Annotated in this window: 54 protein-coding genes (2 of these 54 running past the window's edge); 31 read left to right on the top strand and 23 right to left on the bottom strand. The window is 60.5% G+C overall.

The window, feature by feature from the left end; translation table 11 throughout:
* Positions 1–149, bottom strand: the 5' end (the start) of a protein-coding gene (locus tag ACN0X0_RS03695) for a TRAP transporter small permease (RefSeq protein WP_417278056.1). The gene continues 349 nt to the left of window position 1, outside the view; 149 of the gene's 498 nt are visible here — the first part of the coding sequence; it begins with the start codon at positions 147–149; the stop codon falls past the left edge of the window.
* A 77-nt stretch (positions 150–226) separates the two neighbouring features.
* On the bottom strand, positions 227–1,276 hold the full coding sequence (locus ACN0X0_RS03690) for a TRAP transporter substrate-binding protein (protein WP_417278055.1): 1,050 nt from the start codon (positions 1,274–1,276) through the stop codon (positions 227–229).
* Positions 1,277–1,538: 262 nt separating this feature from the next.
* On the opposite strand from ACN0X0_RS03690, the gene ACN0X0_RS03685 reads away from it, so the two are divergent.
* From ACN0X0_RS03685 to ACN0X0_RS03640, 10 genes are all read left to right on the top strand, one after another.
* Positions 1,539–1,949: a MarR family winged helix-turn-helix transcriptional regulator gene (locus ACN0X0_RS03685; RefSeq protein WP_417263849.1), complete on the top strand. Its 411-nt coding sequence runs from the start codon at positions 1,539–1,541 to the stop codon at positions 1,947–1,949.
* Between the two features lie 188 nt (positions 1,950–2,137).
* Complete coding sequence (locus ACN0X0_RS03680) at positions 2,138–2,902, top strand: SDR family NAD(P)-dependent oxidoreductase (RefSeq protein WP_417278054.1); 765 nt, start codon at positions 2,138–2,140, stop codon at positions 2,900–2,902.
* 12 nt (positions 2,903–2,914) lie between these two features.
* A complete protein-coding gene (locus ACN0X0_RS03675; RefSeq protein ID WP_417278053.1) occupies positions 2,915–3,682 on the top strand; it encodes a crotonase/enoyl-CoA hydratase family protein in 768 nt (255 codons plus the stop codon).
* Between the two features lie 91 nt (positions 3,683–3,773).
* Complete coding sequence (locus ACN0X0_RS03670) at positions 3,774–4,814, top strand: TRAP transporter substrate-binding protein (protein WP_417278052.1); 1,041 nt, start codon at positions 3,774–3,776, stop codon at positions 4,812–4,814.
* Positions 4,815–4,820: 6 nt separating this feature from the next.
* Positions 4,821–5,360: a TRAP transporter small permease gene (locus ACN0X0_RS03665; protein WP_417278051.1), complete on the top strand. Its 540-nt coding sequence runs from the start codon at positions 4,821–4,823 to the stop codon at positions 5,358–5,360.
* Positions 5,360–6,682: a TRAP transporter large permease gene (locus ACN0X0_RS03660; RefSeq protein ID WP_417278050.1), complete on the top strand. Its 1,323-nt coding sequence runs from the start codon at positions 5,360–5,362 to the stop codon at positions 6,680–6,682. The genes ACN0X0_RS03665 and ACN0X0_RS03660 overlap by 1 nt, the downstream gene beginning before the upstream one ends.
* A gap of 12 nt (positions 6,683–6,694) precedes the next feature.
* Positions 6,695–7,144 carry a MarR family winged helix-turn-helix transcriptional regulator gene (locus ACN0X0_RS03655; protein WP_417278049.1) on the top strand — a complete coding sequence of 150 codons (450 nt, stop codon included), beginning with the start codon at positions 6,695–6,697 and terminating at the stop codon, positions 7,142–7,144.
* A gap of 29 nt (positions 7,145–7,173) precedes the next feature.
* A complete protein-coding gene (locus tag ACN0X0_RS03650; RefSeq protein WP_417278048.1) occupies positions 7,174–8,991 on the top strand; it encodes a feruloyl-CoA synthase in 1,818 nt (605 codons plus the stop codon).
* 10 nt (positions 8,992–9,001) lie between these two features.
* The gene (locus ACN0X0_RS03645) at positions 9,002–9,877 is read left to right on the top strand and encodes an amidohydrolase family protein (protein ID WP_417278047.1); all 876 of its coding nucleotides are present in this window, start codon (positions 9,002–9,004) and stop codon (positions 9,875–9,877) included.
* Positions 9,874–11,424, top strand: a complete 1,551-nt coding sequence (locus ACN0X0_RS03640; protein WP_417278046.1) for an acyl-CoA dehydrogenase family protein — start codon at positions 9,874–9,876, stop codon at positions 11,422–11,424. The genes ACN0X0_RS03645 and ACN0X0_RS03640 overlap by 4 nt, the downstream gene beginning before the upstream one ends.
* Here ACN0X0_RS03640 and ACN0X0_RS03635 read toward each other — a convergent pair.
* Complete coding sequence (locus ACN0X0_RS03635; RefSeq protein WP_417278045.1) at positions 11,421–12,311, bottom strand: helix-turn-helix domain-containing protein; 891 nt, start codon at positions 12,309–12,311, stop codon at positions 11,421–11,423. The two genes, ACN0X0_RS03640 and ACN0X0_RS03635, sit on opposite strands and share 4 nt — an antisense overlap.
* Before the next feature lie 52 nt (positions 12,312–12,363).
* Between ACN0X0_RS03635 and pobA the strand changes: the two genes are divergently transcribed.
* A complete protein-coding gene (gene pobA / locus ACN0X0_RS03630) occupies positions 12,364–13,542 on the top strand; it encodes a 4-hydroxybenzoate 3-monooxygenase (protein WP_417278044.1) in 1,179 nt (392 codons plus the stop codon).
* Between the two features lie 18 nt (positions 13,543–13,560).
* Here pobA and ACN0X0_RS03625 read toward each other — a convergent pair whose 3' ends face one another.
* The 5 genes from ACN0X0_RS03625 to pcaD form a co-directional block, all read right to left on the bottom strand.
* Positions 13,561–14,616, bottom strand: a complete 1,056-nt coding sequence (locus ACN0X0_RS03625) for a 3-carboxy-cis,cis-muconate cycloisomerase (RefSeq protein ID WP_417278043.1) — start codon at positions 14,614–14,616, stop codon at positions 13,561–13,563.
* A gap of 66 nt (positions 14,617–14,682) precedes the next feature.
* Positions 14,683–15,282, bottom strand: coding sequence for a protocatechuate 3,4-dioxygenase subunit alpha (pcaG, locus tag ACN0X0_RS03620; RefSeq protein ID WP_417278042.1), 600 nt, complete (start codon positions 15,280–15,282; stop codon positions 14,683–14,685).
* 2 nt (positions 15,283–15,284) lie between these two features.
* Complete coding sequence (gene pcaH / locus ACN0X0_RS03615; RefSeq protein WP_219785376.1) at positions 15,285–16,025, bottom strand: protocatechuate 3,4-dioxygenase subunit beta; 741 nt, start codon at positions 16,023–16,025, stop codon at positions 15,285–15,287.
* Entirely contained in the window at positions 16,022–16,402 is a 381-nt protein-coding gene (gene pcaC / locus ACN0X0_RS03610; protein WP_417262701.1) for a 4-carboxymuconolactone decarboxylase, read from the bottom strand. The genes pcaH and pcaC overlap by 4 nt, the downstream gene beginning before the upstream one ends.
* Positions 16,399–17,181, bottom strand: a complete 783-nt coding sequence (gene pcaD, locus ACN0X0_RS03605; RefSeq protein WP_417278041.1) for a 3-oxoadipate enol-lactonase — start codon at positions 17,179–17,181, stop codon at positions 16,399–16,401. The genes pcaC and pcaD overlap by 4 nt, the downstream gene beginning before the upstream one ends.
* 78 nt (positions 17,182–17,259) lie before the next feature.
* Here pcaD and ACN0X0_RS03600 point away from each other — a divergent pair, with 78 nt between their 5' ends.
* Positions 17,260–18,177: a LysR substrate-binding domain-containing protein gene (locus ACN0X0_RS03600; RefSeq protein WP_417278040.1), complete on the top strand. Its 918-nt coding sequence runs from the start codon at positions 17,260–17,262 to the stop codon at positions 18,175–18,177.
* Between the two features lie 5 nt (positions 18,178–18,182).
* Here the strand turns inward: ACN0X0_RS03600 and pcaF are convergent, their stop codons facing one another.
* The 3 genes from pcaF to ACN0X0_RS03585 are packed head-to-tail and all read right to left on the bottom strand — an operon-like array spanning position 18,183 to position 20,806.
* A complete protein-coding gene (gene pcaF, locus ACN0X0_RS03595; protein WP_417278039.1) occupies positions 18,183–19,382 on the bottom strand; it encodes a 3-oxoadipyl-CoA thiolase in 1,200 nt (399 codons plus the stop codon).
* A gap of 12 nt (positions 19,383–19,394) precedes the next feature.
* Complete coding sequence (locus ACN0X0_RS03590; RefSeq protein WP_417278038.1) at positions 19,395–20,087, bottom strand: 3-oxoacid CoA-transferase subunit B; 693 nt, start codon at positions 20,085–20,087, stop codon at positions 19,395–19,397.
* A complete protein-coding gene (locus tag ACN0X0_RS03585; RefSeq protein WP_417262706.1) occupies positions 20,087–20,806 on the bottom strand; it encodes a 3-oxoacid CoA-transferase subunit A in 720 nt (239 codons plus the stop codon). Before ACN0X0_RS03585 ends, ACN0X0_RS03590 begins: the two co-directional genes overlap by 1 nt.
* 106 nt (positions 20,807–20,912) lie before the next feature.
* On the opposite strand from ACN0X0_RS03585, the gene ACN0X0_RS03580 reads away from it, so the two are divergent.
* On the top strand, positions 20,913–21,683 hold the full coding sequence (locus ACN0X0_RS03580; RefSeq protein ID WP_417278037.1) for an IclR family transcriptional regulator domain-containing protein: 771 nt from the start codon (positions 20,913–20,915) through the stop codon (positions 21,681–21,683).
* 8 nt (positions 21,684–21,691) lie between these two features.
* Here ACN0X0_RS03580 and ACN0X0_RS03575 read toward each other — a convergent pair whose 3' ends face one another.
* From ACN0X0_RS03575 to ACN0X0_RS03550, 6 genes are all read right to left on the bottom strand, one after another.
* A complete protein-coding gene (locus ACN0X0_RS03575) occupies positions 21,692–22,285 on the bottom strand; it encodes an energy-coupling factor transporter transmembrane component T family protein (RefSeq protein WP_417278036.1) in 594 nt (197 codons plus the stop codon).
* Complete coding sequence (locus ACN0X0_RS03570; protein WP_417278035.1) at positions 22,279–22,956, bottom strand: energy-coupling factor ABC transporter ATP-binding protein; 678 nt, start codon at positions 22,954–22,956, stop codon at positions 22,279–22,281. The genes ACN0X0_RS03575 and ACN0X0_RS03570 overlap by 7 nt, the downstream gene beginning before the upstream one ends.
* Positions 22,956–23,504, bottom strand: a complete 549-nt coding sequence (locus ACN0X0_RS03565; protein ID WP_417262710.1) for a biotin transporter BioY — start codon at positions 23,502–23,504, stop codon at positions 22,956–22,958. Before ACN0X0_RS03565 ends, ACN0X0_RS03570 begins: the two co-directional genes overlap by 1 nt.
* A 222-nt stretch (positions 23,505–23,726) precedes the next feature.
* Positions 23,727–24,989, bottom strand: coding sequence for an organoarsenical effux MFS transporter ArsJ (arsJ, locus tag ACN0X0_RS03560; protein WP_417278034.1), 1,263 nt, complete (start codon positions 24,987–24,989; stop codon positions 23,727–23,729).
* The gene (locus tag ACN0X0_RS03555; RefSeq protein ID WP_417278033.1) at positions 24,989–26,011 is read right to left on the bottom strand and encodes an ArsJ-associated glyceraldehyde-3-phosphate dehydrogenase; all 1,023 of its coding nucleotides are present in this window, start codon (positions 26,009–26,011) and stop codon (positions 24,989–24,991) included. The genes arsJ and ACN0X0_RS03555 overlap by 1 nt, the downstream gene beginning before the upstream one ends.
* A gap of 9 nt (positions 26,012–26,020) precedes the next feature.
* Positions 26,021–26,836: an ArsR family transcriptional regulator gene (locus ACN0X0_RS03550; RefSeq protein ID WP_417278032.1), complete on the bottom strand. Its 816-nt coding sequence runs from the start codon at positions 26,834–26,836 to the stop codon at positions 26,021–26,023.
* Between the two features lie 274 nt (positions 26,837–27,110).
* Between ACN0X0_RS03550 and cydD the strand changes: the two genes are divergently transcribed.
* The 10 genes from cydD to ACN0X0_RS03500 all read left to right on the top strand — a co-directional run bounded on the left by cydD (position 27,111) and on the right by ACN0X0_RS03500 (position 38,141).
* Positions 27,111–28,814, top strand: a complete 1,704-nt coding sequence (gene cydD, locus ACN0X0_RS03545; protein ID WP_417278031.1) for a thiol reductant ABC exporter subunit CydD — start codon at positions 27,111–27,113, stop codon at positions 28,812–28,814.
* Positions 28,807–30,432 carry a thiol reductant ABC exporter subunit CydC gene (cydC, locus tag ACN0X0_RS03540; protein WP_417278030.1) on the top strand — a complete coding sequence of 542 codons (1,626 nt, stop codon included), beginning with the start codon at positions 28,807–28,809 and terminating at the stop codon, positions 30,430–30,432. Before cydD ends, cydC begins: the two co-directional genes overlap by 8 nt.
* Before the next feature lie 233 nt (positions 30,433–30,665).
* A complete protein-coding gene (locus ACN0X0_RS03535; RefSeq protein WP_417278029.1) occupies positions 30,666–32,267 on the top strand; it encodes a cytochrome ubiquinol oxidase subunit I in 1,602 nt (533 codons plus the stop codon).
* A gap of 6 nt (positions 32,268–32,273) precedes the next feature.
* Entirely contained in the window at positions 32,274–33,437 is a 1,164-nt protein-coding gene (cydB, locus tag ACN0X0_RS03530) for a cytochrome d ubiquinol oxidase subunit II (RefSeq protein WP_417278028.1), read from the top strand.
* Between the two features lie 13 nt (positions 33,438–33,450).
* Positions 33,451–33,573 (top strand): cytochrome bd-I oxidase subunit CydX, encoded by a 123-nt coding sequence (cydX, locus tag ACN0X0_RS03525; protein ID WP_219783664.1) that lies wholly within the window; start codon positions 33,451–33,453, stop codon positions 33,571–33,573.
* A 212-nt stretch (positions 33,574–33,785) separates the two neighbouring features.
* On the top strand, positions 33,786–35,102 hold the full coding sequence (locus ACN0X0_RS03520; protein ID WP_417278027.1) for an NAD(P)/FAD-dependent oxidoreductase: 1,317 nt from the start codon (positions 33,786–33,788) through the stop codon (positions 35,100–35,102).
* 12 nt (positions 35,103–35,114) lie between these two features.
* A complete protein-coding gene (locus ACN0X0_RS03515) occupies positions 35,115–35,477 on the top strand; it encodes a DUF5368 domain-containing protein (protein WP_417262720.1) in 363 nt (120 codons plus the stop codon).
* A 181-nt stretch (positions 35,478–35,658) separates the two neighbouring features.
* Positions 35,659–36,411, top strand: a complete 753-nt coding sequence (locus ACN0X0_RS03510) for a glycosyltransferase family 2 protein (RefSeq protein WP_417262721.1) — start codon at positions 35,659–35,661, stop codon at positions 36,409–36,411.
* A gap of 4 nt (positions 36,412–36,415) precedes the next feature.
* Positions 36,416–36,733 carry a lipid-A-disaccharide synthase N-terminal domain-containing protein gene (locus ACN0X0_RS03505; RefSeq protein WP_417262722.1) on the top strand — a complete coding sequence of 106 codons (318 nt, stop codon included), beginning with the start codon at positions 36,416–36,418 and terminating at the stop codon, positions 36,731–36,733.
* Positions 36,717–38,141, top strand: a complete 1,425-nt coding sequence (locus ACN0X0_RS03500) for an ArnT family glycosyltransferase (protein WP_417278026.1) — start codon at positions 36,717–36,719, stop codon at positions 38,139–38,141. The genes ACN0X0_RS03505 and ACN0X0_RS03500 overlap by 17 nt, the downstream gene beginning before the upstream one ends.
* A gap of 64 nt (positions 38,142–38,205) precedes the next feature.
* Here the strand turns inward: ACN0X0_RS03500 and ACN0X0_RS03495 are convergent, their stop codons facing one another.
* A complete protein-coding gene (locus ACN0X0_RS03495) occupies positions 38,206–38,892 on the bottom strand; it encodes a sugar transferase (protein ID WP_417278025.1) in 687 nt (228 codons plus the stop codon).
* 588 nt (positions 38,893–39,480) lie between these two features.
* Here ACN0X0_RS03495 and modB point away from each other — a divergent pair.
* The 4 genes from modB to ACN0X0_RS03475 all read left to right on the top strand — a co-directional run bounded on the left by modB (position 39,481) and on the right by ACN0X0_RS03475 (position 45,720).
* Positions 39,481–40,194: a molybdate ABC transporter permease subunit gene (modB, locus tag ACN0X0_RS03490; protein WP_417278024.1), complete on the top strand. Its 714-nt coding sequence runs from the start codon at positions 39,481–39,483 to the stop codon at positions 40,192–40,194.
* Positions 40,191–41,270 carry a molybdenum ABC transporter ATP-binding protein gene (modC, locus tag ACN0X0_RS03485; RefSeq protein ID WP_417278023.1) on the top strand — a complete coding sequence of 360 codons (1,080 nt, stop codon included), beginning with the start codon at positions 40,191–40,193 and terminating at the stop codon, positions 41,268–41,270. The genes modB and modC overlap by 4 nt, the downstream gene beginning before the upstream one ends.
* Before the next feature lie 195 nt (positions 41,271–41,465).
* Positions 41,466–42,452, top strand: a complete 987-nt coding sequence (locus ACN0X0_RS03480) for an efflux RND transporter periplasmic adaptor subunit (RefSeq protein WP_417278022.1) — start codon at positions 41,466–41,468, stop codon at positions 42,450–42,452.
* The gene (locus ACN0X0_RS03475; RefSeq protein ID WP_417278021.1) at positions 42,445–45,720 is read left to right on the top strand and encodes an efflux RND transporter permease subunit; all 3,276 of its coding nucleotides are present in this window, start codon (positions 42,445–42,447) and stop codon (positions 45,718–45,720) included. The genes ACN0X0_RS03480 and ACN0X0_RS03475 overlap by 8 nt, the downstream gene beginning before the upstream one ends.
* A gap of 68 nt (positions 45,721–45,788) precedes the next feature.
* Here the strand turns inward: ACN0X0_RS03475 and ACN0X0_RS03470 are convergent, their stop codons facing one another.
* Together ACN0X0_RS03470 and ACN0X0_RS03465 are read right to left on the bottom strand one after the other, a co-directional pair.
* The gene (locus tag ACN0X0_RS03470; RefSeq protein WP_417278020.1) at positions 45,789–47,864 is read right to left on the bottom strand and encodes a methyl-accepting chemotaxis protein; all 2,076 of its coding nucleotides are present in this window, start codon (positions 47,862–47,864) and stop codon (positions 45,789–45,791) included.
* A 156-nt stretch (positions 47,865–48,020) separates the two neighbouring features.
* Positions 48,021–50,210 (bottom strand): NADP-dependent isocitrate dehydrogenase, encoded by a 2,190-nt coding sequence (locus tag ACN0X0_RS03465; RefSeq protein ID WP_417278019.1) that lies wholly within the window; start codon positions 50,208–50,210, stop codon positions 48,021–48,023.
* Between the two features lie 316 nt (positions 50,211–50,526).
* Between ACN0X0_RS03465 and ACN0X0_RS03460 the strand changes: the two genes are divergently transcribed.
* Genes ACN0X0_RS03460 through ACN0X0_RS03445 form a run of 4 tightly spaced genes read left to right on the top strand, consistent with a single transcriptional unit; the run spans position 50,527 to position 54,463 of the window.
* A complete protein-coding gene (locus ACN0X0_RS03460; RefSeq protein WP_417278018.1) occupies positions 50,527–51,951 on the top strand; it encodes a circularly permuted type 2 ATP-grasp protein in 1,425 nt (474 codons plus the stop codon).
* Positions 51,952–51,964: 13 nt separating this feature from the next.
* Positions 51,965–52,906 carry an alpha-E domain-containing protein gene (locus tag ACN0X0_RS03455; RefSeq protein WP_417278017.1) on the top strand — a complete coding sequence of 314 codons (942 nt, stop codon included), beginning with the start codon at positions 51,965–51,967 and terminating at the stop codon, positions 52,904–52,906.
* Positions 52,907–52,912: 6 nt separating this feature from the next.
* Positions 52,913–53,722: a transglutaminase family protein gene (locus ACN0X0_RS03450; RefSeq protein WP_417278016.1), complete on the top strand. Its 810-nt coding sequence runs from the start codon at positions 52,913–52,915 to the stop codon at positions 53,720–53,722.
* 9 nt (positions 53,723–53,731) lie between these two features.
* On the top strand, positions 53,732–54,463 hold the full coding sequence (locus tag ACN0X0_RS03445; protein WP_417278015.1) for a peptidase: 732 nt from the start codon (positions 53,732–53,734) through the stop codon (positions 54,461–54,463).
* Between the two features lie 9 nt (positions 54,464–54,472).
* On the opposite strand, the gene tsaD is transcribed toward ACN0X0_RS03445, so the two are convergent.
* The 3 genes in view from tsaD to ACN0X0_RS03430 are tightly spaced (each overlapping or abutting the next) and all read right to left on the bottom strand, a layout consistent with a single transcriptional unit that may run on beyond the window.
* Positions 54,473–55,465 (bottom strand): tRNA (adenosine(37)-N6)-threonylcarbamoyltransferase complex transferase subunit TsaD, encoded by a 993-nt coding sequence (tsaD, locus tag ACN0X0_RS03440; protein ID WP_417278014.1) that lies wholly within the window; start codon positions 55,463–55,465, stop codon positions 54,473–54,475.
* Positions 55,462–56,055 (bottom strand): L-threonylcarbamoyladenylate synthase, encoded by a 594-nt coding sequence (locus tag ACN0X0_RS03435; RefSeq protein WP_417278013.1) that lies wholly within the window; start codon positions 56,053–56,055, stop codon positions 55,462–55,464. The genes tsaD and ACN0X0_RS03435 overlap by 4 nt, the downstream gene beginning before the upstream one ends.
* Positions 56,052–56,281 carry the 3' end of a hypothetical protein gene (locus tag ACN0X0_RS03430; protein WP_417278012.1) on the bottom strand. The gene runs 373 nt beyond the window's last position, so only the last 230 of its 603 coding nucleotides appear in the window; its start codon lies beyond the right edge, outside the window; it ends in the stop codon at positions 56,052–56,054. Before ACN0X0_RS03430 ends, ACN0X0_RS03435 begins: the two co-directional genes overlap by 4 nt.

The raw sequence follows: 56,281 nt of genomic DNA, 5'->3' as shown, positions 1-56,281 counted from the left end.
AGGCCGGAGACGTCTTGGCCAAAGAGGCCCATGAACCGATCAAGAATAAAGGCGCCAGTGTTGGTGGTGGTGACCATCACGATGACAAAGAGGATCGCGCCTCCCAGCATTGCGAATATGTCTGCCAGACGCGTCACATGAGCGTGCATAGCATGCCTCCCGGTTGGGTGCGTTTCGTTTGGGGAGAGCGGCGGGCGGTTCCGCCGCTCTATGTTTTCGGGTTGTTTTATTCGCCGTGGGCTGCCGCGACAGCCGCACGGGCCTGATCCACGATGGCGGCGCCGTCGATGCCTTTCTCAGAGACCTCAGCGACCCAGCGGGCCACGACCTCTTCGCTCACCGCGTTGAATTTCGCGGCTTCTTCGTCAGAGAACACATGGCGGGTGATGCCCGCGCCATCGAGCGCGCTGATGCCGGCCTCTTCAAAGCCTTCCCACATCGCGCCGATCTCGGCTGCGACGTTTTCGCGGGAATTGGCGTCGATCACGGCTTTCAGATCGTCCGGCAGGTCCTCGTAGACGTCCTTGTTCATCGCCACCATGAAAACGGCGGTGCCGAAGCGGTCGCCATTCGGCAGCTCGGCGGTGTATTTGTCGAGTTCCTGCAATTTGAGCGCCGGGACGATCTCATAGGTGGTCATCGCGCCGTCGATCACGCCTTTCGCCATGGCTTCGGGCACGGCAGGGACGGGAAGGCTCACGGGCTCCGCGCCCATGGCTTCGATCAGCCAGGCGCCGGTGCGCGAAGGCGTGCGCAGCTTCATGCCCGCGACGTCTTCAAAACTGGTGACTTCCTTGTTGCCGGAATGGATCAGGTTGCCGTCATTGGCATGCAGGAACAGCACATGGATGTCTTTGAAATCCTCACCCAGCATCTCCATTGAGGCATTGAGCGCGATAGTCGTGTCGGTGGCGGAGCCTTTGTGCACGGTCGGCAATTCAAAGACCTCGGTGCGTGGGAAGACGCCTGGGTTGTAGCCCAGCAGCGTCCATACGATGTCCGCCGTGCCGTCACGCACTTGGTTATAGAGCTCGCCCGGTTTGCCGCCCATCGACATTGCCGGGTAAATCTGGATGTCGATACGCCCGTCGCAGTCGTCCATGACCTTCTGCGCCCAGGGTTCCAACATCACCTTATGGGCGTTGGCCACCGGCGGCAGGAAGTGGTGCATGATCAGGGTGACGTCCTGCGCGAAGGCGGATGTGGCGGTCGCGATGCTGGCGGCGGCAATGGTGCCGAGCAGCTTGGCGCGGGTGAATTTGGCTCGAATGGACATGTGAGCTCCTCCGAATTTTGTCGCAATTTTCGCGGCGCACTCCCGTTGCGCCTTGAATAGTGTGTATACTTACTATTGATTTGAGTCAATTCGGTAAGCATACTTATTATTGACCTGCATCATGCGGATAAGGCATGAAGAAGTCTGATATGTCGCCGGATATGACACCGGGCGCTCAGGGGAAATCTCAGGGGAAAAGCTCATGCAACTAGAAATACACAACATGGCCGGATACTTGATTCGACGCCTGAATCAGATCTCCATGTCTGTCTTTCAGGAGCGGATGAAGGAGCTGGGCCTGACCATGACGTCGGTGCAATTCGCTGCGATGTATGCCGTCAAGGCAAACCCGGGCATCGATCAGGCGCGACTGGCCGGGGTCATCGCCTATGACCGTGCGACGATTGGCGGCGTGATCGACCGGCTGGAGAGCAAGGGGCTCGTCGAGCGCAGGGTGTGCGATCATGATCGCCGCGCGCGGATCGTCAGCCTGACGTCTGAAGGCGATGCGCTTTTGGACAAGCTGGTGCCTTTGGTTCGGGATTTTCAGGATAACATTCTGTCCGGGCTCTCTGATGTTGAGCGGGCGGAGTTTTTGCGCCTTGCGACCAAGGCGGCGGACGCCGGCAATGACCTCAGCCGTGCGCCTCTGATTCTGGATAAAAAAGCCTGACATTCCGTCTTTGCGGCGGCTCTGCGCCGCAGCGACATCCTGCCTTCTTGGAGGCGTGCCCGCATGGTTTTCCCTGCGGGTTCTGCTGGTTTGTCTTTGCTGCATTTGCGAGATGGGTCTGTTATTTAATTGTTCATTGACATAACAATTAATCCTCTGCATGGTTTCCTCAAACGGGAGGAGACATCATGGAGATCAAAGGGCATGTCGCCGTCGTGACGGGCGCGGCCAGCGGGCTTGGCTTTGCCACGGCAAAACGCTTGGCCGAGGCGGGCGCCACGGTGGCTATTCTCGATCTGTCGGGGGAGGCGGCTGCCAAATCCGCCGCAGAGATCGGCGGCACAGGCTACGCCGTGGATGTCAGCGACGCGAGCGCGGTCGAAGCGGCGTTCACGCAGATCGAAAGCGCGTTGGGCACGCCGCGTATCGTGGTTTCCTGCGCGGGCATCGGCACGGCGGGGCGCATCCTTCCGCGCGACGGATCGCTCACCATCGACACCTTCGCCAAGGCGTTGAACGTCAATCTTCTGGGCACTTATGCCGTGATGAACATCGCGGCGCGCGCCATGGCCGCCGCCGATCCCATCGACGCGGATGGCGCACGGGGCGTGATCATCAACACCTCCTCTGTGGCCTTCGAAGACGGCCAGATCGGGCAGGCGGCCTATTCCGCCTCGAAAGGCGGCGTGGCCTCGATGACTTTGCCCGCCGCACGCGAACTTGCGCGGTTCGGCATCCGTGTCATGGCCATCGCGCCGGGTCTCTTTGAGACCGCGATGAGCGCAGGCCTGCCGGATGACATTCGCGCCGATATTCTCAAAAACGTGCCGTACCCATCCCGCATGGGCGACCCGGACGAATATGCCCGCCTCGCGCAGGCCATCGTGGAAAACCCGATGCTGAACGGGACGGTTATTCGCCTCGATGCCGCCGCCCGCATGCCGATCAAATAAGAAGAAAAGCCAATGACCAGCGACATTCTCAAAATCGACATCGAGGGGCCGATCGCCACTCTGACCATGAACCGCCCCGGCAAGCGCAACGCCATGTGCGATGAGCTTTTGGATGCCATCGACACCTTCTTTTCCGCGCCGCCCGAAGGTGTGCGTGTCGTGATCCTGACGGGCACCGAGGGTCATTATTGCTCCGGGCTCGATCTTTCCGAACATGTCGCCCGCAACGCCGAAGGCACCATGCGCCACTCGCGCAACTGGCATGGTGTGATGGATAAAATCCAATTCGGTGGCCTGCCGGTGATTTCCGCCATGTATGGTGCCGTGATCGGCGGAGGGCTTGAAATGGCCGCCGCCACCCATGTGCGCATCTCGGAGCCTTCGACGATTTTCCAACTGCCCGAAGGCATGCGCGGCATCTTTGTCGGAGGCGGGGCCACCGTGCGTGTGGGGCGCATTCTGGGCGCGGATCGCATGTGCGAGATGATGCTCACGGGGCGCAAATACAATTCGGACGAAGGTCTGGCGCTTGGTCTCACGCATTATGCCGTGGGCGAGGGCGAAGCACTGGCACTGGCGCAAAAACTCGCGGCCAAGATTGCCAAGAACGCCACGCTGTCGAATTACATGATGATCCAGGCGATCAGCCGGATCGAGGATATGTCGAAAGCCGACGGTCTGTTCATGGAAAGCATGTGCGCCGCCGTTTCGCAGACCAGTGAAGATGCCGAGGAGGGTCTCAAGGCCTTCTTGGAAAAGCGCGTCCCGGTTTTCAGGTAACGCGCCAGAGACGGGCGGAGAGGAGACCGCCCGCTCCAACAAAACAAGACCCGTAACACGGGCATCCGTCATGATTTTGGGAGGATTACACATGACAACTATGACACGCCGTATGGCCATGGCCACGATGGGCGCCGCCCTCGCGACCCCCGCATTTCTCAAAAAAGCCCACGCCGCCGAAGTGACGCTGCGCGTGGCGCATTTCCTGCCGGGCGTGGCGCCCATGCAGACCCGCTTTTTCGATGTCTGGGCCAAGGAAATCTCTGACGCCTCCGATGGCGCCATCGAGATGCAGATGTTCCCCTCGATGCAGCTGGGTGGCAAACCGCCCCAGCTCGCAGATCAAGCGCGCCAAGGCATCGCCGACATCTCATGGACTCTGCCGGTCTACACGCCGGACCGGTTCCCGGTGGCCGAAACCATGGCGCTGCCCTTCATGGTGACCAATGCCGAAAAGACCTCTGTCGCGATGCATACGCTGATGGAGGAATTCGGCCAGAACGAATATCGCGGGCTGAAACCTCTGGCCTTCCACACCCATGATGGCGGCAAATTCCACACCCGTGGCCAGAAAATCTCGACCGCCGAGGACATCAAGGGCCTCAAACTGCGCGCGCCCAATCAGGCGACCGGCAAGATGTTGGAGATCATGGGCGCGGAGACCGTGTTCTTCCCGGTGACCGAGATGGTTGTGGGCCTGTCCAACGGCGTGATCGACGGCTGTTGCCTGCCCTATGAGGTGGTCCCGGCCTTCAAACTTCAAGAGCTGACCTCTGTGACCAACGAACCCGAAGCGGGCGCGCGGGGGCTCTATTGCAACACCTTTGCCCTCGTGATGAACGAGCGCAAATACGAAGGCCTCTCCGACGATCTGCGCAAGGTGATCGACGATCATTCCGGTGCCGATCTGTCCCGTCGCCTTGGCGCGCAATTCGATGAGTTCGAGGCCTTCGGCAAATCCATGGTCGAGAAGCAGGGCAATGAAATCCACACCATTCCGGCCGCCGAGATCGCCAAATGGCGTGAGATGGCGACGCCCGTTTATGACGAGTGGACCCAAAAACTGAACGACGCGGGTCTCGACGGCGCGGCCATTGTGGCGCGTGCCAACGCCCTTTTGGACGCCGGGTGATCCATCATGGCCGAGCGGCTTAACACAGATACAGGGCAGGGGGATCACACCCCCCTGTTCCGCGCGCTCCGGGCGATTTGCCTTGGCTCTGCGGGGCTTGGGGGTGCTGTGATCTTCGCGGCCTCTCTGGCCGTCACCCTGTCGGTGGTGATGCGCAATCTGGGCTTGGGTGGCATTCGCGGGGATTTCGAACTGGTCGAGCTGGCCTGTGCGGCCTGTGCCTCGCTCTTCTTGCCTCTGTGCCAATTCAACAAGGGGCACGTCATGGTCGATCTTTTCACGCTCTGGCTGAAACCCGTGACCCAGCGCCGCTTTGACGGCGTCTGGACGATGATTTTCGCCGTCTGTTGGGCGTTTCTGACCTGGCGGCTCGCAATGGGACTTATGGAAATGCATGACTATGGCGACCGCACCATGTTGCTGCGCGCGCCCGTGTGGTGGGTCTATCTGCCCGCGCTTTTGGGCACCGGGCTTTCGGCCATCGTGGCCTTTTTGCAAGGCCTGCCGATGATCAGCTCCGCGTTTCGCGGTCTGGAGGTGCGCTGATGGAGCCGATGACGATTGCCATTCTGATGGTCGTGGGGCTTTTGATCCTGATCTTTGCCCGGATGCCGATTGCTTTGGGCATGGGGTTGGTGGGGGCCGTTGGGTATATCACGCTCGCCTCGCCTTACGCGCTCATGGCCTATTTCAATACGGCCTGGGTCGATAAATTCATGTCCTATGAGCTGGCCATCGTGCCTTTGTTCATTCTCATGGGACATCTCGCGACGCGTTCCGGCATCTCTGCTGCGATCTTTGCCGCATCCAATGCCTGGATCGGGCATTTGCGGGGCGGTCTGGCCATGGCATCCGTGGCGGGCTGTGCGATGTTCGGGTCCATTTCCGGCTCGTCTCTGGCGACAGCTTCGACCATGGCGCGCGTGGCCCTGCCGGAGATGCGCAAGCATGGCTATTCCGGCGCGCTGGCCTCCGGGTCTTTGGCGGCGGGCGGCACCTTGGGCATCCTCATTCCGCCCTCCGTGGTGCTGATCATCTACGCGCTGTTGACCGAGCAGAATATCGTAAAACTGTTCTTGGCTGCGACCATTCCCGGCATTCTGGCGGTCATCGGCTTTTGTATCGCCATCGCCGTTTATGTCCGGCTCTACCCCTCAGAAGGCCCGACCCATGAGCCCGCCAGTTTCGCGCAGCGTTTGAAAGCCTTGAAAGACATCTGGCATGTGGTGGTGATCTTCGTGATCGTGCTGGGCGGTATCTATGGCGGGTTTTTCACGCCGGCCGAAGGCGCCTCCGTCGGGGTGATCCTGATGCTGGTTGCGGGGCTTTTGACCCGTGGTCTCGATGGGCGCGCCATTTTGGATTGCCTGATCGACACGGCGGGCTCGACCGCGATGATCTTTGCCATCGTCTTTGGCGCCGACATCTTCAACGTCGCTTTGGCGCTGTCACGCATGCCCTCCGAAGTGGCCGCCTATTTCTCCGCCGCCAATGTGGCGCCGATGGTGGTGCTGATGGGAATCATCGTTTTCTACCTCGTCATGGGCTGCCTCATGGACAGTCTCTCGATGATCCTCCTGACCGTGCCGGTGTTTTTCCCCACGATCATGGCGCTGGATTTCGGTCTCATGCCGGAACAACAGGCCATGTGGTTCGGCATCATCTCTTTGGTGGTGGTCGAAATGGGGCTGATCACGCCGCCTGTGGGGATGAATCTCTTTGTCATCTCCTCGATGGCGAAGGACATCCCGACGAGCCAGATTTTCCGCGGCACCACGCCGTTCATCATCGCGGAATTCTTCCGCATCGCCATTCTGGTCAGCTTCCCGGTGCTGAGCTATTGGCTGGTGGATTTGGTGGCCAACTGAGGAAAGATGACGATGAGCAAGTGCGATAAAGATACCGAAATCACAGACCAGAACCTGCGCCAATTCGTGGGCTATACCATGAAGCGCGCGTTTTTGATGGTGCGCGAGGATCTGGCGCGGGTGCTGGAGCCTCTGGGGCTTCGGATGACGTCTTTTTCCGCCCTCGCGATCATCAAGGAAAACCCCGACATCTCCCAGAGCCGCCTCGCCGTGGCGCTGCATATCGAGCGCTCCGGCGTGGTGGTTTTGGTGGATGAATTGGAAAGCGCCGATCTGATCGAACGCGGACGCGTCGAAGGCGACCGGCGGCAATATGCCCTGCGCACCACCGCGCTGGGCGACAAGAAATGGCGCGAGGCAGAGCGGGCGGTCGAGGCCCATGAGGACGCTCTGTTTGCTGCGCTGAGCACAGAAGAACGCACGACGCTTCGGGCTCTTTTGGGCCGCGTCGGGAGGAAATAGCCGCTTCAAACGGCTTTTGGGAGGAACGCATGAAAGATCAAACGACGGGGCTGACGCTTGCACCGCATTCGGTGCGCATGGAGCGCAAAAGTGCGGGCGAGATCATCCTGACCTCGGCCCTGCCGCTCGATCCCGTAGTGGATCACACCGGGGTCTGGTTGGAGAAATGGGCCGCCGAGCGCCCGGATCACATCTATCTCGCCGAACGCTCCGGCGCGGGCTGGCGCGAGTTGGGCTATGCCGAGGTGCTGGAGCGGGTCAAAGCCATCGCGGCCACCTTGGCCGCGCGCGGCCTCAACGAGTCGACGCCGATCCTGATCATGTCCGGCAACTCCGTCGATCACGCGTTGCTGTCTTTTGGCGCGCAATGGGCGGGTGTGCCGACGGTGCCCTTGGCCGAACAATATTCCCTCATCGAAGAAGCGCATTTTCGCCTGCAATATGCGATAGGCAAGACGAGGCCCAAAATGGCCTTCGTCGACGATGCTGCGCGCTATGCCAAGGCCTTGATGCTTCCTGATCTCGATGGGATCGAAATCGTGGCCTCACTCCCGGAGGGCGCGCCGCGCCCCGTGACCCCTTTTGCTGAGCTCTTGAAAGGGGACGCGGGCGTGGACCTCTCTGCCGTCCATGCGCAGGTCGGCCCCGATACGCTGGCGAAAATCCTCTTCACCTCAGGCTCAAGTTCGGACCCGAAAGGCGTCATGACCACCCAACGGATGATGTGCGCCAATCAATCGCAAATGGTCTCCGTCCTGCCGTTCACCAAGGAACGCCCGCCGCGCATCGTCGATTGGCTGCCGTGGAACCATGTTTTCGGCGGCTCGCATAACGTCAACATGATGCTCATGCATGGCGGGTCCTTCTACATCGACAACGGCAAACCGACGAAAGCGCTGTTCCAGCACACCGTCGACAACATCACCGACAAGGCGGGCACATTCGCCTTCAACGTGCCAGTCGGGTTTTCGATGCTGGTGCATGAGATGGAACACAACATGGCGCTGCGCGAGGCCTATTTCAAAGACCTCGACATGCTGTTCTATGCGGGCGCGTCGCTGCCGCAAGACATCTGGACACGGCTCGAAGAGATGGCGATGGAAGTGCGCGGGCGTTTGCCCTTGATGATCTCAAGCTGGGGCCTCACGGAGACCGCGCCGGCCAACGTCATGGTGCACGAACATATCGGCCGCTCCGGCGTGATCGGCGTGCCTTTGCCGGGGACCGAGATCAAGCTTTTGCCCGATGACGACATGCGTTGCGAAATCCGTGTCAAAGGCCCGAATGTCATGCCCGGCTATCTCCATGACCCGGAGAAAACGGCGGAAGCCTTTGATGAAGAGGGTTTTTTCATCACCGGAGATGCGGTGAAATTCCTCGATGCCGATGATCCCGACCGGGGTCTTGTGTTCGATGGGCGCGTTTCGGAGGATTTCAAGCTGCTGACCGGGACATGGGTGCAGGCGGGCAAGCTGCGTCTCGATGCGCTGGAGGCTCTGCGCGGGTTGGTGCTCGATGTCGTGATCTGCGGTCATGATCGCGGCGAGATCGGCCTCTTCGTCTTCCCGCGCCCGGATCACGTCCACGATGACAACACCTCCGAGGGCGCGGTGATTGACGATCATCTTCAGGCCGAAATTCACCACGTCTTGCGCAAGATGGCCCGTGCCGCTTCGGGTTCCGCCAAACGCATTGCCCGCGCCATTATCCTGTCAGAGCCGCCCTCGGTCAAAGATGGCGAGATCACCGACAAAGGGTCGTTGAACACCCGTAAAATCATCACACGCCGCGCCGATCTTTTGGAACGTCTGTATGACAACGAAGATCCGGCCCTGATCCGAGTGTAAGGAATTGAATATGGTAGATTTTAAGAGCGTCCGCGCGATTGATTTTCACACCCATGCCGAGGAGGCCTGCGGCTGTCACCACGATGACGGCTATGACGATCTGCAATCCGCCATGGCGAAATACTTCAACGCGCCTTGGGCCCATCCGCCGACCATCGACCAAACCGCCGCGCATTACCGCGAGAAAAACATCGCCGCCGTGATTTTCCCGGTCGATGCCGAGCGCGAGACGGGCTATCGCCGCTATGACAATTACGAGGTCGCCGACGCCGCCGCGAAACATTCCGACATCCTCATTCCCTTCGCCTCCATCGACCCCGCGAAAGGCAAACTGGGCGCCCGCGAAGCGCGCGATCTGGTGGAAAACCACGGCATTCAGGGCTTTAAATTCCACCCGACGATGCAGGGGTTTTATCCCAATGATCGCAACGCTTACGTGCTTTATGAGGCCATCGCCGAGGCCGGCAAACCGGCGCTGTTTCACACCGGTCAGACGGGGGTCGGATCGGGGATGAAGGGCGGCAATGGCATGCGGCTCAAATACTCGAATCCGATGTATATGGACGATCTGGCGGTGGATTTTCCCGACATGCCGATCATCCTCGCGCATCCGTCGTTCCCGTGGCAGGAAGAGGCTCTGTCGGTCGCGACCCACAAGCCCAACGTCTACATCGATTTGTCCGGCTGGTCGCCGAAGTACTTCCCGCCCATTCTGGTGCGATACGCGAATACTTTGTTGAAAAACAAGATGTTGTTCGGGTCCGACTGGCCGATGATTGCGCCGGAAAAATGGCTCGACGCCTTCGACAAGGCGGAGTTCCGCGACGAGGTGCGGCCTTTGATTTTGAAGGAAAATGCGATGCGGCTTCTGGGGGTCTCCGAATGACGCCGTTCAAAGCGCCGCTCGAAGACATCCTCTTTTGCCTGCGCAACGTGGCCGGGGCGGATCGTTTGTCTGACTGGGACGCGGAGTTGGCCGAGGGCATCCTTGGCCATTTCGCCGCCTTCGCCGAAGGCGTCATCGCGCCCTTGGACGAGCCGGGCGATGCGCAGGGCTGCACCCTTTCCGATGGCCGCGTCACCATGCCCGACGGCTTCAAAGAGGCTTACGCCCAGCTCACTGAGGGCGGGTGGCAAGGTCTCACTGCGCCCGAAGACTTTGGCGGCATGGGCCAGAACGCGCTTTTGGCGGCGGGCGTGTCTGAGATTTTCTCCGGCGCCAACCACGCGATGCAGATGGTCTGCAACCTCGTGCCGGGCGCCATTTCGACGCTGATGAAATTCGGCTCTGAGGCGCAAAAACAGTATTGGATTCCGCGTCTTGCGGCGGGCGAGACGCTCTCCACGATGTGCCTGACCGAACCGGGTGCGGGTTCCGATCTCTCTCGTATCCGCACCAAAGCCACGCCTTCGGGGGGCAGCTGGCGGATCGAGGGGGAGAAGATTTTCATCTCCGGCGGCGATCAGGATATGTCCGAGGACGTGCTGCATCTCGTCCTTGCCCGCACGGGCGGCGAAGGCGTCAAAGGCCTGTCGTTGTTCCTTTGTCCGTCCGTTGTAGATGGCGCGCGGAACGCGGTCACCGTGACCCGGATCGAGGAAAAGCTGGGCCTCCATGCTTCGCCGACATGCCAATTGGCCTTCGATGGCGCAGAGGCCGAGTTGATCGGCGAAGAAGGGGCGGGGTTGATGGCGATGTTCACCATGATGAACCACGCCCGCCTCGATGTGTCCCTGCAAGGTGTCGCCCATGCGTCGCGCGCGTATCACATCGCGGCGGACTATGCCGCCGAACGCAAACAGGGTCGCAAGTCCGATGGCGCCGAAGCCGTGCTTGCCGATCACCCGGACGTGCAGCGCATGTTGGACGAGCAAAAAGCCCTCGCGCTCGGCGCCCGTGCGATGACCTATCTGACCATGACCGAACTGACCCTCGGCGAGAACCGTGCGCTGGTCGATTTTCTGACGCCGATCTGCAAGGTGTTCTGCACCGAGGCGGGCATCCGCGCCGCTGATCTCGGCATCCAAGTGCTGGGCGGCTATGGCTACCTGACCGAATATCGGGTTTCTCAAACCTGGCGCGATGCGCGGATCACTTCGATCTACGAGGGTGCCAATGGCATCCATGCGGTGGCCATCGCGACGCGCGGTCTGCGTGCGCCGGAGGGACCGGACGCCTTTGCGGCACTTGTTGAAGAACTGGCGTCTGGCGATGCCGACTGCCTCGCGCTTTTGTCCGACTGGCAAGATGCGCGCGCAGGTATGGCGGCGCAGGCGGTCGAGAAAGCCCATGATTTCATGGCGTTGACCGGCGAACTTCTGTTCCGTGCTGTTTGGTGCAAACTCGCCGCGACGGGCGATGCGGAAATGGTCCGTCTGGCGAAACGCGTGGCACGTCGGCCTCTGCCGGTGCGGTTGCCGCTCAGCGCTTAAAGATCTCCCGCAACCCGGGCGCGATAGGCCGTGGGGGTCTCCCCCATGCGCGCCCGGAAGCGGCGGGAGAAATACGGCGGGTCCGTGTAGCCCAGCCGATAGCCCACCTCCGCCACCGGCAGCCGCGTAAAGGCGAGGTGGCGACAGGCCTCCGTCATCACCGCGGTTTCGAGATATTCGGTCAGTGTCACCCCGCTGTCGCGCCGCACGATCCGGTTCAAATGACCGGCGGTCATATGCAGCGCGCGGGCGTATTCCGTGGCGCTCCAGCCCTCTGTCATGTGATCGGCGATCAAGGCGTCCAGTTGCTGCATTTGCCGCGTCTGATCTTGGTCCGGAGTGTCGATCTGGGCGCTGTCTTCCGCCAATGTCACCAAAAGCGCATGCGATAGGGCGACAAGCCTCTGTGCGCGAAATGTACCAGATTTATCATGGAATAGTGCAATCTGAGACAAGAGACCGCTGGCTGTGTCGGAGAGGGGCGCGTGATGCGTGCCACTGAGCCATGCCGTCAGAGGTTGCGAGTGCGGTCCGAGACGTTGCACCACGGGAGAGGGCAGCGACAGCACGAACCCTTCAGTGCCCTTGTCAAAGGTAAACCCATGCACAATTTTCGGTGGAACATAGAGAAACTCACCGTTTTTCAATGTGCTTTCCGATCCGTCCAGCGTGACCTGCGCAAAGCCCGTTTCGATGTGAAACACCTGCGCCATTTGGTGATGTCGATGCGGAGAGATTTTCCAACCGTGCAGCCGTGCCCGATCAAAGATGCGCTCGCAATGGATCACGTCCGGGAAGGCGCTGGTTTCGCCAAAGAGGTTGAAGGCGGGGATATGGCTGGTCTCACTCATGCCGGAAAAGTACCATTCATTGCCGGGCGGGTCCATTCCGATGTCGCGCCGTGCGCTTTAAAGTCTTCTCAAATTGGAGGAGACGCATATGACCACTTTGACCACCCAGGTCGCCATCATAGGCGGCGGCCCATCCGGCCTGCTTTTGTCGCAGCTTTTGAACAAAGCGGGCATCGCGACCGTCATTCTCGAACGTTCCACCCGCAATCACGTTTTGGCCCGCATTCGTGCCGGCATCCTCGAATGGGGCACCGTTGAACTGTTGCGCGAGGCGGGTGTCGGCGCGCGAATGGAGGCTGAGGGCATTCCGCATGACGGTTGTTACCTGACCGACGAGGAGTTGATGGTGCACATTGACTTCAAGGATCTGACTGGCAAACAGGTCATGGTTTACGGTCAGACCGAGGTGACGACGGATTTGTACAACGCGCAGGACGCCATGGGGACGACCGTGCTGCACGAGGTCTCTGACGTGGAAATTCACGATCTCGATCAGGCGAAATCCTATGTCGAATTTACCCATGAGGGCACGCGCAAACGGCTTGAATGCCTCTATGTGGCGGGCTGCGATGGCTTCCACGGCGTGTCGCGCAAGACCATTCCCGATGAGAAGCGTCGGGAGTTCGAGCGCGTCTATCCCTTTGGCTGGCTTGGGATTCTGTCGGAAACCCCGCCGGTGCATGACGAGTTGATCTATTCGAATTCCCGCCACGGCTTCGCGCTGGCCTCGATGCGCAACGAAAACCTCGTGCGCTACTATGTGCAGGTGCCGCTCACGGATAAGGTCGAGGATTGGTCGGATCAGCGGTTTTGGGACGAGTTTTCGCGCCGCATTCCGTCGGAGGCCGCGCGCCGTCTCGTCACCGGGCCGTCGATTGAAAAGAGCATCGCGCCGCTGCGCAGTTTCGTCTCCGAGCCGCTGCGTTGGGGCAATCTGTTCCTCGTGGGTGACAGCGCCCATATCGTGCCGCCGACGGGGGCGAAGGGGCTGAACCTCGCGGCCTCGGACGTGTACTATCTCTACACGGCGCTGATCGACGCGGTGACCGGCGGTAGCAAGACGGGTGTGGATGAATATTCTACCCGCGCGCTGGAACGGATTTGGAAAGCGATGCGCTTTAGCTGGCAGATGACCACCATGATGCATCGGTTCGACGGCGAGGACGCTTTTGCGGAGCAGATGCGTAAGGCGACGCTGAAACACCTCGCCACATCCGAGACCGCGCGACGCGATCTGGCGGAGAACTACATCGGTCTGCCGTTCTGAGACAAACGGCCCGGAGGGTTACGCCGGGTCGCCCAATCTCTGAATGTTTTGAACAAGTTGAATGGCCATGGAGAGCGAGCGCCCCGTGGCCATCAGCATCTGAGGCAGCACCATCCACTCAAGGCTCCAAGCCGTGCCGGAGCGTTCCTGTTCATGCACGACCGCATGGTGCATGGCGGAGACCTGCGTGGCGTTAAAGCGCGCCAGAGTGACCAAAAGCTCCGCCGCGACCGGATTTTGTTTGTGCGGCATGGCCGACGAGCCTCCCGCGCCGGAAATCGCAACGCATTCAATGCCTTGCTGTGCCATGAGGGCAATATCCTGGCCGATTTTTCCCAAAGATCCTGTCACCAGAGACAGAAACGAGGCATAGCCCGCAATCCCGTGCCGCATGGTCTGCCATGTCTTGTCCGTGGGCGCGAGGCCCAGCGTTTTCGCCACCTCAGCAACCACAAAATCACCCTTGTCGCCAAGCGCTTTGCGATCCCCGGACGCACCGCCAATTTGCACTTTTTCAACATCGGCGCGTTTTTGGTCCAGTGTCTTGAGATGATCCGCAATCGGCAGGCGCCAGGCCAAAACACGGTCGCGCACGGTGATCTCAGTCGCCGCCTGCATCCGGGTGCGGCCCATCAGAGGGGCGTCGCCAAAGCGGGCCTCAATGGCTTTCAGATGGGTTTCCAACTCCATCAACCGCCCGGCAATCAGGAAAGACGCCTCGCGCAGCGCGAGCACCAAAGCCGTGTCCACCACATCCTGAGAGGTCGCGCCCTTGTGCACGGCCTCCGCCGGCGCGAGGGCTTTCAACTGTTTCACCAGACGCGGGATCGGCACGCCGTCTTGCGCCATGCCGGCTGCGATATCCGCCAAATCAATCTCAGCCGCTTCAATCGCAATCGCCGCCGTTTCGGCCTGCGCCGCGTCGAACAACCCGGCCTTGCCACAGGCCCGCGACCACGCCGCCTCAAACGCCAACATATGCGCCATCTGACGCTCTGGCGCGAGGACTTGCGCCATCTCGGGGTCGCCAAACAGGCCGGACAGCCAAGGGTGATCGAAGACGCTCAGGCTCATTTTTCTTCCTTTTTCAGACCAAGAGGGGCGACCGAAGCCGCCCCCTTCATACCGTCAGATTTTCGCTCAGATGTCGAGGAACACGGTTTCCCGGTCGCCTTGAAGCCGGATGTCAAAGCGGTATTTGCCCTCTCCGGTCTTCTTGGCGATCAAGGTGTCGACGCGCGGACGCTGTTCGATCCGGTTCAACAGCGGATCGTTCGCGTTGTCCTCATCTTCGAAATAAATCCGGGTATTTAGCCCGATGTTGATGCCACGGGCCACAACCCAAAGCGAGATATGCGGCGCGCTGATCACACCACCACGGCCCTTCACGGCGCCCGGTTTCACAGTGCGCAGGGTGAATTCGCCGCTCTCGGCATCGGCGGCAAAGCGGCAGAGCCCGTTGAAGTTCGGATCGGCGCCGTCTTGGCCCGGGAAAATCCCGTTGCCGTCACATTGCCAGCTTTCCACCATCGCATCGCGCAGCGCCCAGCCGGTGCCGTCGAACACGGAGCCGGTGATCTCGATCACCTCGCCCTGAACGTCGCCGTCGAGGGGCGAAAGGCCGATTTCGTTTTCATATGCACCCGGATTGCCCGCATGCGTCGGCATCAGGCCGATGTGGACGTAGGGGCCTGCGGTTTGCGACGGGGATTCTTGCAAAACATCAAGTTTCTGGACCATGATTACATGCCCTCCATCTTGTTTTCGAACATGGTCTGGCGGCGACCGCGCAGCACGATGTCGAACTTATAGGCGAGGAAATCGAGGGGACGCGATTTCGAGAAATCCAGCGGCGCGACAAGGCGGTCGAGCTGGCTACGGTCTTTGATCGTCGCGGCGATCGGGCAATGATCAATCAGCGGATCGCCCTCGAAATACATCTGCGTGATCAGGCGCTGGCCAAAGCTGTGACCATAGACCGAGATGTGGATGTGCATCGGACGCCAGTCGTTGGCGCGGTTCGGCCAGGGGTAGGCGCCGGGACGCACGGTCAGGAATTCGTAGTAGCCGTTTTCATCGGTGATCGTGCGACCACAGCCGCCGAAATTCGGGTCGAGCGGTGCGAAATAGGTGTCTTTCTTGTGACGATAACGGCCACCTGCGTTGGCTTGCCAAATCTCCACCAGCGTGTGCGGCACGGGGCGATTGTTTTCATCCAAAACCCGCCCATGCATCAGGATGCGCTCGCCCACGGCAGGGGCCGCGCCCTTGGTCCAGTTCAGGATCAGGTTGTTGTCCAAAGCACCGAGTTTGCCGTGGCCAAAGGTCGGGCCGGTTTCCTCCGACGGAGAGCTTTCCATCGACAAAAGCGGCAGGTTCGGCGAGCGTGCGACGGATGTTTTGTAATCGGGGTCGTATGGGGCCGGGTGAATCGCGCGGTTGCGCGGGATCAGCGGGCCCTGATCTTTGATCAGGCTGGTCATTGGGTCTCCTCCATTTCCGCATAGGTTTGTTTGGCGAGCTTGAGCGCATGGTTCGCCTTGGGCACACCGGCATAAATTGCGACGTGTTGTAACGCCTCCGCCACGTCGTCTTTCGTCGCACCCGTGCGCGCGGTGGCACGGATATGCATCGGAATTTCCTCGAAATTTCCGGTCGCGGCCAAAAGCGCGATGGTCAGCATAGACCGCTCGCGGCGCGAGATTTTGTCCGAGGACCACACGGTCCCCCAAGCGCCCTCGGTGATCAGGCCTTGGAACGGCAGGTCGAACTCGGACTTTGCGGCCTCGGCGCGGTCGACATGGGCATCGCCCAGAACCTCGCGCCGCGTTTTCATGCCTTGATCGAATTTCTCGCTCATGCCGCGATCCTTTCCACGAATTTCGTTAATGCCTCGGTAAAACCCTCCGGCGCCTCAATGGCGGGCAAGTGCCCGGTGGTCTCGAACATCACCAGATCGGCGCGGGGCAGGGCGCGGGCCAGTGCCTCGACCACTTCGGGCGGGGTCGCCAGATCGTGTTTACCACCAAACACCAGCGCGGGCTGGGTGATTTCGGAGAGGCGATCCGTGATGTCAGTGCCGGCAATCGCGGCGCAGGTGGCGATGTAGCCGTCCTGATCGGTGCGGGCCAAAAGCGTGCGCCACAGCGGCGCGGTCGGATGGGCGAGCATATCTGGGCCGAACCAACGCGGCAGAATGCCCTCGGCCATCGCCGCCATGCCGTTTTTGCGGATAGCTTCGATGCGGGTGCGCCAGCCTTCGGCAGCGCCCAGCATCGGTGCCGTGTTCGAGAGCACCAGCCCCGTGACCCGCTCCGGCGCCATGAGCGCCACATGTTGCGCGATCAAACCGCCGATGGAACAGCCGACCAAAATGGCGGTCTCAAGCCCCGTGTCATCCATCGCGGCGATCACGTCCTCTGCAAGCTCCGGGATGCCGTAGCCCTCAGGCGCGGTGTCCGACAGGCCATGCCCGCGCTTGTCCATGCGCAACGTGGCCCAGTTTTGCGGCAGCTGCGTGCAAACCGCGTCCCACATCCGCAAATCGGTGCCGAGTGAATTGATAAAGACCAAGGCAGGCCCAGTTCCGCCTTTGTGGCGGAGATGCATGGTGCCCCAGTCGCGTGTGAGTGCGTGCATTCTTCTCTTCCCTTTTCGTCAGATTGCCATAAGTATTTTGCCATGAAAAATACAATATGATGCAAAAAGCATAACCAAATGGATATACCAAACGGCATGAAACTGCGCCATCTGGAGGCGTTTCTGGCGGTGGCGGAGGCGGGCACGATCTCGGCTGCGGCGCGGGCGCGGAATGTGTCGCAACCGGCGCTGTCGAAAACCATCGCTGAACTAGAGGCGCAACTGGGCACGGAGCTCTTCACCCGCACCGGGCGGCAGGCGGTTTTGACGCCTGCGGGCGAGGCCTTTCGCCGCCATGCGCTGTCGTCCTTGCAAAGTCTTGAGGCCGGGGTTCGGGCGCTGACGGGCGGCGGGCGGATGGATGTGGTGAAAGTCGGTGTGTTGCCGACAGTGGCGAGCGGATTGTTTCCCGCCGTGGCGCTGGAATTTTCTAATTTGCGCCCGGACGCGCGCATCGCCGTCATCACCGGGCCGAACCGCTATCTGATTGATCGCATGCGCTCCGGCGGGCTGGACCTTGTGGTTGGTCGTATGGCACCCGCGCGGGACATGACGGGGCTGTCGTTTGAATATCTCTATGACGAAACCGTGCTTTTGGTCGGGCGCAAGGGTCATCCGGGGCTGGCGCTCTCGCCTGTCGAGGCGCTTCGGCGTTACCCGGTCATCCTGCCCAATCCCGGCTCGATCATTCGCCAACAGGTGGTGCAATATCTCATCGCGGCGGGGCTTGATGAGAGTGTGGATGTGCGCTTTGAAACCGTGGCGCGACCCGTGGGTCTGCCGCTCGTGGAGCGTTCCGACATGCTCTGGTTCATCTCGCGCGGTGTGGTCGAGCGCGAGCTCACCGAGGGGCGTCTAGCAACGCTCGATCTCGGTGTGGATTACATGACGGGGGCGGTGGGGTTGACGCGGAAATTCGATTTCACGCGAGACAGTCCGGCGGATTTTCTGGCCAGCCTGTTGCATCAGCGGGCGAAGGAGTTCTCCGCCCGCTGAAAGAGTTAGATGGCTTCAAGCGCAATCGCGATGCCTTGACCGACGCCAATGCACATGGTCGAGAGCGATTTTTCCCCCGGTTTCAGCTCCAACATCGCCGTGCCGGTGATCCGCGCGCCGGACATGCCCAGAGGGTGGCCGATGGAGATCGCGCCGCCGTTCGGGTTCACACGCGGGTCGTCGTCGGCAATGCCCAGATCGCGCAGCGTGGCGAGGCCCTGCGAGGCGAAGGCTTCATTGAGTTCGATCACCGCGAAGTCTTCCTGTTTGAGGCCGAGACGGGCCATCAACCTCTTCGACGCGGGCGCCGGGCCAAAGCCCATGATCCGCGGCGCCACACCGGCGGCGGCCCCGCCCAGCACTTTCGCAATCGGTTTCAGCCCGTGCTTTTCAGCCGCCTCCTTGGAGGCAAGGATCAGCGCCGCAGCCCCATCGTTCACACCCGAGGAGTTGCCCGCCGTCACGGTGCCGTCGGCTTTGACGAAGGTCTTGAGCTTTTGCAGCGCCTCCAACGTGGTGGACGGGCGCGGGTGCTCGTCTTCGGACACCACAATCGGATCGCCTTTGCGCTGCGGGATGGTCACCGGAACAATCTCTTTTGCCAGACGGCCATTGGCCATCGCAGCGCCCGCTTTTTGCTGCGAGCGCAGAGCGAAAAGGTCCTGATCCTCGCGGGAGATGTTGAAATCCTCCGCGACGTTCTCGGCGGTTTCGGGCATGGAATCCACGCCGTATTGCGCTTTCATGAGTTTGTTGACAAAGCGCCAGCCGATGGTCGTGTCATAGACCGTATTCGCCCGCGAAAAGGCGGTTTCGGCCTTGGGCATCACGAAAGGCGCGCGGGACATGCTTTCGACGCCGCCCGCCACGATCAGATCGGCCTCGCCCGCTTTGATGGCGCGCGCACCTGCGATGATCGCATCCATGCCGGAGCCGCAGAGCCGGTTCATCGTCGTGCCCGAAACCGTCTCAGGATAGCCCGCCAGCAACAACGACATGCGCGCCACGTTGCGGTTGTCTTCGCCCGCTTGGTTGGCGCAGCCAAAAATCACATCGTCAATCGCCGCGAGGTCCATGGACGGGTTGCGTTCCGCCAAGGCTTTCAACGGGATAGCGCCCAAATCATCGGCCCGCACAGAAGACAGCGCGCCGCCGTAACGGCCCACGGGGGTGCGGATATAGTCGCAGATATAAACGTCGGTCATCACAGGTCCTCCTTACAAATCTTGCGGGACAATCAGATCGGCCACGTCGCCCTCGGTGTGAAGCGTCGCGCCGGTGACGGCTTGCAGCGCTTCCATCGAGAGGCCGGGCAGTTTTTCACGCAGAATGAACTTGCCACCCTCGATGTCGATCACCGCGAGAGAGGTGTAAACACGGGTCACACAGCCGACGCCAGTGAGCGGGAAGGTGCAGGTCTCGACCAGCTTAGGCCCGCCATCTTTCGTGACGTGATCGGTGACCACGGCCACACGTTTCGCACCATGCACCAGATCCATCGCGCCGCCGACGGCAGGTACGCCCTTGGAGCCGACGCGCCAGTTGGCCAGATCACCGTTTTGCGCGACCTGATAGGCGCCCAGCACGGCGAGGTCCAAGTGACCGCCACGCACCATCGAGAAACTGTCGGCATGGTGGAAAAACGACGCGCCCGGATTGAGCGTGATCGCTTTTTTGCCGGCGTTGATCAGGTCCCAATCTTCTTCGCCCTCTTTCGGCGCTTTGCCAAAGCCCAACACGCCGTTTTCGGTGTGATAGGTGACATCGCGGCCTTCGGGCTGGAACTTTGCGATCATCTCCGGGAAGCCGATGCCGAGGTTCACATAGGAGCCGTCTTCGATGTCTTGCGCGGCGCGCCATGCGATTTGGGCGTTGGAGAGCTTGTCTGCCATAATGTTGAAATCGGACATCAGTAGACCACTCCCGTGCGCACGAGCACTTCTTCTTGTTGAGGTTGTGCAACTTCGACGATGGCGTCGACGAAGATGCCGGGGGTGATGACCTGTTGCGGATCAATCGACCCGGGCTCGCCCAGCTGGGACACCTGCGCGATGGTTTTCGTGGCGGCCATGGCCATCAGCGGGTTAAAGTTGCGGCCCGCCATGCGGTAGGTCATGTTGCCGACCGTGTCGCCCAACTGGCCTTTGATCAGCGCGAAATCGGCCTTCAGCCAGCCTTCGCGGACATACATTTTTCCGTCGAACTCTTCGGTTGGCTTGCCTTCGGCCAGTTCGGTGCCAAAAGACGTGGGCGTGTAAAACGCCGGGATGCCTGCCCCTGCCGCGCGGATGCGTTCCGCAAGCGTGCCTTGCGGCACCAGTTCCAACTCGATCTCGCCTGCGAGGAATTTCTCGTTGAACGCCTCGGCGTTGGACGAGCGCGGGAAAGAACAGATCATTTTCTTGACCATGCCCGCCTTGATCATCGCGGCGATGCCGATGTAGCCGTTGCCCGCGTTGTTGTTGATCACGGTGATGTTTTTCGGGCTGCCGGTGGCGCGGAAACGGTCGATCAACGCGTGAATGAGCTCGATCGGCGCGCCGGAGCCGCCGAAACCGCCGATCATCACCTGTGCGCCATCGGGGATATCCGCGACCGCCTCGGCCACGGTAGAGATGGTTTTGTCCATGAGATCCTCCAAATTATGCGTTTGGATGTAGACCTCCCTTTGGGGGACGACGAGTCATTTTGTGCGCATCTTGACATTTGTTCGGATGTTGCGAAAAGTCGTTCGCATGGTGAACAAAGTGACGAACAAATCCTCCGATACCATCTCATCTTTGGCGAAAGGCCTGCGGGTTCTCGAATGTTTCGGAGCGCAAACGCCGAAGCTGTCGATCACCGATGTGTCCAAAATGACCGGGCTTGACCGGGCCACCTCGCGGCGCTGTCTTTTGACGCTGCACGCGGAGGGCTATGCGGATTACGACGGCAAGTTTTTTACGCTGACCCCGCGCACCTTGCGGTTGGGGATGGGGGCGATCTCGTCCCTGCCGCTGCCGCAGATCGTGCAGCCTTGGCTCGATCAGCTCACCGAACAGATCGGCCAGAGCTGTTCCGTATCGATCCTCGACGGTACCGAGATTGTCTATCTCGCCCGCGCGGCGCAAAAGCGGGTGATGTCCATCGGGTTGATGCCCGGCTCGCGTTTGCCGGCGCATTGCACCTCGATGGGACGCATCCTGTTGGGGGCTTTGCCGGTCGAGGACGCCCGCGCGATTGTCGAGGCCTCGGACCTCTCGCCGCGCACGAAGTTCAGCGTCACCGACCCGGACGAGGTCATGAAGCGCATCGAGGAGGCGCATGCCCAGGGCTATGCGATCATTGATCAGGAGGTGGAGATCGGGCTGCGGTCTCTCGCTGTGCCGCTGGTGGATGGGCATGGTAAAATCGTCGCTGCGCTCAACACCGGCATGGCCGCGACGCAGGACAAGGCGCAGGCGTTGGTGCCGATCTACATGCCGAGACTTTTGAAAGTGCAATCGGGGCTGAGGCGGGTCCTGTAAACGGGGCTTTAATCAAGAGAGCGCGCGGTGATCGCCTCGGCGACCTCATCGGCGGTCTTGAGCGTGCGCACGACCAAGGGCACGAGCAAAGCCAACATGTTGCGCTCCAGCCCGCGCGCGCGTTGTGCTTCGCGGACCTCGTCGAATTGCGCGCGGATCAGCGGGATGAACCGCCAGACCAGAGACATGGCGAGCGCGATCTTGTCCTTTGGCACCCAGGCGGGGGCACGGGACAAAAGTGCCATGATGCCCTCGGTGAACTCGCTGGCGCGGGTCGTATAGGTCACCAAAGCGGCGGCCATCAGAAGCGCCATGAGGCGCAGGGTGACGTAAATCGCCATCGCGATATCGGCGAGCCAGAGCTGGGCGGCGAAGATGATCACGAGGACAAAGAGGGCAGGACGGATTGCGGTCAAGGCGTCGCGGGGGCTGAGACCGGCTGCGCCATAGCCAAGCGCGACGAGCAAAATTCCGACCGTCAGCACAACAGGATGCGTCACGACAAAAAGCGCCGTGCAATAGAGAAACAAAAGCGCCAGTTTCCACGCCGGGCGCGTGCGGTGCAGCAGGCTGTCGCCGGGGATGTAGAGGTCCGTCAGCATCCGCCCAAGTCTTCGCAGAGTTTCCGGTAGGCGGGGATGACCTCTTCGGGGGTGCCATCGGCGTAGATGCCGCCTTCCGCGATATGCAGGACACGGTCAAACCCCGCGAGCAGATCGAGATCATGCGAGACCACAACGGCGGGCTGGGGCAGGGTGTCCAGCACGCGCATGAATTGCATCTTGTTGCGCAGGTCCAAAAGCGTGGTCGGTTCGTCGAAGACGATCATTTCTGGCTCAGTGACCAGTACGCCCGCGAGCGCGACCATCTGCTTCTCGCCGCCGGAAAGTTGGTGCGTCAAACGACCTTTGAGATGGGTGAGCGACAGATCGCTGAGCACGCGTTCGATGCGCGTGGTCACTTCGGCTTTCGGCAATTTTCGGGATTTGAGGCCAAAGGCCAGATCTTCCTCGACCAACGGATAAACGATCTGGTTGTCGGGGTTCTGGAACATAAAGCCGACATGGCGACGCAGGTCGTCTTCGGTGTCAGAAAACCGGACCGTGCCGGAAGTGGGTTTCTCCAACCCGTTGAAAAGCCGGAGAAACGTGCTTTTCCCGGAGCCATTGTTGCCGATCACGCCAATGCGGCGCTCGGTCAGCTCCAGGGTGATCTCCGACAGGATCTCGCGCGTGCCTTTGGTCACGGAGACCCTGTCGAAATGCATGGACATCAGGCGGCTTGTCCGATGATCGGGTAGGATTTCTTGACCGTGACCATGACGGCAGCGGCGACCAGCGCCTTGACGATGTCGCCGGGGATGAAGGTCACGGAGCCCATGAAGGCCTTGGTGAGCGGCACACCCGCCATGAGGCTGATGCCCGGAATGCCGATGGCGTAAAGCACGCCGATGCCGCCGACCACACAGATCAGCGTGGCGGAGACGAAAGACAGCCCGTCCCAGTATTTCTCGGTCATCCAGCCGATCACGAAAGCGGCGACGAGCCAGCCCAGAAGGAAGCCTGCGGTCGGGCCGAAGAACACCGAAAGTCCGCCGCGACCGCCGGACAAAAGCGGCAGGCCGATGGCGACGAGCACCAGAAGAAGAAGGATCGCCAAGCCGCCCCGTTTCGCGCCCAAGACGCCGCCTGCGAGCATGACGCCCAAAGACTGTGCCGTGATCGGCACTGGCAAAATCGGCAGGGCAATCGGCGGGAATACGGCCATTACGGCGGTCAGGGCCGCAAACAAAGCAATCAAGGTGATGTCGCGCGTGGTCATGGGATCTCCTCCACAGAGTGCCGGTTTGGATCGGCTACATAGCTTTGGCGCAGAGTGATAAGCGTCCGCTTCACCTTTGGTAAACCCCCTTTTTCGACAGGTTTCAGTTTGCTTTGCAAAATTGCGGAAAATCTCTGCAAAACCGGCTTTGAGCGTGCGTGGCTGCAAAGTTATGCAAGAATTTTCCCATATTTTCAGACCTTTCGGTCAAGTTTTTAGCTGTCAATTGGACGAATGTCGATCCAAGCCGCGCGCGGAAAAGTAGCTGAGACCCGCCATGACGCCGGCAGTGGCGAGGCAAAGCCAAAGCCCGCCCAGTTGATAAGACAGCCCGGACAAAAGCGTGCCCAAAAGCCGCCCCGCCGCATTGGCCATATAGTAGAAGCCCACATCCATCGTCACGCGGTCCTCACCGGAGAAGGCGAGGATGAGGTAGGAATGCACCGAGGAGTTCACGGCAAAGACAAAGCCGAAGAGCAAGAGCCCCGCGACCAAGGAGATCGTCAGCCAAAGCGTTGGTGCGCCTGCGATCAGAGCGAGCGCGGCCAGCACAAAGGGGATGGGCGTTAGAAGCCCGACCCATTTGACGGCCATCCGCGCACCGGCCGCGTCGTCTCCGGCGGCGCCTTTGAGGAACTTGGGCGCGATGCCTTGGACAAAGCCGTAGCCGATGATCCAGAGCGCCATGAAGGCGCCGACGATGAAAAACGCCTGCCGTGCGCCTTCGGGGGTGCCGTCGGAGAAAATCGCTTTGAAATAGATCGGGATGCCGACGACGAACCAGACATCGCGCGCGCCAAAGAGGAACATGCGGGCGAGGGACAATTGGTTGATGCGGCGGTCCTTCGACCAGATCGCGGAAATCTTTGTGCCTTTCTTGCCGGTCGGAAGGCCCTTGGGCATGAAGACCGCGACCGCCACGAGGGTCACGGCGAGGATCACAGCCATGCCCCAGACCGCCGCTTTGAACCCAGCGAGTGCCAAGAGAACCGCACCAAGGAAAAAGCCCAATCCTTTGACCGCGTTCTTCGATCCCGTGAGCACGGCAACCCATTTGAAGAGGCTGCCGTCGCCTTTGGGCGCAAGGGTTTTGACCGCCGATTTCGACGACATTTTCGCGAGGTCTTTGGCGATGCCCGAGGCGCCTTGTACCGCCATGACGTAGATCACGGAGGCCGACACCGACCACGCAGGATCAAGACCTGCGAGGGCGGCGAGGGCGCCGATCTGGATGACAAGTCCCGCGTAAAGTGTTGAGGTCAAACCGAAACGTGCCGCCAGCCAGCCTGCGGAGAGGTTGGTGACGATGCCTGCGATTTCGTAGAACAGGAACAGATACGCCAGTTGGATCGGCGAAAACCCCAGCCCGTTGAAATGCAACAGCACCAGCATCCTGAGCGCACCGTCAGAGAGCATGAAGGCCCAATAGGCCGCCGTGACGGCCATATAGGCGCGTAAGGGATTTTCCGCCGTTGCTGTGGTCATCACATGGCACTCGCAACCATGCGGGCGATGTCCGCGAGGCGGCAGGAATAGCCCCATTCATTGTCATACCAAGCGTAGATTTTCACCTGCGTGCCGTTGATCACCATGGTCGATTGCGCGTCGACGATGGAGCTGCGCGGGTCGTTGACGTAGTCGGTCGACACCAAGGGGCGCGTCTCAAAGCCGAGGATGCCATTGAGCGCGCCTTCGGAGGCCGCCTTGAACAGCGCGTTGACCTCGTCGGCAGTGGTTTCGCGCTCCACTTCGAACACACAATCGGTGATCGACGCATTGAGCAAAGGCACCCGCACCGCATGGCCATTGAGGCGACCTTTCAGCTCGGGGTAGATCAATGTGATCGCCGTAGCTGAGCCCGTGGTGGTCGGGATCAGGTTCATCGAAGCGGCCCGCGCGCGGCGCATGTCCTTGGCGGGGCGATCAACGATGGTCTGGGTGTTGGTCACATCATGAATCGTCGTGATCGAGCCGTGCTTGATGCCCAGATTTTCGTGGATCACTTTGACCACTGGCGCGAGGCAATTCGTGGTGCAGGACGCCGCCGTCACCAGATCATGCGTCGCCGGGTCGTACAGATCGCTGTTCACGCCGTAGACAAGGTTCAACGCCCCGCCGTCTTTCACCGGCGCTGAAACGACCACCTTTTTGACGCCCGCCTCGTAATAGGGCGCGATGCGCTCGGCGGTTTTGAAGTAGCCCGTGCAATCGATCACCAGATCGACGCCCAACTCCGCGAGCGGCAGGTTCTCGATCCGCGCCTCCCGCGTCAGCAACATGTGCGTGCCGTTCACGGTCAGACTGTCGGCATCATGCGAAATCTCCGCGCCCCAACGCCCGTGCACGGAATCGAATTCCAGCAACAGCGCATGCTGTTCCGGGTCGCCGGCCAGATCGTTGATCAACACGATGTTCTCACCCAGCCCGCGATCAAACAGGTCGCGCAGCGCGAGTTTCCCGATGCGGCCCAGGCCGTTCAGGGCAATTTTAGGGGCAATGTTCGCCATGATAAATCCTTAGATGTCAGAGAGATCGTCGATCTTTTGTTGCAAAGACAGACGGTCGAGTTTTTCAATGGGAAGCGCGGTGAAGACCTCGATCCGGCGGCGCAGCGCCTCATAGGTCTGGGCAAACGCCAAGGCACGTTCGGCCTCCGATCCGGTGGCTTTCACCGGGTCCGGCAGGCCCCAATGCGCGCTCAATGGCTGGCCGATCCACGGCGCGCACTCCTCGCGCGCGGCCAGATCACAGACGGTGAAGGTGAAATCGAAGGCAGGGGCGCCTTCGCCCTGAAATTCGGCGACATCCTTCGGGTGCAACCCGGCAGTGAGATGCCCGTGACGCTCCAAAAGCGCGCGGGTTTGTGGATTGATTTCCGAGCTCGGGCGGGTGCCTGCGGAAAACGCCTCGAACCGTCCGGCGCCCAGTTTATTCAACAGAGCTTCGGCCATGATTGAGCGCGCGGAATTGCCAGAACACAGGAACAGCACCCGGTAGGGCCGCGTGGCGCGCTCGGGCAGGGCGTTCAGACACATCTCGGGCCGCCCGCGACAGCAATCGTTGACCAGATAGGCCACCAGCCCGTCGCATTGCGCCATGTCCATGGCATAAAACAGTGACCGCCCCTCGCGCGTCGCGGTGATCAGCCCGGTGTGCAACAAGTCAGAGAGATAGCCCGAGAGCGTGTTGGGTTTCATCTCCAGCGCTTCGGCGATTTCCGTCGGACGCACGGGGCGCGGGGCAAAGCGCATCAACAGCCGAAACACCGAAAGACGTCCGGGATGGCCGAGGGCGGCAAAGGCTTGGGGCGCGCTGTTGGTGTCAAAGGGCATGGGCGACTCGCTTATTATTCGATGATTCGTGAATAATGGAAATAAATCCATCTGCCAAACCGAGATCCACGAGATCTGCGTGAAACTTTCATGACAGGCGCCACGATCCCGCCGTGATGCAGCGACAAGGTGAGACACCCCGCCGCAGAAAGGCCGCTCATGGACGGCATACGATTGCATCCCATGTCGCAACGTGCCAGCAAAGGGCAGATCTGTAAAAACAGCACACAGCCTGTAAAACACAGCCTTTAAAGCACAGCGGGATCACACGCGCATGACACGACCAAAGAAAAGCCGCACGGTCGCGCCGGAGCGGCAGAGGCTCAAGACGCTCTTGGCCGGGGAAAGCCGTGCGATCAAGCTGGCGTCTTACATGACCGCTTTCTCGGCGCTGTTGTGGTTGCCGCAGGCGGCGTTCGTGGCGGGGGTGTTTGCGCGGCTTCTGACGGGCCAGGGTGGTGTCACGGTTCTAACGGGCGTGATCGCCTTTCTGGGATTCGCCGCGCTGCGTTTGATGCTCAATTATCTCGCCGAAGGTCTGTTGTTCCGTGCGGGCCAGAACATCGTCACCCAAACGCGGCAAGAGATTTTGGCGCGTGAGGCCAATAGTCTCGGCACCTCGCCCTTGGGCGGTCCCGGGGCGCTGGCGGCCTTGGCGGGCGAAAAACTCGACGCGCTTTTGCCCTATATCACCCGCTACGCCCCCGCCCAGACCCGCGTGATGACCGTGCCCTTCGCGATCCTCGCGCTTGCCTTTTGGCAAAGCTGGGCCGTGGGGTTGGTCTTTGTCATTGCTGGCCCTCTGATCCCGCTTTTTATGGCGCTGGTGGGCTATGCCGCCAAGGAGGCCTCCGAGCGCCAGATGCAGGAAATCGGCTCTCTGGGCGATCTACTGGTCGACCGGCTGGCCGCGCTCTCTGACATCCGTCTCCTGGGGGCCGCCCCGCGACTGATCGCGCGCTTTGAACAGGCCGCAGACGATCTGCGCGACCGCACCATGTCGGTTCTGCGCATCGCGTTTCTGTCCTCGACTGTGTTGGAATTGTTCGCCGCTCTGGGCGTCGCCATGGTCGCCGTCTGGGTCGGGTTTTCGCTTTTGGGGGAGCTGAGCTGGGGCGCCTATGGCGGCGGCATCACGCCTTGGGGCGGGATTTTCCTTTTGCTTCTGGCACCCGATTATTTCCAGCCGTTGCGCGACCTCTCTGCCGCTTGGCATGATAAGGCGGCTGCGCTGGCCGTGGCGGGTGAATTGGACGCGTGGCAGGCCCATGAGGCAGAGACGCTTTGGGGCACCGGCGACAAGGTCGCGCCGCTCGCCGGGCCCGCCCATATCCGTACCTCGGGTCTTTCGGTGACGCGGGGCAGCCGGGTGATTGCCTACCCCGATGCCGAAATCCCCCCCGGCGCGCGGGTGGCGCTTTCCGGTCCATCAGGGGCAGGTAAAACCACGCTCTTGCGGTTGTTGGCAGGGTTGGAACGCCCGAGCCGCGGCACTGTCGAAGTCGCGGGGCAGGCCTTGTCCGACGACACCGCCGACGCCTGGCGCGCGCGCCTTGGCTGGATGCCTCAGGCGCCGATGTTTCTTGGCCGCTCGCTGCGCCACAACATTGCTTTCGGGGCGCCTTTGAGCGCCGAGTTGATCTCTGACGCGGCCCTGAAACAGGTGCTCGCAGCGCTGCCCAAGGGCGATTTGATCGTTTTGGGCGAGACCGGCGGCGGGCTGTCGGGCGGCGAAGCGCGCCGCGTGATGCTGGCCCGTGCTTTGGCCGCGCGGCCTGACGTGGTGCTGGCGGACGAACCCACGGCGGACCTTGATCATGAGACCGCGGACCGGGTGACCGAGGCGCTTTTGGCGCTGGCGGATCGCGGGGCGACTTTGATTGTCGCCACTCATGATGCGCGGCTCATCGCCCGGATGGATCAGGTGATCGAGATCGCGCCGGAAACTGCGCCAGAGGGGGGACGTGCCCATGTCTAAGCTCTGGCATATCTTCCGCCTCATGATGCAGGGCGAGCGCAGATCTTTGCTGCGCGGGCTGGCGCTGTCCGCGCTGGTCCTGATCATGGGCGCATCTCTTTTGGGCCTTTCGGGCTGGTTCATCGTCGCGGCCTCTGCCGCTGGTTTGATCGGGACTGGTGCCGTCTTCGACGTGTTCCGTCCCTCCGCCATGGTGCGGTTTCTGGCGATCACCCGCACGGCAACCCGCTATGGCGAGCGCGTGCTGACCCATGATGCGACGCTTCGGGCGCTGGCCAAGCTAAGGGTTACGCTTTTGGCGGCGCTCTCGACCCGGTCGCATGATCGTTTGATCCGGCTCCGAGGCGCGCAGGCGCTCAACCGGATCGTGGCCGATGTCGATGCGCTGGACGGCGTGCCCTTGCGGTTGTTCCTGCCGCTGATCGCCGGCGGCGCGACTCAGGTTCTGGCGCTCGCAGTGCTATCCTGGCTTGTGGATTGGCGCGTGGCTGTGGCGATTTTCGGGATTTTCACTCTTGGCGGTCTCGGCGTCGTGCTTTGGGGCGTGCGTCAGGCGCGTGTGCCCTCGCGTCGCGCGGAAAGTGCCGCGCAGGCCTTTCGGGCGCGCTTCATTGATCTGGTGACCACCCGCGAAGACCTCGCGCTCTACGGACAATTGCCGGATCAGCTTGCGGCCTGTCGCGACGCCGAGACGCGGCGTCAAACGGCGGCCACAACAACCGATCTGCGCGAGCGTCAGGCAGGCGCCGCGCTCATGGTCGTCTCTGCTTTGGCGGCGGCCTCTGCGCTTTGGATCGGCGGCACGCTGGCGGCGGCTGGCGAGATCACGCCAGCGCGTGCGGCCATCGGGTTTTTCACGGCGCTGGCACTGATGGAAACCGTGGCCCCGCTGCGGCGCGCGGTGGCGGAGATCGGGCGGATGATTGGGGCCGCGCGTCGCGTGACGGCGCAGACCGAGATGCCGGACCAGCCCGACGCTTTGCCTTGGCCGCAGGGGCCACAGAGCCTGACATTTTCTTCCGTAACCTTCGCGCGCGGCACGGCGCGGCCGGTGCTATCCGATTTCAATCTATCGGTCGCCGCCGGGGAATGGGTTGCCCTCAAAGGCCCATCGGGTGTTGGCAAAAGCACGGTTTTGTTGCTCGCTGCCGGTGCTCTGCGTCCTGTGAGCGGCAAAGTCTCCCTAAACGATCAATCCGTTACGGATTTTTTACCCGGCGCCACCACATTGGTCGGGCAACGGGCATCGCTGATTCAGGGGACGATTGCGGAGAACCTGCGACTGGCGGCGCCGGAAGCGACGGATGCGGCGCTTTGGGCGGCACTTGCGGCCACGGCTCTGGACAAGGTGGTCGCGGGCAAGGGCGGGTTGGACGCGCGTTTGGGGCCACGGGGCGCGGGGCTTTCGGGGGGAGAAACCCGGCGTCTGGTTTTGGCGCGGGCGATTCTGCGGCAGCCCTCTGTCTTGCTCTTGGATGAGCCGACCGAGGGGCTCGATACCGCAACCTCAGACCGGGTGCTGGCGGGGATTCGTGCGGCTTTGCCTGAGGCTGCGGTGTTGATCGCGGCGCACCGCGCGGAAGAGCAGGGGGCGGCGGACCGGATTTTGTCGCTCTGAGAGAGAGGACAGAAGAGTTGGCCCTCACGCGTAAGTGAACGCAAAACACCCCGATCAGCGGGGGGGCGCGCCGCCATGTCGCGGTCACAATAAGATATATCTATAATATTGCATTTATTGACTTGGTTATTTTGACCTGGGTCAAAGTACCCAAACCTGTGGCGTCTTACATCGAAGCCGCAAACATGCATCTGCGAGACATCTTTATTCTCGCGCAAAAGGAGCAAGGGAACATGGAGTTCGGACTAGTTGAGCTGTCGCGCCTGCAATTCGCGATGACAGCCATGTACCACTTTCTCTTCGTGCCGCTGACGCTTGGTCTGTCGATCATCGTGGCGATCATGGAGACGGTCTACGTTATGACCGGTCGCCCGATTTGGCGACAAATGACGAAATTCTGGGCCACGCTGTTCGGGATCAACTTTGTGCTGGGGGTCGCGACGGGGATCACGATGGAATTCCAGTTCGGCATGAACTGGTCCTACTACAGCCACTACGTCGGCGACATCTTCGGTGCGCCGCTGGCCATTGAGGGTCTCATGGCCTTCTTCATGGAAGCGACCTTTGTCGGGCTGATGTTCTTTGGCTGGGACAAGCTGTCGAAAGTGGCGCATATGATCGTCACCTGGCTTGTGGCCATCGGCTCGAACTTTTCCGCGCTCTGGATTCTTATTGCAAACGGCTGGATGCAGAACCCGGTGGGGGCCGAGTTCAACCCGGATACCATGCGGATGGAGATGACCAACTTCTTCGAAGTGGTCTTTAACGAAGTGGCTCAGGCCAAATTCGTGCACACTGTGTCCGCTGGCTATGTCACTGCCTCTGTCTTCGTGCTGGGTGTCTCTGCCTGGTACTTGCTCAAAGGGCGCCACACCGAGTTGGCCCGTCGCTCCATCGCGATTGCGGCCGCCTTTGGTCTGGCTTCGGCCTTCTCCGTTGTCATTCTGGGCGACGAGTCGGGCTACAACGCCACGCATACGCAAAAAATGAAACTCGCAGCCATCGAAGGCATGTGGGAAACCCAAGACGCCCCGGCCTCTTTCACGCTGGTCGGCATCCCGGATCGTGAGGCGCGTGAGACGCATTACGCCATCCACATTCCTTACGCGATGGGTCTGATCGGCACGCGGTCGCTGACGCAGGAAATCCCCGGCGTGGATCAGCTTGTGGCAGAAGCCAATGAGAAAATCCGTTCGGGTATCATTGCCTATGATGCGCTGATGACGATCCGTGCTGAGCGCGATGCGACACCCGCCGAGGTGCGCGCCACATTTGAGGAACATTCCGCCGATCTCGGTTTCGCCATGCTTTTGAAGCGCTATGTCGAAGATCCGCGTCAGGCCACCGACGAACAGATCGCCATGGCCGCCGATGACACCGTTCCGGGCGTCGGGCCGCTGTTCTGGGCCTTCCGGATCATGGTGGGGCTGGGCTTTAGCTTCATCGCGGTGATGCTCTACTTCTTCTACCGCACCTCGTTCAAAGGCATGCAATACCCGCGCTGGGCGCTGCGTGCTGCGGTGATCATCATTCCGGCGCCGTGGATTGCCGCCGAGCTGGGTTGGTTCGTGGCCGAATTCGGGCGTCAGCCCTGGACCGTGGACGGCGTCTTGCCGACGGCCCTGTCGGCCTCGCATCTGTCGATCACCGATCTGCTGATCACGCTTGCTGGCTTTGTGATCTTCTACTCGGTGCTCTTCATCATCGAGATGAGCCTGATGGTCAAATATATCAAAAAAGGCCCCTTTATGGATGTCGAGGAAACGGATGTGTGGATGGACCGCCATGCCGAGCGCCTCAGCTCCAACGATCCGGCCCTCAAACCTGCGGAGTAACCTACGATGATCCTGCATGAATTCATGACTTTCGAAGTCCTTCGCGTGATCTGGTGGTTGCTTCTGGGCGTCCTTCTGATCGGGTTTGCGCTGACGGACGGGTTCGATATGGGCGTGGGCGCGCTTCTGCCCTTCGTCGGCAAGACCGACAAAGAGCGCCGCATCGTGATCAACACCATCGGCCCGATTTGGGAAGGCAACCAGGTGTGGTTCATCCTGGGCGGGGGCGCGATTTTCGCCGCCTGGCCGATCCTCTACGCGGTGTCCTTTTCGGGGTTCTATCTGGCGATGTTCCTCGTGCTGGCGGCGCTGATCCTGCGTCCCGTGGGTTTCAAATACCGCTCCAAACGCGAAAGCGCGCGGTGGCGGAACAACTGGGACTGGGCGCTTTTCGTGGGCGGTGCGGTTCCGGCGCTGATCTTTGGTGTCGCCGTGGGCAATGTGTTGCAAGGCGTGCCGTTCCACCTGACCCCGGATCTGTTGATGCCGCGCTATGATGGCAATGCGATCATGAAGCTTCTGGGCCTTTTGAACCCCTTCGCGCTTTTGGCCGGTGTGGTGTCGCTCTCCATGCTCTTGATGCATGGTGCGGCCTGGCTGGGCCTCAAGACCGAAGGTGTCGTCCAGAAACGTGCGCAGACTTACGGCACTGTTGCGGGCATCGTGGCCGCCGTTTCCTACGCCTTGGCCGGGCTTTGGCTGGCCATGGGCATCGACGGCTACCAGATCGTTGGCGAGGTCGTGAAAGACGGGCCAAGCAATCCGCTCTACTCCGAAGTGACTCACGGTGGGTCCTGGATGCAGGCCTATTCCGACCGTCCGTGGATCGTGATCGCGCCGGTGATGGCCTTTATCGGCATCGCCATGGCGGTGATGGGGCTGCGCAAAGGCAAAGAGGTCTCGACACTTTTGTGGTCGAAACTGGGCATCACCGGGATCATCTCCTCGGTCGGCCTGACGATGTTCCCCTTCATCTTGCCCTCCACCGTCGATCCCAACAGCTCGCTCACCGTCTGGGACAGCTCAAGCTCGCACCTGACGCTTTTCGTGATGCTGATCTGTGCGATCATCTTCATGCCGCTTATCCTCGCCTACACCTCCTGGGTCTACAAAGTGCTCTGGGGCAAGGTCACCGAGGATGAGCTCGACAACAACGCTCAAAGCTACTGAGAAAGGACCGATTATGTGGTATTTTGCCTGGATCCTTGGTCTTCCGTTGGCCGCCATGTTCGCTGTTCTCAATGCGATGTGGCTTGAAATGCGCGAAGATGCGCGCCTCGCAGACGAGCACGACAACCAACCCTGAGACACCGCCTGACAAAAGGTCGGCAAGGTCATTCGACCTGACCTTGCCGAACCCGCTTTCGTCCCTTCAGGTGGCCTGCTCCGGGGAGAATGTTCCACCGTCCCCGGAGCGCCTTACATCCAACTGTTCCGCCCTCTGGCGGAATTTTCCGCACCAAATGCATTCAAACATATGCATAATAATGTTTGATTTGCGAAGAAATGGAGAGAGACATGAACTCACCCAATTTCCCACAGATCGGCCGCCGGGGGTTCCTCGGCCTAGCCGCAGGGGCCACGGCACTCGCAGCCACCTCTGGCGAGGTCCGTGCCGCCAGCATTCCGACCAAGGCCAAGATCGTCATCATCGGCGCAGGCGCAGGTGGCACCGCTCTGGCGAACCGCCTCGTTGAGCGCCTTGAAGGCGCCCAGATCACTTTGATCGACCCGCGCAAAGAGCACCTCTACCAACCCGGCCTGACCCTCGTCGCCGCCGGTCTCAAGCCCGCCAATTATGTCGTGTCCGAGACCACCGATTGGCTGCCGAAAGGTGTCACGCTCATTCCCGAAAAAGCCGCCGCTATTGACCCCGTCGCGAAAACCGTTTCGACCGAGGGTGGCCAGTCGCTCTCCTACGATTTCCTCGTCGTGGCCCCCGGCCTGATCCTTGATCATGACGCCATCGAAGGGTTCTCCCTCGATATGGTCGGTGGAAACGGCATCGGCGCGCTCTATGCTGGGCCGCAATATGCCGCAGCCACTTGGCAAGCCGCGTCGAAATTCGTTGAGGAGGGCGGTCACGGCATTTTCACCCGTCCCGGCACCGAAATGAAATGCGCCGGTGCGCCTTTGAAACACACCTTCCTGATTGATGACCGTCTGCGTCGCGCGGGCAATCGTGGCAAGGCGGAAATCACCTATGGCGCTCATGACGGTGCGCTTTTCGGGGTGCCGATTGTGTCTGAGAAAGTCCGCATGCTGTTTTTAGACCGCGAGATCGCGCCGGTTTACCAGCACACGGTGAAATCCATTGATGCAGGCGCCAAACGCGTGACCTTCAACACCGCCGAGGGCGATCAGGAGATGGACTATGACTACATCCACCTCATTCCGCCGCAGCGCGCCCCTGAGGTGATCCGCCAGTCCGGCCTGTCCTGGGCCGACAAATGGATGGATCAGGGCTGGGTCGAATGCGATATGGCGACGCTTCAACACCTGCGCTATCCGGAGATCTGGGCGCTGGGCGATGTCGCCGGTGTGCCAAAGGGCAAAACCGCAGCCTCCGTCAAATGGCAGGTGCCGGTGGTCGAGGACCAGATCGTCTCCGCCATCGCAGGTACTGAGCCGACCGAGACCTATGGCGGTTATACCTCCTGTCCGATGATCACCAAGATCGGCCGCGCGATGCTGGTGGAGTTCGATTACAACAACAACCTTGTGCCGTCCTTCCCGGGCATCATCCCGCCGCTCGAAGAGCTTTGGATTTCCTGGCTGATGAAAGAGGTTGCCCTCAAAGCCACCTACAACGCCATGCTGCGTGGCAAGGCCTAAGGAGATAGCGACATGAAAGATCTGACTTTTTCGACCCTCATCGCCGTTTTCGAAGAAATTTTCGGACGGGGGCTGTTCTGGGCCATGGTGATCATCGCTGCCGTGGTGACGCTGGGCTATCTTTACGTGCTGATCCGGGATCGTGCGGTGAGCTGGCGCAAATTCCTCTGGGCGCAGCTCTCCATGCCGGTGGGCGCCGTTTTGGCCGTCTGGTTCGTCATGGCGATGACGCATTCGGCACCGTCTGACATCGGCGGCGCGGTGGACCTCATCGTGTTCCTGGGCGTGGCTGTGATGGGCGCGATCGGCATGGCGATCCTCGTTTACACGCTCGAGTCCCTCGTCAAACCGCCGAAAGCCAATCGCGAATCCTGAGGCCGTTTCGTTCCGAACGCGCCAAAGGGTGGGCGCCCCCGGTGTGCGGACCGGGGGCGTCTCTTTGTGTAAAGGGTGGCTTATTCCCGCGCCAATGCCATGGTGTCCCCGGCGTTTTGCTTTACATCAAGAGGCGGCTCCGGTAATCGCGGGGACGAAAAATAAAGGGTACGACCGGCATATGTGCGACACGTCCATCATCATTCCCTGCCGCAATGAGGCGGAAAACATCGGCGCTTTGCTCGATGAGATCACCGAAGCCTGTGCCAATATCGGCCCCTTCGAAATCATCGTGATCGATGACGCTTCCGATGACGGTATGGCCGATATTTTGGCTGGGCGCATGAGCGTGATGCCGCATCTGCGGGTGATCCGCCATGATCGGTCTGGCGGGCAATCCGCAGGCGTCCACTCCGGCGTGCGCGCCGCGCGTGGCACGGTGTGCTGTACATTGGATGGCGATGGTCAAAACCCGGGCACCGAAGTGCCCAATATGATCGCACCGTTTAGCGGTCCGAATGCCGCCAATATTGGTCTCGTTGCCGGTCAGCGTGTTGGGCGGCAGGATACGTTCTCGAAGCGTTACGCCTCGAAATTCGCCAATGCTCTGCGGGCGAAAATCCTCAAAGACGGCACGCGCGACACGGGCTGCGGGCTCAAGGCGTTCCGCCGCGACGACTTCCTGAACCTGCCCTATTTCGATCACATGCACCGCTATCTTCCGGCGCTGTTTGCCCGCGATGGCTGGGAGATCGCCCATGTCGATGTCTCGCACCGCGCGCGGGGCGGCGGTCGATCGCATTACTCGAACCTGCAACGCGGGCTGGTGGGGGTGGTCGATCTCATGGGCGTGGCCTGGCTTTTGAAGCGCCGCAAGAAATCGCGTCCGACCGAAGTCACGTCGCCCGCCAACTCGGCCCGCACGGAGGGCTGAACCGATGCAATGGCTGATGACGATCCTGCATGTCGAGACGGTGACGGAACTTTGGTGGGTGCTCTTTGGCCTCTCCGCGCAGCTCATGTTCACCGCGCGGTTTCTGTTGCAATGGATCGCCTCGGAACGCGCCAAGAATTCGGTGATGCCGGTGGCGTTCTGGTATTTCTCGCTCGCGGGCGGGGTGATGCTTTTGATCTACGCGCTTTACCGCAAAGACCCGGTGTTCGTTTTGGGCCAGGCCCTTGGCGTCGTGATTTACGTCCGCAATCTCTGGCTGATCTATGCAAATCGCCGCGCCAACAATGCCGTCTCGGACTGAGCCGCAAAGCTGGCGTCCTCTGGCGCTGATCTTCATTGCCGTGGCCGTCGCGCTGCGGCTTTTGGCCTTGGCGTTTGATCGCACCGATCTCTTTGTCGATGAGGTGCAATATTGGTTCTGGGGGCAGAATCTCGATTTCGGCTATTATTCCAAACCGCCTCTGATCGGCTGGCTGATCCGTCTCGTCACCGATCTGGCGGGGTCTGATGCCGTCTTTTGGGTGCGGATGCCGGGGGCGGTTTTGCATGGGATCACGGCCTATCTGCTGGGCGCTTTGGCCGCACGGCTGTTCGGACGTGAGGCCGCGCTTTGGACCGTGGCGCTCTATCTGAGCTTACCCTTCGTGGCGCTAGGCTCCGTCATGATTTCGACCGACACGGTGATGGCGCCGTTTTATGCCGCGGCTCTGCTGTTCTTTTTCCGCACCATCGAGACCCGCCACCTGCGCGATGCGCTGGCCGTCGGCATTTTCGCAGGCCTCGCTTTCATGGCGAAATACGCTGCGATCTATTTTCTCATTGGCTCTGCGCTCGTGATGCTCACCCAGCCGGGGCTGCGTCCGGGTTGGCGCAATCTGGCGATGATGATCGCGGGCTTTGCCGTCACCATCCTGCCGAATGTGCTGTGGAACCTGTCGCATGACCTGACCACCGTGTCCCATACGATGGACAACGCGGGCTGGGTCCGCACCGGTGCTGCCTTTGATTTCGGCTCGATGGCGGAGTTCTTTTTCAGCCAGTTCGGTGTCTTCGGCCCCGTGACCATGGGCGCGCTTATCCTTGCCTATCTGCGCCCGAAAAAGGGCGCGCATACGGCGCTTGTGCTGTTTTCCATTCCTGCGCTTCTGACCGTGACCGTGCAGGCGCTATTGGAAAAAGCCTATGCCAATTGGGCCGTCGCCACCTATTTCTCGGGCGTGATCCTCGCCGTCATGGTCTTGCCGCGGCTCGGGCGCTGGATCGCTTTGGGCGTCAATCTGGTGCTTTGCATCCTCCTGCCGATCCTGATCGTTCTGGCGCCCTGGCCACAAACCGGCGCGGGGGCTCCACTGCTCGAACGCTATCTCGGGCGTCATGCCCTCTCGGAGAGCATTCTGGCCTTGGCGCAAGAGCAAGACCTGCCGGTCGTCAGTGGCAATCGCGATATTCTGGCCGATCTCTTTTACATCGGTCGCGACAGTGAGGTCGCGCTCTATGCGTTGCCGGAAACCGGTCGGTCTTCGAGCTATTATGCGCAAAACTTTGCCCTGCCAGAGACGGTGTCTGGCGATGTCTTGGTGATCGGGGCCCGGACACCGCCCTGTGAGGCCGAAGAGGTCGAAGGGCTGGTGCTCGAGGGGCTTTACGCGGGCGATGATCTTGCCGCCTGGCGCGTGCCTTCCGCCTGTCTTCTGGAAATGGGCCGCTAAAGAAAAGAGCCGCTCAGAGGGCTGAACGGCTCAAAACGTGTTTTGTATTGGGCTTCGTATCGGCTCAGTGCCCGGTGGTTTTGAACACCACTGTCACCGTTCGTAGGATCAGGCTTACATCGGTCATAAAGCTCTGTTTGCGGTGGTAGAGATTGTCGAATTTCACGCGGGCCACGAAACTCGTCTCACCACGTCCCGAAACCTGCCACATGCCGGTGATGCCAGGGCGCATTTCGAAATAGGCGCGTCCTTTGGCCTTTTCATAAAGCATCTGCTGGCTCGGCATGAAGGGGCGCGGACCGACAAAGCTCATGTCGCCTTTCAGCACATTGAGCACCTGAGGCAATTCATCGAGCGAGGTCTTGCGAATGAACCGCCCGATCTTGGTGATCCGGGGATCGTGGCGCAGCTTTTGATAGGTGCTCCATTCCTTCGCGATCTCCGGGTTCTCTTTGCACAGCTGAACCAAAAGCTGGTCGGCATTCACCCGCATCGAGCGCAGCTTGTAGAACTGAAACATCCGCCCGTCGCGCCCGATCCGCCTCTGGGCGTAAAAGGCGGGCCCACCATCCATTTTGACCAGCACGGCGAGGATCAGGATCACGGGGATGACGGCAGGCGCGACGAGCAAAAAGAACATCACGTCGAACAGGCGCTTGCCGAAAGACTCGTAGAGAGAAACATGGAAGTTGGGCAGATCTACCGCATGAGCAGACGTCGTGAAAGTTCTGTCGGATTTGGATGGGTACACCACAATTTCCTCCGAAACGCGTCTTTCGACATTTATATGCGAATTAAATTTTCCATGCAACTCTGAGTTGTTCGCAACTTCAATGCTGCACTTGAATATTCCTACACCATATGGGCAATTTTTCCTATCGTCTGGCAAGGTAATTTTAGGGGGGGATTGTTAACTTCGATATTTTTTTAGCCTATATCAACGGGAAATTGGCATAAAAAGCACGTGAAAAGAAATCGAAAAAGACAAAACATGGTGAATGCGATCAGCGGCGTGCGCGGTTTTTTCGTTCGATTGACAGAGGGTTAATTCGATTCGATTTCTGCAATGCAGCGCTCGTCTGACGTGTATTGTGGCTGGCCATGATATGTCAGACCCTGCAAAGAGACTTGCACAGGTAAAATGCGCACAGACAACATGTGCGTCAGAAGATATAAGGCCGGGCGACGAGGCGGGGGAGCCTTGGTGTGAGAGGTCGGGAGGGCAAACAGGCATGACAGCGCGATGTGACACGAGACCATCAGGGCGGTTCAGGCCGTCTGATGCCGGTGCAGGGTCCTCTGAGGCGACATGGCGACCTCATGTGGCGGGTGAGCCGTGTTGAGTATCGAGGCCACAGGATTGGGGCCGGAGGAATGGCAGGCCATCGCCCTCTCGCTCAAAGTCGCCTTTTGGGCGGCGCTTGCGAGCCTGCCGTTTGGCATCTTCATTGCTTACGCTTTGGCGCGCTGGGACTTCCCGGGGCGGCAACTGCTCAACGGTCTGGTGCATTTGCCTCTCGTTCTGCCGCCTGTGGTGACCGGCTATCTGCTCTTGATGACCTTGGGCACCCGCGCGCCGCTCGGGGCGTTTCTGGAAAATTTCGGCATCGTCTTTTCTTTTCGCTGGACCGGCGCCGCGCTGGCCGCCGCGATCATGGGCTTCCCTCTGATGGTGCGCGCCATCCGCCTGTCGATCGAGGCGGTGGATGCCCGTCTTGAAGAGGCCGCCTCCACCTTGGGCGCCTCGCCGTTACGGGTGTTTTTCCGCGTCACCCTGCCGTTATCTTGGCCCGGCATTCTGGCCGGCGCGGTTCTGGCCTATGCCAAGGCTCTGGGCGAATTCGGCGCCACCATCACCTTCGTCTCCAACATTCCCGGCCAGACCCGAACCTTGCCCTCCGCAATCTACGCCTTTCTCCAAGTGCCGGGCGGAGAAAGCGCGGCGTTGCGGCTGGTCCTGATCTCCATCGCTCTGGCCATGGCGGCGCTCATCCTGTCCGAAGTTCTGGCCCGTCGCGTGTCGAAGCGCCTGTCCGGGGGAGGGCGCTCATGACCCTGCGTGTCGATCTCAAACACCGCTTCTCAAGCTTTTCCCTCGATCTCGGTTTTGATGTGCCAGACGGCATCACCGTGTTGTTCGGTCGGTCCGGCTCCGGCAAATCCACCGTGCTGCGGGCCATCGCGGGGATTTTCAAACCGGATCATGCACGGATCGTCCTGTCGGATCGTGTGCTCTGCGACAGCGAGGCCGGGCCTTGCCTGCCGCCGCACAAACGTCGGATCGGCATGATTTTTCAGGACGCCCGGCTGTTTCCGCATCTTACCGTGGCGCAAAACCTCGATTTCGGGCGGCGGTTCTCCAAGCGGGACGTGCCGCAGGGCGAAGTCTCGCAAATGGTCGAGATGCTGGGCATCGGTGCGCTTTTGGACCGTCGCCCGGACGGCCTCTCTGGCGGTGAACAGCAGCGCGTTGCCATCGGGCGGGCACTTTTGTCTGGGGCCGAGATGATCCTGGCCGACGAACCGCTGGCCGCGTTGGACGAGGCGCGTAAGGCGGAAATCCTGCCCTATTTTGAGCGGTTGCGCGATGAGATCGCCATCCCCGTGCTTTACGTCAGCCACAGTCCCGCAGAAGTCGCTCGCCTCGCCTCCACGGTGATCGCGCTTGAGGCCGGTCGCGTGATCGGGCAGGGCAGCGCCGAGGCCGTGCTGGGCGATCCTGCCGTGCTGCCGGTGGGTGCGGGCGGCGCAGGCGCGCTGATCCGGGCCACGGTGCGGGCGCATCACGCGGATGGGTTGACCGAACTTGATGCCGGGGGCGAGGCTCTGTTCCTGCCGCGTCTCATGGCCGATCCGGGCCATCCGGTTCGACTGCGCATCGCGGCGCATGAGGTGATCCTTTCGCCGGACCGTCCCGTCGGGCTTTCCGCACTTAACATCCTCAGCGGCACCATTGTAGAAATTTCGGAGGCTCAAGGCCCCGCCGTTCTGGTGGCGCTCCAAACCGGAGCAGGGCGGGTCTTGGCGCGGGTGACGACACGTTCGGTCGCGGCCTTGGGGCTGCGTGTGGGCGGGCCCTGCCACGCGGTGGTCAAAACCGCCTCGATTGCCCAAGACAACCTCGCCTGAGGCGCGAAGCGGCGATCCCGACGGAACCTGAGGCGCGAAGCGGCGACCCCGGCGGAAAACCGTGGGGCGTCGCGACAACTGGCGATATTTCCTGAAAGTTCAAGGCGGGGTAGACTTGCGTAAGGCATGAAATTTGCATACATATGCAAAATATTGAATGTTAGGCCCTCGCCTGACGCCAGAATCGAGGTCAAAATGCGCCGCACCCTTTTGCTCACGATGATGCTTCTGCCCGGATCAATTCTGGTCGGACATCCCGCCCTCTCTGAAATCCTGTCGCTCACGCCGCAGCCGATCACAGAATGGAAACCGGTCTACGCCGAGGTCGAGCCCCGCGATCAGGTGCCCTCGCGGGCGCGGATCGGCGGCACGATCACCACGCTCGATGTGACCGAGGGCGATCTGGTCGATGCGGGTCAACGTGTTGCGCTGATCGAAGACACCAAGCTTGTGTTCCAGATCGACGGCATCGACGCCCAGCTCGACGCCTATAACTCCCAGCTCGTGAAAGCGCAGGACGATCTGACCCGGGGCGAGTCGCTGTCGGAACGCGGCGTGATTTCGACCTCGAGCCTGCAGGCGTTGCAGACAAATGTCACCGTCCTCGAAGGCCAGATCACCTCGCTTCAGGCCGAACGCCAAGTCGTGTCGCGCCAGATCGAAGAGGGCGAAGTGCTCGCCCCCGAGGCCGGTGTCGTGCTTGATGTGCCTGTGTCGAAAGGCGCGGTGATCATGGGCGGTGAACAGCTGGCCCTGATCGGTGCGGGGGGCACCTTCCTGCGTCTCGGCGTGTCTGAGCGCTACGCGGACCAACTTACCGAAGGGGACACCATTCAAATTCTGGGCGCAGGCGAGGCACAGATCGGCACGCTTGCGAAAATCTATCCGCTGATCCAGGGCGGTCGTGTCGAAGCCGATGTCGAGGTCGAGGACCTGGATGCCCGCTTTGTCGGACGCCGTGTGCAAGTACAGCTCCCGGTCGGCACCCATGACGCGCTTTTGGTGCCGCAAACCGCGCTGACCCAATCCGGCGGCCTCGATTTTGTCTCTGTCGAAACCGATGGTCATCAAAGCGAACGTGTCGTCGTGCCGGGCAATGAGGTGATGCTGGAGGGGGTCGCCTATGTCGAAATTCTGAGTGGCCTGTCTGCGGGTGATGCGGTGGTGATCGACTATGAATAATCCACATGGACCGTCGGGCGCGCTCGGCATTGCCGGCCATCTGACCCGCAGCTTCATCCTCTCTCCTCTCACTCCGCTCTTTCTCTTGGCCGCGCTGGCCGTGGGCATGATCGCACTGATCTCCCTGCCGCGCGAAGAGGAGCCGCAAATTTCCGTGCCCCTCGTTGACATCCATGTCGAAACCCCGGGGCTGAAGGCGCAGGACGGGCTCAAATTGGTCACCGAGCCGCTGGAGACCATCGTCAAGGGCATCGATCAGGTCGAACATGTCTACTCCGACAGCCGCGACGACCACATCATGGTCACCGCGCGCTTTGACGTCGGCGTGCCCTCCGAGACCGCCATTGTGCGGGTACGGGACAAGATCATGGCCAATCTCGATCGCCTTCCCGTGGGGATCAACGAGCCACTTGTGGTGGGCCGTGGCATCAACGATGTTGCAATCGTAGCGCTGACTTTTAGCCCGTCGGAAGACAACGCGGCGATGACTGCCGCCGATCTGACGCGGGTCGTCAAAGAGGTTGAGGTTCAGCTTGCGCGGATCGAAAACGTCGGTCTGACCTATGTGATCGGCGCCACCGAAGAGGCGCTCCGTGTCGCCCCCGATCCGGAAAAACTGGCGCTTTATGGCGTCACCCTGCAACAGCTCTCGAACAAGGTCGCGGGGGCCAATTCCGCCAGCCCCGCCGGGCTTTTGCGCGATGGCGGCGAACAGGTCGGGTTGATCGTCGGCAAGACGCTGACAACGCCCGAAGAGATCGGAAATCTCGAACTGACCGCCCGCGATGGGCGTACGGTCTATGTCCGGGACGTCGCAGATGTCGCCTTTGTTTCCGATCTCGATGAGCATTATGTCGCGACGCTGACCCGCGCGGGCGCGCAGGGCGAGGGCGCCGGGGAAGAGGGCCATGCCGAAATGGGCATGGACGCCCCGATCATGCGTCGCCCGGCGGTGACGCTGGCGATTGCCAAACGCGCGGGCGCCAATGCCGTGGTCGTGGCCGATGAGATTTTGCATCGCGTCGAGACCATGAAGGGCGAGATCATCCCTGACAGCGTCGACGTCGAGGTGACCCGCGACTATGGTGAAACCGCCAATGAAAAGGCCAATGAGCTTCTGTTCCATCTGGCCCTTGCGACGCTTTCCATCGTCGGTCTCGTGCTGATCGCCATCGGTTGGCGCGAGGCCATCGTGGTCGCCATCGTGATCCCCGTGACCATCCTTCTGACGCTGTTTGCCTCCTATATCATGGGCTACACGCTCAACCGCGTGTCCTTGTTTGCGCTGATTTTCTCCATCGGGATTCTCGTCGATGACGCCATCGTGGTGATTGAAAATATCGCGCGGCACTGGGGACTGAAACGTCCGGGTCAGAACCGCTTTGGTGCGGCCATCGCCGCTGTGGCCGAGGTCGGCAACCCCACCATCGTCGCGACACTCACCGTGGTTGTCGCACTTTTGCCGATGCTGTTTGTTTCTGGTATGATGGGCCCTTACATGTCGCCGATCCCGGCCAATGCCTCGGCTGCGATGATCTTTTCCTTCTTCGTGGCGGTGATGATCACGCCCTGGCTGATGATGAAAATCGCGGGCCGCGCCGAGTTGCATCACGATGGCGATCATGGTGAAGGTGAGGTGCCGGGCGGTAAATTGGGCAAGCTTTACGCCCGGATTGCCCGTCCGATCCTGCACAGCAAAGGGCACGCGTGGATTTTCCTGATCGTGGTCATCGTGCTGTCCTTCGGGTCTCTGGGCGCGCTTTACACCAAACATGTGACCGTCAAACTTTTGCCCTTCGACAATAAATCCGAGCTGTCGGTGATGATCGACTTGCCGGAAGGCTCCTCCGTCGAAGCCACCGATGCCATCGCGCAGGAGGCTGCGCGACTAGCGATGACCCTGCCTGAGGTGATGTCGGCCCAAACCCATGCGGGTACGGCGGGGGCGTTCAATTTCAACGGGCTGGTGCGGCATTACTATCTGCGTGAAAACCCAGAGATGGGCGAGGTACAGTTAAAACTTCTGCCAAAAGGTGAGCGCGACCGGACCTCGCATGACATCGCGCTAGAGCTGCGTGAGATGTTGCTCGAGGGGATTTCCGTCCCGCCCGGCACGGCCATGAAGGTGGTCGAGCCGCCGCCGGGACCGCCGGTGATCTCGACGCTTTTGGCAGAGATTTACGGGCCCGATGGCGCGACCCGTCGCGCCGTGGCTGGTAAGGTCCGCGAGGCCTTTGAAAGCGTGGATTTCATCGTCGACACCGATGACAATTACGGCGTCCAGGCGCGGCGCATTCGGGCAGAGATGAAGCCTTCGGATTTGAATTTCTATCAGGTGGCGGAGGCCGATGCCGCGCAGACCTTGCAGCTTCTCAACAGCTACACCACGGTCGGCTATTCGCACCGTGGCGAGGGGAGGCGCCCGATCCCGATCGTCATCGGGCGGGACAAATCCGATCGCGTTCTGGATGCGACGGCGCTCTCGACACCGGTTCCCGCCAATGCTTTGCCCGGTGGGCGTGGTGTGGTCGAACTGGGCGATGTGGTGGCGATCACCGAAGAGGAGACTTCTTTCCCGATCTTCCGGCACAATGGCTATGACGTGGTGATGGTACAGGCGGAGCTTGCCGGCGCCTATGAAGCGCCGCTCTACGGCATGCTCGCGGTGGCCGATAAGCTCGATGAGATGGACTGGCCCGAAGGGATGAAGCCGGAGATTTCCATGCATGGTCAGCCGACCGATACGTCGAAACCGGTGTTGCTGTGGGATGGGGAATGGGAGGTGACCTGGGTCACGTTCCGCGACATGGGGGCCGCTTTCGGGGTGGCGCTTTTGGGGATTTATATCCTTGTGGTGGCACAGTTCGGGTCCTTCCGTTTGCCTTTGGTAATCCTGACGCCTGTGCCTTTGACGTTTCTTGGCATCATGATCGGCCACTGGCTGTTCAACGCACCGTTCTCCGCGCCCTCGATGATCGGTTTTATCGCTCTGGCGGGGATCATCGTGCGGAACTCGATCCTTCTGGTCGATTTCATTCGCAACGCTGATGAGGACGGTAAGGTGACGACGGACATCCTTTTGGAAGCGGGGGCCACCCGGTTCAAACCGATCCTGCTCACCGCAGTGGCGGCGATGATTGGCGCCGCGGTGATCCTTGCGGACCCGATCTTCCAAGGCCTGGCCCTGTCGCTGTTCTTCGGGCTGCTGTCTTCGACCGCTCTGACGGTTTTGGTGATCCCGGCGATCTATCGCATTTTCAAGATGTGAGCTGGCTTACAAACCTATGAAAGAGGGGAGCGTTTTACGCTCCCCTCTTTGTATGTCGTGCTACGATGTTATGCCGATCTCGCGAAGGGAACCGCGCCGCCCTGTGGCGTACTGGCGGCTGTCGTCACCGAGAAGAACGACAGGTCGCGTTCCATCGTATCAATGTTGTTGCGCAGGCTCATCGTCGCCGCATTGGTTTCTTCGGACATGGCGGCGTTCTGCTGGGTGGTTTGATCCAGCTGGTTGATGGCCGTGCTCAATTCGCCCAGACCCGTCGCCTGCTCCGTGGTGGAGGTGGCAACATGTTCGATGCCCGCATGGATTTTCTCAGCGACCTCGCGAATGCGTGAGAGCGCCAAGCCCGCTTCTCGTACCAGTTCCACACCGCCGGAAACCTGTTGGTTCGAGGTGGAGATGAGGGTGGCGATTTCTCGGGCCGCTTCCGAGGAGCGCTGCGCCAGCGCCCGGACTTCGGAGGCGACAACGGCGAACCCGCGTCCAGCTTCGCCAGCGCGTGCCGCTTCGACCCCTGCGTTCAAGGCCAACAGGTTGGTCTGGAATGCAATGTCGTCGATGACGGAGGTGATCGAGGCCACTTGTTTAGACGAGTTCTCGATCTCGTCCATCGCCGAAATGGCACGATCAACGACCTCCTCGGCTTGGACCGTGTGATTTCGGGCCTCGCCTGAGCGCGATTGAACTGTATTCGCCGTCTCGGCGACGCCTTTCACGGAGGCGACAAGCTCGTCCAGAGCGGCAGCGCTTTCTTCCAGTGTGGCGGCCTGATGTTCGGTGCGGCGGGCCAGATCATCCGTCGCCTGGCCGATGGATTCGGATTCGGATTTCAGGATTTGAGCCCCATCCGCAATACCGCTGACAATGTCACGTAGCTGCGAGGCGGTTTGGTTGAAGTTCTGACGCAGGTTGTCGAATTCGCCCAGGTTCGTGTCCAGATAGACCGAGAGATCGCCCTTGGCCAGACGATCGAGGCCCGCCATCAACGTGTCGACAGTCACGCGGTAAACGGTTGTGTCCACGGCGAATTTGACAATTTTGACGACCTGTCCGGCGGCGTTTTTGATCGGGTTGTAGCTGGCGCGAATGGAGATGCGCTTGCCGCCTTTGCCGATGCGCTCATAGTCGTCGCTGAGCGCCTTACCAGAGCGCAGGTCCGCCCAGAACTCCGTGTAGCTTTGGCTTTGGACGATTTTCGGATCGACGAACATGCTGTGATGCTTGCCGACGATTTCCTCCTCCGCATAGCCTAGGGCTTTACAGAAATTATCGTTGGCCCGAAGGATCGTACCGTCCGGTTTGAACTCAATGACCGCCTGAACCTTTTGAATGGCGCTAATCTGGCCGCAGGCGTCGGCCTCCATGTTTTTCGCTTGGGTGATGTCGAAGGCATATTTGACCACTTTGAAGGGCCGCCCCTCTGGGTCGATCAGGGTCTCATAGGTGGATTCGAGCCAGAGAATGTCGCCATTTTTGGCCCGGCGTTTGACCTGCCCCTTTTCAGACGAGCCCTTGCTCAAACGATCCCAGAAGTCGCGATACGCCTGTGTGTCCGCTTCACCATCGGGCATGAACATGCGGTGATGGTTGCCCTTGATCTCGTCGAGCGTATAGCCTGTCGTCTGGAGGAACAGATCGTTGGCGTGCAGGATGTTGCCTTTCAGGTCAAACTCGATGAAGGCCATGGAGCGGCGGATGGCATCCTCTTTCGAGCGGTTGTCGCGCCGTTTCAGGTGCATCGTCGAAATTTCGCGCCCGATCACATAGATCGAGTCGATCTTGCCATCCGTGCCGCGATGCGCGCTATAGGTGGCGCTGAACCAGATCTCTTCGCCTGCTTTGTTCAGACGGGGCACGATGACCTTTTGAATTTCGCCAGCACGGATACGGTCCCAGAGGGCTTTCGCCTCCTCTTTGTCTTTGGAGCGCACGAAGAAGGTGTAATCCTTGCCGACGGCCTCTTCGCGTGTAAAGCCGGTCGTCTCCAGAAACATATCGTTCACATGGCGAACGACACCATCCGGATCACAGGAAACGATGACATGCGTGTCGTCGAGGACATGTTCCAGAGCGGTGGTGGGAATGCTGTAAAGCTCCGCGCCGCGTTTCGCTTTCGATTTAAAGAACATCCGGCTGTGACCTCGTCTAATGAACCTGTTGTGCCCAATAGAGGGCAACTTGTGGTCCATCTTACGGAGCGCTTATTACTGATTGGTTTAAGAGGCTTCCTAAAAAAATAAGGGCGCCCGAAGACGCCCTTATCATTATGTTTTCACGGTACTTATTCAGCCGATGATGGCGTTCAGCGTGGCCGAAGGACGCATGATCGACGCCACTTTGGCGGGGTCGGCGTGGTAATAGCCGCCCATGTCGGCCGGTTTGCCTTCCTCGGATTTCAGTTCATCGAGGATCACCGATTCTTTGTCGGCCAGAGCCGCGGCGATGGGTGCGAAATGCGCCTTCAGCTCGGCATCGTCGTCCTGTGCCGCCAGAGCCTCGGCCCAGTAGCGGGCGAACCAGTAATGCGAGGAGCGGTTGTCGTTCTGACCGACTTTGCGCTCCGGCGATTTGTTCTCGAGAAGCAGTTTCTGCGTCGCAACCTCGACAGCAGCGCCCAGCACGCCAGCTTTCGGCATGGATTTCGAGGAGGCGAGGAAGTTGTAGCTTTCACCCAGCGCACAGAACTCGCCAAGGCTGTCCCAACGCAGGTGGTTTTCTTCCTGAACCTGCTGGACGTGCTTCGGCGCCGAGCCACCGGCACCGGTTTCGAACAAGCCGCCGCCCTGCATCAGTTTCACGATCGACAGCATCTTGGCGGAGGTGCCCAGTTCGAGGATCGGGAACAGGTCGGTGAGATAGTCGCGCAGCACGTTGCCGGTGATGGTGACGACGTTCTTGCCCTTGCGCATCTCTTCCCAAGTAAAGCGCGTGGCTTCGCGCGGCGCCATGATCGGGATGTCTTTGCCAGCTTCCTTGAGGGCCGGTTCGACATATTTGATCAGCTCGGCGTCATGGGCACGGTTTTTGTCCAGCCAGAATGCGCCGGTGCCTTCGACGTCGAAACGCTCGATGCCGGTTTTGATCCAGTCGAGGATCGGCGCCTTTTTCGCGGTGCAGGAGCGCCAGATGTCGCCGGCTTCGACCTCATTCGACAAAAGCACGTCGCCACTGTCCAGAACGATGGAAACGGTGCCGTCGGCGCTCATCTCAAAGGTGGTGGGGTGGGAGCCGTATTCCTCGGCTTTTTGCGCCATCAGGCCGACGTTGGACACGGCGCCACAGCTGGTGACGTCCAGCGTGCCGGTTTCTTTGAAATACTCGACCGTCTCGTCATAGACGCAGGCGTAGGAGTTGTCCGGGATGCAGCATTTGGTGTCAGCCGCTTTGCCATCCGGGCCCCAGCCGATGCCACCGGCCTTGATCACGGCGGGCATGGAGGCGTCGATGATCACGTCAGACGGCACGTGCAGGTTGGTGATGCCTTTGTCGGAATCCACCATATACATCGCCGGTTTCGCGGCCAGTGCGGCTTTCAGATCGGCTTCCATCTCGGCGTTGCCAGCGATGAGTTTCTCCAAAGCGCCGATGCCGGAGTTCGGGTTGAAGTCCAGCTTGTCGCCGTGTTTGGCGAGGAAGCCTTCGAGGTACACAGACACGAAATGGCCGAAGATGATCGGGTCGGAGACCTTCATCATCGTGGCTTTCAGGTGCACGGAGAACAGCACACCCGGTTCCATGCTGGCGACTTCGGCCTCGATGTAGGCGCGGAGCGCCTTGGCGGACATGAAGGTCGCGTCGACGATCTCGCCTTCGAGATACTTGAGGCCGGATTTCAGAACCGTTTCAGACCCGTCTTTCGCGGTGAAAACGATTTTCGCACCACCGGCCTGAGCGGCGGTGATGGTGGCGGCTTTCTCATTGGCAAAGAAATCCCCGCCCGGCATCGCGGCGACGGTGGTTTTCGAGGTGGATTTCCACTCGCCCATGCGGTGCGGGTTGGCTTTGGCGTATTCTTTCACGGCCTTGGCGGAACGACGGTCAGAGTTGCCCTCGCGCAGCACCGGGTTCACAGCGGAGCCTTTGACGGTGTCGTATTTGGCGCGGATGGCTTTTTCCTCATCCGTCTGCGGATCGGCGGGGTAGGCCGGGATCGGGTAACCTTGCGATTGAAGCTCTTTGATGGCGGCTTCGAGCTGCGGCACGGAGGCCGAGATGTTCGGCAGTTTGATCACGTTGGCCTCGGGGGTTTTCACCAACTCGCCGAGTTCCGCGAGGTCATCGGAGACACGCTGGTCGTCGGACAGCAGATCCGGGAAGAGGGCGAGGATACGACCGGCCAGAGAGATGTCCTTGGTCGCGACGCTGACACCTGCGGCGTCGGAGAAAGACGAGATGATCGGCAAAAGCGAGCCACGCGCCAGCTCGGGGGCTTCGTCCACGATGGTATAGATGATGTCGGGTGTCTTGTCGGTCATAATGATCCTCCACGGTCACGGATTAGCAGCGGGCAAATGGCCCCGTCTGCGCTTGGCAAACCGGGTAGCGGAGTAGGGGGCGCAAGTCAATGTGTGCAACTGTATACTGCGACAGTGTGCGGCGATGTTTGCGCAGATCAGCTGCTGTGCTGTGCAAGGTTTTGCAGAGACCCCGGGACAGCGAAGTGAGCAGGTGAGCGAGTGTTGAACGCAGTTGCTTAAATAATGGGCGTCTGCGCAGCAATTCACCGTCTGCCGTCGGGGAGACTCGCGAATCCGATTGTGAAGCGAATTCGCCGCGCTCTAAATTCATCCCATGAGTGAGAAAAACATCTTTGATGAAATGTGGGGCAGTGACGACGTTCTGCGTGGTCCCTACAGCGAATTTCAGAGCTGGTTTCAGGGCGAAGACCTGAAGCGGCTGCGTGCAAAACAACGCGAGGCGGAAGAGGTGTTTCGCCTGGCGGGTATTACCTTCAACGTTTACGGCCGCGCCGAGGCCGAAGAGCGCCTGATCCCTTTTGACATCATTCCGCGCATCATCGCAGGGCGCGAATGGCAGAGGCTCTGCAAAGGCATTGAGCAGCGCGTGCGGGCGATCAACGCGTTCCTCCATGACATCTACAACCGTCAGGAAATCATCAAGGCGGGCCGTGTGCCCCAAGAGATGATCGCCAAGAACGAGGCCTTCCTACCGCAGATGATCGGCATGACGCCGCCGGGTGGGGTCTACACCCATATCGTTGGCATTGACCTTGTCCGCACCGGGCCGGATCAGTTCTACGTGCTCGAAGACAACGCGCGCACGCCCTCGGGCGTCTCCTATATGCTGGAGAACCGCGAGACGATGCTTCAGATGTTCCCGGAGCTGTTTTCGCGCAACCGGGTGCAGCCCGTGCAAAACTACCCTGTCAATCTGCGCCGCTCTCTGGCCGCCTGTGCACCGCCCGCTTGCGAGGGCACGCCGACGGTCGCCGTGCTGACGCCGGGGATTTACAACTCCGCCTATTACGAACACGCCTTTCTCGCCGATCAGATGGGTGTGGAACTGGTCGAGGGGCACGATCTGCGCGTGGTGAACGGACGCGTCGCGATGCGCACCACGCATGGCTATAAGCCGATAGACGTGCTCTATCGCCGGATCGATGACGATTTCCTCGATCCGCTGAATTTCAACCCGGAAAGTGCGCTGGGCGTGCCGGGCATCATGGATGTCTACCGTGCGGGCGGGATCACCATTGCCAACGCCCCCGGCACCGGGATTGCGGATGACAAGGCGATCTATAGCTATATGCCTGACATCGTTGAGTTTTACACCGGCGAAAAGGCAATCCTCGAGAACGTGCCGACCTGGCGTTGTTCGGAACCTGACAGCCTTGCCTATGTGCTCGACAATCTCTCTGAGTTGGTGGTCAAAGAGGTGCATGGCTCGGGGGGCTACGGCATGTTGATCGGGCCTACCTCGTCCAAAAAAGAGATCGAAGAGTTCCGCAAGAAACTCACCGCGCGGCCCGGCAATTACATCGCCCAACCGACGCTGGCGCTCTCCACCGTGCCGATCTTTACCAAGACGGGACTGGCGCCGCGTCACGTGGACCTGCGGCCCTTTGTGCTCTGCTCGCCCGAGGGGATCGACATCACGCCGGGTGGCTTGACCCGTGTGGCCTTGGAAAAAGGCTCGCTCGTGGTGAACTCGTCACAGGGTGGCGGGACCAAGGACACTTGGGTTCTGGAAGACTGAGGGGAGGACAGAGATGCTAGGAAAAACGGCAAATGGCCTCTACTGGATGTCACGCTATCTGGAGCGCGCGGAGAACACCTCGCGCCTCGTGGAAACCGGCCAGAGGATCGGTCTGACCCGTCTGGGTCACGACGATGACGAATGGGCCTCGGTGATGCGTTCGGCCTCGGTTCTGGCGGGCTATGAAGAGCACCACGACGAGGTGACGAAAGACGCCGCGATCAACTGGATGCTGCGGGACAAGGCCAATCCGGCCTCCGTGCTTTCGACCATTTCGGAGGCGCGGCAAAACGCCCGCATGGTGCGTACCGCGCTGACACATGAGGTTTGGGAGGCGATCAACGGCTGTTACATGGCGGTGAAGGAGGCTCTGGCGCGCAAGGTGTCGGAACGCGATCTGCCGGCCGTTCTGGGCCTCATTCGCCAACGCACCGCCTTGGTGCGGGGCGCCACGCATGGCACGATGCTCAGAAATGACATCTATGATTTCACCCGTTTGGGCACCTTCCTGGAACGCGCCGATGCGACGGCGCGGATCTTGGACGTCAAATACTACGTGCTCTTGCCCTCGGCCTTTGCGGTGGGGTCGTCGATCGACAATGTGCATTGGGAAACCATCCTGCGTTCCGTCTCGGCACGTGGCGGTTTTCGCATGGCTTATGGCTCTCAGGTCAACGCCCGCGACATTGCGCAATTCCTGATCCTCGACAAACGCATGCCGCGCTCGCTCAACTTCTGTGCGACGAAAATCCACAACAACCTGAGCTATCTGGGTGCCGATTACGACACGCCGCCGCAATCCTCTCTGATGGCAAAGGCGCTTGTGGATCGTTTCATGAACCACGACATCGAGGCGGTTTTCGACTATGGTCTTCATGAATACATCCAGACGGTCTTGAGCATGCTGAGCAAACTCGGCCAGCAGATCGAGAAAGACTATCGGTTCTATGAGTAAATCAAGATGCGCCTGACCATTCGCCACACCACCCGCTACGCCTTTGAACATCCCGTCACTTACGGGCTGCAACAGCTGCGCAAGACGCCGAAAACCGGCCATGGCCAAGAGGTCCTCCATTGGGTGACCACGGTCACTGGCGGGCAAAAGGAGCTGTCCTATCACGACCATATGAACAATCTGGTCGAGTTGATTTCCTTTGAAAAAGACGCGCAGGAGCTCGTGATCCTCTGTGAGGGCGAAGTCGAGATTGCGGACAACCATGGCGTTGTGGGGATGCACCGCGGGCCGTCGCCTCTCTGGCTGTTCGACACCGTGACGCCTTTGACCAAACCCGGCGCAGGCGTGCGGGCCCTCGTCAAACAGGTCGAAGGCGAAACGGATCTTGAACGGCTCCACGCGCTGTCCAAATTGGTGGGCGAGGCGGTGAAATACGAAATCGGCAGCTCGCATGCCGACGGCAGTGCCGAGGAGGCACTGAATGAGGGTAAAGGCGTCTGCCAAGACCACGCCCATGTCTTTATCTCCGCCGCCCGCGAGATAGGATTCCCGGCGCGCTATGTTTCCGGCTACCTGATGATGAACGACCGCACCGAACAAGAGGCCACCCACGCTTGGGCCGAAGCCCATGTGCGCGGTCTCGGCTGGGTCGGTTTCGATGTCTCCAACGAGATTTGCCCCGACCAACGCTATGTTCGCGTAGCAACAGGTCTGGACTACCGCGATGCCGCCCCTGTAACTGGCACGAGATACGGCGGCGAGGGCGAATCCCTCTCTGTCGAGATCGAAGTCGTACAGCAACAAGAGCAACAATAAGGACGGCACATGACCTATTGCGTGGGGATGATGCTCGATCGGGGCCTCGTCATGATGTCCGACACCCGGACCAACGCCGGTGTCGACAATATTTCGACGTTTAAGAAGATGTTCACTTGGGAGACCCCCGGCGAGCGCATTTTGACCGTCATGACGGCGGGCAATTTGGCCACCACGCAGGCGCTCGTGTCCTTGCTAGATGAGCGGACCAAAGCGCCGGAGGACCGCGAACCCTCGATCCTGTCGGCGCCCTCGATGTTTCAGGTCGCCCGCCTTGTCGCCCGCACCCTCAAAGACGTGATCGCCGACAATGCCGACGAGGGCCAGCGCGCCGACAGCGCCTTCAACGCCACCGTGCTTTTGGGCGGCCAGATCAAAGGCTCAGAGCCGCGTTTGTTCCTGATCTATCCCGAGGGCAATTTCATCGAAGCGGGTGCCGAGACGCCGTTTTTCCAGATCGGCGAGACCAAATACGGTAAGCCCATTCTGGTGCGCGCCTATGATCCGCAGATGTCCTTTGAAGAGGCTGTCAAACTGATGCTCGTCTCTTTCGACAGCACGGTCAAAGCCAACCTGTCCGTGGGTCTGCCCTTCGATCTTCAGGTCATCGAAAAAGATGCCTACAAGGTCGCCTATCAACGCCGCATCACTGCGGACGATCCCTATTATCATGAGATTTCAACGGGATGGGGTGAGGCTTTGAAGGCGACGTTGGACGGGCTGCCCGGGTTTAGCTTTTAAGGCTTTTGCTTAAGGTGTCTCAAGGCTGAGGTTCGGCTTTGGCATCAACCCCGGCTGCAAACCCCGCTCGACATAATCCCATGTCGCCATGGCGATCATCGCCGCATTGTCCGTCGCCCATTTCATCGGCGGCAGGCACAGCTCGACGCCATGTTTCGCGGCCACATTCCCCATCGCCTCACGCAGTTGCGGCGATGCGGCGACACCCCCGACAATGACCAGAGACTTCGGTTTGCACTCCGCCAAAGCGCGATCCGCCTTGGCTGTCAGCACATCCATACAGGCCGCCACGAATGAAGCCGACATATCCTCGACCGACACTTCCGGGTGCTTTTCGATATGCCGCGCGACCGAGGATTTCAGCCCGGAAAACGAGAACTCATAAGCGTCATTCTTCATCGGACGTGGCAGGCGCAACACGGGGGCGCCCGCCTTTGCCGCCTTATCAATCGCCGGGCCGCCTGGCATCCCGAGGTTCAGCATACGGGCCACTTTGTCATAGCTTTCACCGACCGAGTCATCCCGCGTCGAGCCGAGCAGGCGATAGGACCAGGCGTCTTTCAACTCGGCAATCAATGTATGCCCGCCAGACACCAGCATGATCACGGCGGGGAACTCGGTCTTGCCGCTCTCAAGCTCTACCGAGCGGATATGTCCACGCAAATGGTTCACACCGTAAGCTGGAACGCCCCAACCCAGCGACAGCGCCTCCGCCGTCGACAGTCCGACCAAAAGCGACCCGATGAGGCCGGGGCCACGGGTCACGCCGATGGCGGTCAGGTCCCTCGGCGTCACCGAAGCCTCTTTCATAACCGATTGAATCGTTGGGAGAATTGCTTCGAGATGCGCACGAGAGGCCAGCTCCGGGTAGACCCCGCCAAAAGCCTCGTGAATTTCGAATTGCGACACGGTCTGGATCGCGGCGACATGGCCTGTGCGGTCCACCAAAGCGACAGAGGTGTCGTCGCAAGAGGTCTCGATGCCTAGGATCAAATCGCTCATGCCAGCACCTCGTGAATTTGTGCCTCGGACACCACCCCATGGCGCAGAATGACGACCGGGTCTCGGGTGCAATCGACGATGGTCGAGGGGGCAGGGGCCGCGCCTTTGCCCGGCACGATGAGGTCGGGCGCGCCAAAGAGTTGGTCCGCGGCCTCTTCCGTCGTTGCGGGCGGCTCTGCGCCGGAGCGATTGGCCGAGGTCACCATCAAAGGTCCTGATTTTTCAAGCGCTTCGAGCAATAGAACATTGTTCGGAATGCGCACAGCAATCTCTCTGCGCCCGATCAGCCACGCGGGAACCAGCATCGGATCGAGCGCCAGAACCAGCGTCAGCGCACCGGGCACGTATGCGCTCGCCAGAAGCTTCAAAGCACCCTCAGACAGCACCGCGCCGAGGCCCGCGATCTGGTCGGCGCCCGCCACCATGATCGGCAGGTTCTTGTCACGCGGGCGTTGCTTGAGTGTGTAAATCTTTTCAATGGCTTGCGCGTGTGCGGGCGAAGCGGCGAGGCCCAGCACCGTATCCGTGGGCAAAAGCACCACGCCGCCGGAGCCGAGAACCTCGGCGATCTGATCGGAAGAGGGCATCATTCGAGCACCTCGACGATGGGATAAGCGCGGGCCTCTGGGCCGGGTGTTGCAGCGTCCAAGGCCCGTTCGAGCATCGTGTTCATGGCCGCCATATTGGTGACGGGCGCGTCATGGCCCTCCACCTCGATATTCCCGGCGAGATCGTAATCATCCAAGTTTAAAAGCTGTTTTAGGGCAGATTTCTCAAGACAATGTTCGTAATGTGCAAGTTTTCCATCCCGAAAAA

Origin of the sequence: Celeribacter sp. (genome assembly GCF_048270365.1) — a bacterium.
Taxonomy (GTDB): Bacteria; Pseudomonadota; Alphaproteobacteria; order Rhodobacterales; family Rhodobacteraceae; genus Celeribacter.
Note: the sequence above shows the minus strand (reverse complement) of the source record. Positions and strands in the feature narration are given on the sequence as shown.

Bases quoted from the DNA above. Each gene is read 5' to 3' on its own strand.
- ACN0X0_RS03690 (WP_417278055.1), bottom strand. From the start codon at position 1,276: ATGTCCATTCGAGCCAAATTCACCCGCGCCAAGCTGCTCGGCACCATT.
- ACN0X0_RS03685 (WP_417263849.1), top strand. From the start codon at position 1,539: ATGTCTGTCTTTCAGGAGCGGATGAAGGAGCTGGGCCTGACCATGACG.
- ACN0X0_RS03680 (WP_417278054.1), top strand. From the start codon at position 2,138: ATGGAGATCAAAGGGCATGTCGCCGTCGTGACGGGCGCGGCCAGCGGG.
- ACN0X0_RS03675 (WP_417278053.1), top strand. From the start codon at position 2,915: ATGACCAGCGACATTCTCAAAATCGACATCGAGGGGCCGATCGCCACT.
- ACN0X0_RS03670 (WP_417278052.1), top strand. From the start codon at position 3,774: ATGACAACTATGACACGCCGTATGGCCATGGCCACGATGGGCGCCGCC.
- ACN0X0_RS03665 (WP_417278051.1), top strand. From the start codon at position 4,821: ATGGCCGAGCGGCTTAACACAGATACAGGGCAGGGGGATCACACCCCC.
- ACN0X0_RS03660 (WP_417278050.1), top strand. From the start codon at position 5,360: ATGGAGCCGATGACGATTGCCATTCTGATGGTCGTGGGGCTTTTGATC.
- ACN0X0_RS03655 (WP_417278049.1), top strand. From the start codon at position 6,695: ATGAGCAAGTGCGATAAAGATACCGAAATCACAGACCAGAACCTGCGC.
- ACN0X0_RS03650 (WP_417278048.1), top strand. From the start codon at position 7,174: ATGAAAGATCAAACGACGGGGCTGACGCTTGCACCGCATTCGGTGCGC.
- ACN0X0_RS03645 (WP_417278047.1), top strand. From the start codon at position 9,002: ATGGTAGATTTTAAGAGCGTCCGCGCGATTGATTTTCACACCCATGCC.
- ACN0X0_RS03640 (WP_417278046.1), top strand. From the start codon at position 9,874: ATGACGCCGTTCAAAGCGCCGCTCGAAGACATCCTCTTTTGCCTGCGC.
- ACN0X0_RS03635 (WP_417278045.1), bottom strand. From the start codon at position 12,311: ATGGACCCGCCCGGCAATGAATGGTACTTTTCCGGCATGAGTGAGACC.
- pobA (WP_417278044.1), top strand. From the start codon at position 12,364: ATGACCACTTTGACCACCCAGGTCGCCATCATAGGCGGCGGCCCATCC.
- ACN0X0_RS03625 (WP_417278043.1), bottom strand. From the start codon at position 14,616: ATGAGCCTGAGCGTCTTCGATCACCCTTGGCTGTCCGGCCTGTTTGGC.
- pcaG (WP_417278042.1), bottom strand. From the start codon at position 15,282: ATGGTCCAGAAACTTGATGTTTTGCAAGAATCCCCGTCGCAAACCGCA.
- pcaH (WP_219785376.1), bottom strand. From the start codon at position 16,025: ATGACCAGCCTGATCAAAGATCAGGGCCCGCTGATCCCGCGCAACCGC.
- pcaC (WP_417262701.1), bottom strand. From the start codon at position 16,402: ATGAGCGAGAAATTCGATCAAGGCATGAAAACGCGGCGCGAGGTTCTG.
- pcaD (WP_417278041.1), bottom strand. From the start codon at position 17,181: ATGCACGCACTCACACGCGACTGGGGCACCATGCATCTCCGCCACAAA.
- ACN0X0_RS03600 (WP_417278040.1), top strand. From the start codon at position 17,260: ATGGATATACCAAACGGCATGAAACTGCGCCATCTGGAGGCGTTTCTG.
- pcaF (WP_417278039.1), bottom strand. From the start codon at position 19,382: ATGACCGACGTTTATATCTGCGACTATATCCGCACCCCCGTGGGCCGT.
- ACN0X0_RS03590 (WP_417278038.1), bottom strand. From the start codon at position 20,087: ATGTCCGATTTCAACATTATGGCAGACAAGCTCTCCAACGCCCAAATC.
- ACN0X0_RS03585 (WP_417262706.1), bottom strand. From the start codon at position 20,806: ATGGACAAAACCATCTCTACCGTGGCCGAGGCGGTCGCGGATATCCCC.
- ACN0X0_RS03580 (WP_417278037.1), top strand. From the start codon at position 20,913: ATGGTGAACAAAGTGACGAACAAATCCTCCGATACCATCTCATCTTTG.
- ACN0X0_RS03575 (WP_417278036.1), bottom strand. From the start codon at position 22,285: ATGCTGACGGACCTCTACATCCCCGGCGACAGCCTGCTGCACCGCACG.
- ACN0X0_RS03570 (WP_417278035.1), bottom strand. From the start codon at position 22,956: ATGTCCATGCATTTCGACAGGGTCTCCGTGACCAAAGGCACGCGCGAG.
- ACN0X0_RS03565 (WP_417262710.1), bottom strand. From the start codon at position 23,504: ATGACCACGCGCGACATCACCTTGATTGCTTTGTTTGCGGCCCTGACC.
- arsJ (WP_417278034.1), bottom strand. From the start codon at position 24,989: ATGACCACAGCAACGGCGGAAAATCCCTTACGCGCCTATATGGCCGTC.
- ACN0X0_RS03555 (WP_417278033.1), bottom strand. From the start codon at position 26,011: ATGGCGAACATTGCCCCTAAAATTGCCCTGAACGGCCTGGGCCGCATC.
- ACN0X0_RS03550 (WP_417278032.1), bottom strand. From the start codon at position 26,836: ATGCCCTTTGACACCAACAGCGCGCCCCAAGCCTTTGCCGCCCTCGGC.
- cydD (WP_417278031.1), top strand. From the start codon at position 27,111: ATGACACGACCAAAGAAAAGCCGCACGGTCGCGCCGGAGCGGCAGAGG.
- cydC (WP_417278030.1), top strand. From the start codon at position 28,807: ATGTCTAAGCTCTGGCATATCTTCCGCCTCATGATGCAGGGCGAGCGC.
- ACN0X0_RS03535 (WP_417278029.1), top strand. From the start codon at position 30,666: ATGGAGTTCGGACTAGTTGAGCTGTCGCGCCTGCAATTCGCGATGACA.
- cydB (WP_417278028.1), top strand. From the start codon at position 32,274: ATGATCCTGCATGAATTCATGACTTTCGAAGTCCTTCGCGTGATCTGG.
- cydX (WP_219783664.1), top strand. From the start codon at position 33,451: ATGTGGTATTTTGCCTGGATCCTTGGTCTTCCGTTGGCCGCCATGTTC.
- ACN0X0_RS03520 (WP_417278027.1), top strand. From the start codon at position 33,786: ATGAACTCACCCAATTTCCCACAGATCGGCCGCCGGGGGTTCCTCGGC.
- ACN0X0_RS03515 (WP_417262720.1), top strand. From the start codon at position 35,115: ATGAAAGATCTGACTTTTTCGACCCTCATCGCCGTTTTCGAAGAAATT.
- ACN0X0_RS03510 (WP_417262721.1), top strand. From the start codon at position 35,659: ATGTGCGACACGTCCATCATCATTCCCTGCCGCAATGAGGCGGAAAAC.
- ACN0X0_RS03505 (WP_417262722.1), top strand. From the start codon at position 36,416: ATGCAATGGCTGATGACGATCCTGCATGTCGAGACGGTGACGGAACTT.
- ACN0X0_RS03500 (WP_417278026.1), top strand. From the start codon at position 36,717: ATGCCGTCTCGGACTGAGCCGCAAAGCTGGCGTCCTCTGGCGCTGATC.
- modC (WP_417278023.1), top strand. From the start codon at position 40,191: ATGACCCTGCGTGTCGATCTCAAACACCGCTTCTCAAGCTTTTCCCTC.
- ACN0X0_RS03480 (WP_417278022.1), top strand. From the start codon at position 41,466: ATGCGCCGCACCCTTTTGCTCACGATGATGCTTCTGCCCGGATCAATT.
- ACN0X0_RS03475 (WP_417278021.1), top strand. From the start codon at position 42,445: ATGAATAATCCACATGGACCGTCGGGCGCGCTCGGCATTGCCGGCCAT.
- ACN0X0_RS03470 (WP_417278020.1), bottom strand. From the start codon at position 47,864: ATGTTCTTTAAATCGAAAGCGAAACGCGGCGCGGAGCTTTACAGCATT.
- ACN0X0_RS03465 (WP_417278019.1), bottom strand. From the start codon at position 50,210: ATGACCGACAAGACACCCGACATCATCTATACCATCGTGGACGAAGCC.
- ACN0X0_RS03460 (WP_417278018.1), top strand. From the start codon at position 50,527: ATGAGTGAGAAAAACATCTTTGATGAAATGTGGGGCAGTGACGACGTT.
- ACN0X0_RS03455 (WP_417278017.1), top strand. From the start codon at position 51,965: ATGCTAGGAAAAACGGCAAATGGCCTCTACTGGATGTCACGCTATCTG.
- ACN0X0_RS03450 (WP_417278016.1), top strand. From the start codon at position 52,913: ATGCGCCTGACCATTCGCCACACCACCCGCTACGCCTTTGAACATCCC.
- ACN0X0_RS03445 (WP_417278015.1), top strand. From the start codon at position 53,732: ATGACCTATTGCGTGGGGATGATGCTCGATCGGGGCCTCGTCATGATG.
- tsaD (WP_417278014.1), bottom strand. From the start codon at position 55,465: ATGAGCGATTTGATCCTAGGCATCGAGACCTCTTGCGACGACACCTCT.
- ACN0X0_RS03435 (WP_417278013.1), bottom strand. From the start codon at position 56,055: ATGATGCCCTCTTCCGATCAGATCGCCGAGGTTCTCGGCTCCGGCGGC.